The 57,671-nt window shown below is 72.7% G+C and carries 27 protein-coding genes (2 of these 27 only partly in view); 20 read left to right on the top strand and 7 right to left on the bottom strand.

The features are described from left to right. The 9 genes in view from FHR82_RS38875 to FHR82_RS38835 are tightly spaced (at most 32 nt apart) and all read left to right on the top strand, a layout consistent with a single transcriptional unit that may run on beyond the window. Positions 1-11,618: the 3' portion of a non-ribosomal peptide synthetase gene (locus tag FHR82_RS38875; protein WP_184815648.1), read on the top strand. 3,205 nt of this gene lie to the left of the window's left edge; only the last 11,618 of its 14,823 coding nucleotides appear in the window; its start codon lies off the left edge, out of view; it ends in the stop codon at positions 11,616-11,618. Continuing rightward, complete coding sequence (locus tag FHR82_RS38870; protein WP_225944347.1) at positions 11,618-16,210, top strand: non-ribosomal peptide synthetase; 4,593 nt, start codon at positions 11,618-11,620, stop codon at positions 16,208-16,210. The genes FHR82_RS38875 and FHR82_RS38870 overlap by 1 nt, the downstream gene beginning before the upstream one ends. Next, complete coding sequence (locus FHR82_RS38865) at positions 16,207-17,529, top strand: diaminobutyrate--2-oxoglutarate transaminase (RefSeq protein ID WP_184815646.1); 1,323 nt, start codon at positions 16,207-16,209, stop codon at positions 17,527-17,529. Before FHR82_RS38870 ends, FHR82_RS38865 begins: the two co-directional genes overlap by 4 nt. A 29-nt stretch (positions 17,530-17,558) precedes the next feature. Continuing rightward, positions 17,559-18,617: a cupin-like domain-containing protein gene (locus FHR82_RS38860; protein ID WP_184815645.1), complete on the top strand. Its 1,059-nt coding sequence runs from the start codon at positions 17,559-17,561 to the stop codon at positions 18,615-18,617. Positions 18,618-18,619: 2 nt separating this feature from the next. Continuing rightward, a complete protein-coding gene (locus FHR82_RS38855) occupies positions 18,620-19,885 on the top strand; it encodes an MFS transporter (RefSeq protein WP_184815644.1) in 1,266 nt (421 codons plus the stop codon). Between the two features lie 32 nt (positions 19,886-19,917). Further along, entirely contained in the window at positions 19,918-20,109 is a 192-nt protein-coding gene (locus FHR82_RS46915) for an MbtH family protein (protein ID WP_184815752.1), read from the top strand. Beyond that, positions 20,096-20,845: a thioesterase II family protein gene (locus tag FHR82_RS38845; protein ID WP_184815643.1), complete on the top strand. Its 750-nt coding sequence runs from the start codon at positions 20,096-20,098 to the stop codon at positions 20,843-20,845. Before FHR82_RS46915 ends, FHR82_RS38845 begins: the two co-directional genes overlap by 14 nt. Next, positions 20,845-21,669 carry an alpha/beta fold hydrolase gene (locus tag FHR82_RS38840; RefSeq protein WP_221464832.1) on the top strand — a complete coding sequence of 275 codons (825 nt, stop codon included), beginning with the start codon at positions 20,845-20,847 and terminating at the stop codon, positions 21,667-21,669. Before FHR82_RS38845 ends, FHR82_RS38840 begins: the two co-directional genes overlap by 1 nt. An 18-nt stretch (positions 21,670-21,687) precedes the next feature. Further along, a complete protein-coding gene (locus tag FHR82_RS38835; protein ID WP_184815642.1) occupies positions 21,688-23,955 on the top strand; it encodes a M28 family peptidase in 2,268 nt (755 codons plus the stop codon). Between the two features lie 72 nt (positions 23,956-24,027). Here FHR82_RS38835 and FHR82_RS38830 read toward each other — a convergent pair whose 3' ends face one another. The 3 genes from FHR82_RS38830 to FHR82_RS38820 all read right to left on the bottom strand — a co-directional run bounded on the left by FHR82_RS38830 (position 24,028) and on the right by FHR82_RS38820 (position 28,098). Continuing rightward, positions 24,028-25,581 carry an aldehyde dehydrogenase family protein gene (locus tag FHR82_RS38830; protein WP_184815641.1) on the bottom strand — a complete coding sequence of 518 codons (1,554 nt, stop codon included), beginning with the start codon at positions 25,579-25,581 and terminating at the stop codon, positions 24,028-24,030. Positions 25,582-25,649: 68 nt separating this feature from the next. Next, positions 25,650-26,627 (bottom strand): ParB N-terminal domain-containing protein, encoded by a 978-nt coding sequence (locus FHR82_RS38825; protein ID WP_311771480.1) that lies wholly within the window; start codon positions 26,625-26,627, stop codon positions 25,650-25,652. A gap of 37 nt (positions 26,628-26,664) precedes the next feature. Further along, complete coding sequence (locus tag FHR82_RS38820; RefSeq protein WP_221464831.1) at positions 26,665-28,098, bottom strand: cytochrome P450; 1,434 nt, start codon at positions 28,096-28,098, stop codon at positions 26,665-26,667. A 280-nt stretch (positions 28,099-28,378) separates the two neighbouring features. On the opposite strand from FHR82_RS38820, the gene FHR82_RS38815 reads away from it, so the two are divergent. The 9 genes from FHR82_RS38815 to FHR82_RS38775 all read left to right on the top strand — a co-directional run bounded on the left by FHR82_RS38815 (position 28,379) and on the right by FHR82_RS38775 (position 50,707). Continuing rightward, positions 28,379-41,716, top strand: a complete 13,338-nt coding sequence (locus tag FHR82_RS38815) for a non-ribosomal peptide synthetase/type I polyketide synthase (protein ID WP_311771479.1) — start codon at positions 28,379-28,381, stop codon at positions 41,714-41,716. Then, positions 41,716-43,071, top strand: a complete 1,356-nt coding sequence (locus FHR82_RS38810; protein ID WP_184815637.1) for a phthiocerol/phthiodiolone dimycocerosyl transferase family protein — start codon at positions 41,716-41,718, stop codon at positions 43,069-43,071. The genes FHR82_RS38815 and FHR82_RS38810 overlap by 1 nt, the downstream gene beginning before the upstream one ends. A gap of 2 nt (positions 43,072-43,073) precedes the next feature. Then, a complete protein-coding gene (locus tag FHR82_RS38805) occupies positions 43,074-43,991 on the top strand; it encodes an SDR family oxidoreductase (protein WP_184815636.1) in 918 nt (305 codons plus the stop codon). After that, positions 43,988-45,199: an FAD-dependent monooxygenase gene (locus FHR82_RS38800; RefSeq protein ID WP_184815635.1), complete on the top strand. Its 1,212-nt coding sequence runs from the start codon at positions 43,988-43,990 to the stop codon at positions 45,197-45,199. The genes FHR82_RS38805 and FHR82_RS38800 overlap by 4 nt, the downstream gene beginning before the upstream one ends. Continuing rightward, positions 45,196-46,122, top strand: a complete 927-nt coding sequence (locus FHR82_RS38795) for an esterase/lipase family protein (protein ID WP_184815634.1) — start codon at positions 45,196-45,198, stop codon at positions 46,120-46,122. The genes FHR82_RS38800 and FHR82_RS38795 overlap by 4 nt, the downstream gene beginning before the upstream one ends. A 25-nt stretch (positions 46,123-46,147) precedes the next feature. After that, on the top strand, positions 46,148-47,527 hold the full coding sequence (locus FHR82_RS38790; protein ID WP_184815633.1) for a cytochrome P450: 1,380 nt from the start codon (positions 46,148-46,150) through the stop codon (positions 47,525-47,527). Then, positions 47,524-47,739: an MbtH family protein gene (locus tag FHR82_RS38785; RefSeq protein WP_184815632.1), complete on the top strand. Its 216-nt coding sequence runs from the start codon at positions 47,524-47,526 to the stop codon at positions 47,737-47,739. Before FHR82_RS38790 ends, FHR82_RS38785 begins: the two co-directional genes overlap by 4 nt. Positions 47,740-47,926: 187 nt before the next feature. Then, positions 47,927-49,795 (top strand): AfsR/SARP family transcriptional regulator, encoded by a 1,869-nt coding sequence (locus FHR82_RS38780; RefSeq protein WP_184815631.1) that lies wholly within the window; start codon positions 47,927-47,929, stop codon positions 49,793-49,795. A 327-nt stretch (positions 49,796-50,122) separates the two neighbouring features. After that, a complete protein-coding gene (locus FHR82_RS38775; RefSeq protein ID WP_184815630.1) occupies positions 50,123-50,707 on the top strand; it encodes a response regulator transcription factor in 585 nt (194 codons plus the stop codon). Between the two features lie 12 nt (positions 50,708-50,719). Here the strand turns inward: FHR82_RS38775 and FHR82_RS38770 are convergent, their stop codons facing one another. Next, positions 50,720-51,580, bottom strand: coding sequence for an alpha/beta fold hydrolase (locus tag FHR82_RS38770; RefSeq protein WP_184815629.1), 861 nt, complete (start codon positions 51,578-51,580; stop codon positions 50,720-50,722). Between the two features lie 527 nt (positions 51,581-52,107). Here FHR82_RS38770 and FHR82_RS38765 point away from each other — a divergent pair. Then, on the top strand, positions 52,108-53,979 hold the full coding sequence (locus tag FHR82_RS38765) for an FAD/NAD(P)-binding protein (protein WP_184815628.1): 1,872 nt from the start codon (positions 52,108-52,110) through the stop codon (positions 53,977-53,979). A gap of 61 nt (positions 53,980-54,040) precedes the next feature. Next, on the top strand, positions 54,041-55,273 hold the full coding sequence (locus tag FHR82_RS38760) for a putative PEP-binding protein (protein ID WP_184815627.1): 1,233 nt from the start codon (positions 54,041-54,043) through the stop codon (positions 55,271-55,273). Between the two features lie 19 nt (positions 55,274-55,292). Here the strand turns inward: FHR82_RS38760 and FHR82_RS38755 are convergent, their stop codons facing one another. The 3 genes in view from FHR82_RS38755 to pgsB are tightly spaced (at most 31 nt apart) and all read right to left on the bottom strand, a layout consistent with a single transcriptional unit that may run on beyond the window. Further along, positions 55,293-56,330, bottom strand: coding sequence for an NlpC/P60 family protein (locus FHR82_RS38755; protein ID WP_184815626.1), 1,038 nt, complete (start codon positions 56,328-56,330; stop codon positions 55,293-55,295). Positions 56,331-56,361: 31 nt separating this feature from the next. Then, positions 56,362-56,844, bottom strand: a complete 483-nt coding sequence (locus FHR82_RS38750; RefSeq protein ID WP_184815625.1) for a poly-gamma-glutamate biosynthesis protein PgsC/CapC — start codon at positions 56,842-56,844, stop codon at positions 56,362-56,364. Further along, positions 56,841-57,671, bottom strand: partial view of a poly-gamma-glutamate synthase PgsB gene (gene pgsB, locus FHR82_RS38745; protein ID WP_184815624.1) — the 3' portion only. The gene runs 513 nt beyond the window's last position; the window shows 831 of its 1,344 coding nt (coding positions 514-1,344); the start codon falls outside the window, past its right edge — the gene reads right to left on this strand; the stop codon is at positions 56,841-56,843. The genes FHR82_RS38750 and pgsB overlap by 4 nt, the downstream gene beginning before the upstream one ends.

Raw genomic sequence — 57,671 nt, 5'->3', positions numbered from 1 at the left:
AGCTCGCGACCCAGTTCGACATCACCCTGCACGCCATCCCCGTCGAGCACGGGCTGCTCGCGCACCTGCTGGTCCGCGCCGACCGGTTCGAGCAGGGCTTCGCCGGCGAGCTGGCGGCGCAGTACCTCGACCTGCTGGGACAGCTCGGCCGGCTGCGCGACGCGCCGGCCAGTGCCCTCCGCCTCGCGGGCACCACGGAGTCGCTCGCCCGCGCCGACGTCCCCGCCAGGGAACGGCCCGGGGTGACCTCGGTCCACGAGCTGTTCGAGTCGACGGCCGCGCTCACGCCCGACGCGGTCGCGCTCGAGGCGGCCGGCCTCGAAATGACCTACGCGGAGGTGGAACAGGCCGCCAACCGCCTCGCCAACGAGCTGCGGGGACTGGGGCTGCGGCCGGAGGACACCGTCGGGCTGTGCCTGCGCCGGTCGCCCGAGCTCGTCATCGCGATGCTCGCCGTGATGAAGTCCGGCGCCGCGTTCGTGCCGCTGGACCCGGCGCTGCCCCCGGCCCGGCTCGCGGACATGGTCGGCGACGCGCGGTGCGCGCGGATCCTCTGCCACGCCGGGACCGCCGAGCTGGCGGAGAAACTCGGCACCGCGATCCGGGTCGACGAGGACCGGCCGGGCTCCGGCGAGCGCCCGGACCTCCTCATCGGCGACGACAACCTGGCCTACGTGATCTTCACGTCGGGGTCGACCGGGCGGCCGAAGGGCGTGCAGATCCAGCACCGGTCGCTGCTGAGCTACCTGATGTCCTTCCTGGACGCGTTCGACGTCCGGCCGGGTGACCGGGTGCTGCAGTTCGCGCCGCTGACCTTCGACCCGTGCCTCGAGGAGATCTTCTCGGCATGGATCCGGGGCGCGACGCTCGTGCTGCGGGACGAGTCGGTGGTCGCGTCACCGGAGCGGTTCTGGTCGTGGTGCGCGGAACGGCGGCTCACCATGATCGACATCCCGACCGCGTTCTTCCACGTGCTCGTGTCCGCGCTCGACGGCGAGGTCACGGTGCCGCCGACGCTGCGCACGGTGCTGATCGGCGGCGAGGCGGCACACCCCGACAAGCTCGCGCGGTGGTTCTCGGCCGCACGCGAGCACGTCACGCTGTACAACCGCTGGGGCACCACGGAAACGACGGTCTGCTCGACGGTCGCGCTGCTCGGGCCGGAGTCGGGGCAGGTGGCGCGGGCCCGCGACATCTCCATCGGCGCGGACATGATCGACGCCGTGATCCACGTCCTCGACGCCGCGCTGCGGCCGGTGCCGGACGGGGTCGTCGGCGAGGCCTACATCGGCGGTGTCGGGGTGGGCCGGGGCTACGCGTCCGCGCCCCGCAAGACCGCGGAGCGCTTCGTCCCGGACCCGTTCGCCTCCACGCCGGGCGCGCGGCTCTACGCCACCGGCGACCTGGTGCGCCGCTCCGCCGACGGTGAGCTGCGCTACGTCGGCCGCGCGGACCAGCAGGTCAAGGTGCGCGGCTACCGGATCGAGCTCGGCGAGATCGAGGTGGTGCTGCGCCGCCACCCGGACGTCGTCGAGGCGGCCGTCGTCGCGTCGGGCGGTCCCGGTGCGGCGGAGCTGATCGCGGCCGTCACCGGCGACCTCGACGCCGAGACCCTCCGCGACTGGCTCCAGACCCGGCTGCCGAGCTACATGGTGCCCACCCGGCTCCTCGTCCTGGCGCACATCCCGCTCACCGCCAACGGCAAGGTCGACTCGGCCGCGCTGCGCGCCGAGGCACGTGCCGTCGTCCGCCCGGCCGCCGAGATGACCGGCACCGAGCGCGCGCTCGCGGCCGTCTGGTGCGACGTGCTCGGGGTCGACGGCGTCGGGCCGGACGACGACTTCTTCGCGCTGGGCGGGCATTCGCTGCGCGCGGCCGCGCTCAACACCCGCGTCCGCAGGGAGTTCGGGGTCCAGCCGCCGCTGCGGATGTTCTTCGAGTCGGTGACGGTGCGGGCCCAGGCGAGCCGCATCGACGAGTTGCTCGCCGAGGCCACCGATCCCGCGGTGGCGGAGTCCGCCGCCGCGGTGTTCGAGCCGCGCGTGTCGCCGGGGCAGCAGCGGCTGTGGTTCCTCGACAAGCTCGCGCCCGGGTCGAGCGCGTACGTCGTGCCGGGTGTCCTGCGGCTGTACGGCGCACTCGACCGCGACCGGTTACGGCGTGCCCTGGACCTGGTCGTCGAGCGGCACCCCGCCGTCCGGACCGGTTTCCGCGAGAAGAACGGACTCCCCGTCCCCGAGGTCCACAGTGGACTCGCCGCGCCGTTCGACGAGCTGGACCGGACCGCGGTGGCACCCGGACAGCGCGAGTCGGAGCTGACGCGCCTGGCGGGCGAGTACGCCACGCGGGCGTTCGCGGTCGACGAGCCGCCGCTCATGCGCGCGACACTCGTCCGGTTCGCCGAGACCGAGCACGCGTTGCTGCTGGCGTTCCACCACATCGTGTCCGACGGCCGGTCGATGCAGGTCCTCGCCGACGACCTGGCCGCGCTGTACGCGGGCGGCGAGCCACCCGCGCCCGCACACGACTACCTGGCATGGGCGCACGAGGAGCACGCCCGGCTGGAGTCGGCGGCCGGCCGCGAGGGCCTGGAGTTCTGGACGCGGCACCTCGACGGTGCGCCACCGGCCATCGACCTGCCCGTCGACCGGCCGCGGCCCGCGCTCCAGACGTTCCGCGGCGACCGGGTCCCGCTCGTGCTGAGCGCCGAGGACTCCGCGCTGCTGCGCGACCTGGCCCGCGAGCAGCACGCGACGGTGTTCATGGTGCTCGCCGCGTGCACGGCGTCCGCGCTGTCGCGGTTGTCGGGGCAGCGCCGTGTCGTCGTGGGCGTGCCCGACGCCAACCGCCCGGAGGACGGCAGGTACGACGACGTCGTCGGCTTCTTCGTCAACACGGTGCCGATGTGCTTCGACGTGCCTGCCGGTGACACCGCCAGGACGCTGCTGGACCGCACGCGGGCCACGGCCGTCGAGGCGATGGCGTGGAAGTGGGTGCCGTTCTCGGCGGTCGTCGAGGCGGTGGGCCACGACCGCGACCCCAGCAGGAGCCCGGTGTTCCAGGTGCTGCTGGACGTGCACACCGGCGCGCTGCCGTCGCCCGCGATGTCCGGGCTGCGCGCCGAGACGGCGCCGCTGTACACCGGCACCGCCAAGACGGACCTGACCTTCGAGGTCACCGACGACGGCGGCGCGCTGACCGGGTGGCTCGAGTACAACACCGACCTGTTCACCCCGGACACGGCGCGGCGCATCGCGGGCCTCTTCCGGGAGACCGCCGTCGCCATGTCGCGGCGGCCGGACCAGCGGATCACCACGCCGGGTGCGGCGGCGACCATCGCCCGCTGGCCGGTCACGGCGGTGACGAACGACGCGGCGGCGGACAAGACCGAGGTGTTCGCCACCCGCTTCGAGCGGGTCGCGACCGCGACACCCGACGCCGTCGCGATCGAGAGCGACGACCGCGTGGTGACCTACGGGGAGCTGCGCAGGCAGGTCGAGCACGTCGCGCGGGTCCTGGAGCGGCAGTACGACGTGGACGGCGGGGACGTCGTCGCGGTGTCGATCGAGCCGTCGGTCGACGCGGTCGTCGCCATCCTCGCCGTGCAGCGCTGCGGTGCGGCGTACCTGCCGGTCGACCCGGCCTACCCGGACGAGCGGCGTGCCTTCATGCTCGCCGACTCCGGGGCCCGCCTGCTGGTGACCGGCGACCTCGTCGCCGAGGCGCTGCGCAGGCCCCCGCTGCACGACCGGCTGCCCGCGCTGCACCCGGACACCCCCGCGTACCTGATGTACACGTCGGGCTCGACCGGCAGGCCGAAGGGCGTGGTGCTGTCCCACCGGGCGCTCGCGAACCTCGCGGGCGCGCAGGCCGAGTGCTTCGGGATCGGCTCCTCCTCGCGCATGCTCCAGTTCGCGAGCCTGAGCTTCGACGCCTCGGTCTGGGAGATCTTCCCGACGCTCGCCGCGGGCGGCACGCTGTGCGTCGTCGGCCGCGACCACGCGCTGGTCGGCGCGGAGCTCGCGGACACCCTCGCCGAGCGGGAGATCACCGTCTGCCTGCTGCCGCCCTCCGTGCTCGCGACGCTGCCCGCCCGCGACCTGCCGAACCTGCGGACCCTGGTGTCGGGCGGCGAGGCGTGCCGTGCCGAACAGGTCGACCGGTGGCAGCCGGGCAGGCGGTTCGTCAACGCGTACGGGCCGACGGAGTGCACCGTCGCGATCACCGCCGCGGACTGCGAACCGGGCCGGACGCCCTCGCTCGGCGCCGTGCTGCCGGGCGGGACCGCGTACGTGCTCGACGAGGACCTGCACCCGGCGGTGCCCGGCGCGGTCGGCGAGCTGTACGTCGGCGGCACCGGCCTGGCGCTGGGCTACCACCGCAGGCCCGCGCTCACCGCGGAACGCTTCCTGCCGGACCCGTTCTCCGCCGTCCCGGGCGCCCGGATGTACCGGACGGGGGACCTGGTGCGGGTGCGCGCCGACGGCGCCATCGACTACCTCGGCCGCGCCGACAGCCAGCTCAAGGTGCGTGGTTTCCGGATCGAGCCGGGGGAGATCGAGGCCGTGCTGCTGGCCCGCGACGACGTCTCCGCCGCGGTCGTCACCCGGCTCGACGCCGCGCTGGTCGCCCACGTCGAGAGCGCCGACGCGGCGCTGTCCCCCCGGGTGCTGGCCGAGGCCTGCGCCGCGGTGCTGCCCGCGCACATGGTGCCCGCCGCGTTCGTCGTGCGGCCGGAGCTGCCGCGGCTGCCCGGCGGCAAGCTCGACGTGCGCGGGCTCGAACGGCCGCGCCGGGGCGACTTCGCCGACGCGACGGCCACCGCGCTGGAGACCGGCACCGAACGGGTCGTCGGCCGCGTGTGGGCCGAGTTGCTGGCACTCGACGAGATCGGGAACGGCGACGACTTCTTCGCGCTGGGCGGTCATTCCCTGCTCGCGACCTCGGCCACCGCGAGGGTGAGCGAGGAGCTGGGCCGGGACGTGCCGCTGCGCACCCTGTTCGAGGTGCCCGTCCTGCGCGACTACGCCGCCCGCTGCGACGCCGCGGCGGTCCGGGACACGGCGAACGACATCGCCGCGCACACGCGTGCCGCGGCCGGTCCGCCGTCGGTCATGCAGGAACGGCTGTGGATCCTGGAGGAGCTCGACCGCGGCGCGGACGCGCATGCCGCGACCGGGCGCTACCACCTCGCGGGCGCGCTCCGGCTCACCGGCGAGCTGGACGAGGCCGCGCTGAACCGGGCCGTCGCCGCGCTCGTCGACCGGCACACGACACTGCGCACCGTCCTGGCCGACGACGACGGTGTGCTGACGCAGCGGGTGCGCGACCACGTCGAGGTGCCGGTGACCCGCACCGCGCTGACCGGCGCGACCGCCGAGGAGCGCCGCGCGGAGGCGGTCGGGGTGGTGGCCGGCGAGGCGAACACCCCGATGGACCTGACCGAGGGCCCGCTGCTGCGCCTGCGGCTGCTGGAGCTCGACCGCGACGACGCCGTGCTGGTGCTGACGCTCCACCACATCGTCGGCGACGGCTGGTCGATGGAGGTCCTCAAGCGCGACCTCGCCCACTTCTACGCACAGGAGACCGGACAGGCACCGGAGACCGGCCTGCCCGAGCTCGAGGTGACCTACGACCAGTTCGCGCGGTGGCAGCGCCACCGGCTCGACAACGGCGACCTGGACGACTCGATCGCCCACTGGTGCAAGCAGCTGGAGAACCTGCCCACGCTCACCCTGCCGATGACGCGGCACGTGGCCGGGCAGCCGTCCGGACTCGCGGACCGGGTCGGGACGGTCGTGGGGGACCGGCTGCGGTCGGACATCGAACGGCTCGCCTCGGACTCCGGCGCGACCGTGTTCATGGTGCTGGCCGCCGCACTGCAGGTCACCCTCGGCAGGCTCGCGGGCCAGGACGACTTCGCGATCGGCGCGCCCATCGCGGGCCGCGGGCGGCGCGAGGTGTCCGACCTCATCGGGTTCTTCATCAACTCGGTGGTGCTGCGCGCCGACCTGACCGGTGACCCGTCGTTCGCCGCCGTGCTCGACCGGGTCCGCACCGCCACCCTGGACGCCTACGAGCACCAGGACGTGCCGTTCGAGACGCTCGTCGGCAGGCTCGCACCGGAGCGCGACCTCACCACCACCCCGCTGTTCCAGGTCTACCTGAACATGCTCAACATCCCGCCGCACGAGGTCGCGCTGCCGGGGCTGTCGGTGGAGGAGTTCTCGGTGCCCGAGATCGGCACCAAGTTCGACCTCTCCTTCTACGTCCGCACCGAGGAGTCCGGGCTCGGCCTCGACCTCGTGTACGCCGCCGACCGGTTCGACGAGGAGTCGATGGACGAGCTGCTCGCGCAGTGGGTCCGCGTACTGGAGCAGGCGGTCGGCGACAGCGGGCGCGCGATCGGTGCGCTGCGCCTGGACACCCCCCGCGCGCGTGCGGTGCTCCCTGACCCGGCCGAGCCGCTCGACGCGGCCTGGCACGGCTCGGTCGTGGAGCGGTTCGAGTCCTGGGCCGAGCGCGAGCCGCGGCGCATCGCGATCACCGAGCCCGGCCAGGACCTCACCTACGGCGAGCTGTCCTGGGCGACCGCGGCGCTGGCGAGCGTCCTGACCCGGCACGGGGTGGAGAAGGGCGACGTGGTGGCCGTCTACGGCGACCGCTGCGCCTCGCTCGTCTGGGCGGTCCTCGCGGTCATGCGGACCGGTGCCGCGTTCGCGATCCTCGATCCGAGCTATCCGGCCGACCGCATCGCCGACTGCCTCGACGTCGCACGTCCGGTCGCCTTCCTGCAGCTGGAAGGTGCCGGCACGGTCCCGCTCGCCGTGGAGGACGCGTTGCGGCGCCACGATCCGCGCTGCCGTTTCGAGCTGCCGACCAAGCTCGCCGACGTCCGGCACCTCGTGCCGCAGGGCGCGGAACAGGCGAGCGCCGTTCCGGTCGGTCCCACCGACTGCGCGTACGTCGCGTTCACGTCGGGCTCGACCGGCAAGCCCAAGGGGATCCGCGGCGGGCACGGTTCGCTCACCCACTTCGTGCCGTGGATGGTCGAGCGGTTCGGCCTGCGCGACACCGACCGCTACAGCATGATCTCCGGGATCAGCCACGACCCGCTGCACCGCGAGGTCTTCACCCCGCTGGTGACGGGCGCGTGCATCTGCGTGCCCCTGCGGTTCGACGTGGAGACCCCGGGCAGGCTCGCCCAGTGGTTCCGCACCCAGCAGATCTCGGTCAGCCACCTCACGCCTCCGATGGCGCGGTTGTTCGACCAGCTGACCGTGGCACCGGGCACGCTGCCGTGGCTGGAACGCGTGTTCTTCCTCGGGGACACGCTGACGAGCCGGGACGTGCGTGCGGTGACCCGCATGGCGGGTTCCGCGACCTGCGTCAACCTCTACGGCTCGACCGAGTCGCAGCGCGCGGTCGGCTACCACGTCGTGCCCACCGCCGACGGCACCGCGGCCGAGGACCCGGGTGTCACCTACCCGCTCGGCCACGGCATGAAGGACGTCCAGCTGCTCGTCGTCAACGACGCGGGTGAGCTGGCGGGCATCGGGGAGGTCGGCGAGCTCGTCATCCGGTCGCCGCACCTCGCGCTCGGCTACGCGGGCGACGAGGCGCTCAGCGCCGCGCGGTTCGTCCGCAACCCGTTGGGCGGCAACGACTCCGAAGGCGCCGAGGCCGACCGGGCCTACCGCACCGGCGACCTCGGCCGCTACGCACCCGACGGGTCGGTCCTGCCCGTCGGGCGGGCCGACAACCAGGTCAAGATCCGGGGCTACCGGGTGGAGACGGACGAGGTCGCGCACGCGGTGCGGGCCGCGGCCGGGGTGCGGGACGCGATCGTCGTCGCCCGCGAGGACGCGGGCGGTGAGACCGGGCTCGTGGCCTACGTGGTCGCCGAAGCGGGCACGAAGGTCGTCGGCACGGAGGTGAAGGCGTACGTCCGCACCCGCCTGCCCGAGTACATGGTGCCCGCGTTCGTCGTGCCGCTCGAGTCGATCCCGCTGACCCCGAACCGGAAGGTCGACCGGGCCGCGCTGCCCGCGCCGTCGGTCGTGGGCGGCGCGCAGGAGGACGGGCCGCAGACACCGGTGTCCCCCACCGAGGAACTGGTCGCGGGTGTGTGGCAGGACGTCCTCGGTGCGCCGAGGGTGCTGCCCGACGACAACTTCTTCAACCTGGGCGGGCACTCGCTGATGGCCACGCAGGTCGTGTCCCGCATCCGGCGCGTGTTCGGCCGCGAGATCGCGCTGCGGACGCTGTTCGAGAAGCAGACGGTCCGCCAGCTGGCCGAGCACATCGACGGCATGGCGGGCGGCGCGTCGCGGACCGAACCGATCGCCGTGCTGCCGCGCGATGGCGCGCTCCGGTCGTCCTACGGTCAGGAACGGCTGTGGGTGCTCGACCGGCTCGAGGGTGACACGGGTGCCTACAACAGCTCCACGGTCGTCCGGCTGCGCGGCCCGCTCGACCGGCGGGCCCTGTCGGACACGTTGGCGAAGCTCGTCGAACGCCACGAGGTACTGCGCACCCGGCTCGTGATGCGGGACGGTGCGGTGTGCCAGATCGTCGAGGCCGCGGCCGACGTGACGATGCCGCTGGACTTCGTCGACCTGAGCGCGGACCACGGGGACAACGCCGCGACCGCCGAGGAGCGCTGGCAGGCCTGTGTGGCCGCCGCGTCCGCGCACCGGTTCGACCTCGGGGTGTCGCCGCTGGAGAAGGCGACGCTGATCCGCATCGGCGAGGACGACCACGTGTTCGTCCTGACGGTGCACCACGTCGTCGCGGACGGCTGGGGCCTCCAGGTGCTCGTCCGCGACTTCGCCCTGCTGTACCAGGCTGATCGCGACGGCACGGCATCGCCGCTGCCGCCGGTGGAGGTGCAGTACGCCGACTGGTCGAGCTGGCAGCGCGACCGGGTCGAGGGCGGCGACTTCGCCGGCCAGCTCGACTTCTGGTGCGACCGGTTGCGCGATCCCGCGCCGCTGCTGGAGTTCCCCGGTCAGCGCCCGCGGCCCGCCACGATGAGCAACCGGGGCCTGACGGTCCGCCGGGTGCTGTCGAGCGAGCTGGTGGACGAGGTCCGGCGCGTCGGTCGCGAGCACAACGCGACGCTGTTCATGACGCTGCTCGCCGCGTTCAACACCCAGCTGCACCGCTACGGCGGCACGCGGGACATCGCCGTGGCCACCCCGGTGTCGACGCGGTCGGTCGAGGTCGAGGACGTGGTCGGGTTCTTCGTCAACACGATCGTGTTCCGCAACCGGATCGCGGGCGACGACACGTTCACCGAGCTGCTCGAACGGGTCCGGTCGACCACCCTGGAGGCCTACGCGAACCAGGACGTCCCGTTCGACCGGGTCGTCGACGCGCTGCAGCCGAGCAGGGACCTGAGCCGCAGCCCGCTGTTCCAGGTCATGTTCGTGCTGCACAACGCGCCCTACACGGAGATCGAACTCGGCGACCTGAAGCTCGAACGGCTGCACACGGAGGAGGACACCGCCAAGTTCGACCTCAGCTTCGACCTCGCCGAGGAGCGGGACGGCCTGCACGCGACGCTGGAGCTCAACGCCGACCTGTTCGACCAGGAGACGGGGGAGCAGCTCCTCGACCACTTCGAGACCCTGCTGCGCGGCATCGTCGCGGGTCCGGCGACCACCATCGCCGGACTCGAGCTGCGCCCGGACGCCGAGGTGCGTGCGCAGGAAGCCCTGTCGGCCGGGCCGGCGCCGGAGCTGGGGCGCTCGCCCGCCGCGGCGCTCGAGGACTGGGCGCACCGCACGCCGGACGCGACCGCGGTGGTGGACGGGGACACCGTCTGGACCTACCGGGAGCTGCGCGACCTCGCCGCCGGAGTCGCCGGCGGACTCGCCGGTGCGGTCACCGGCGCCGAGCCCGCGGTGCTCGTGTGCGCCCGGCGTTCGGCGGCGCACATCGCGGCCGCGATCGCCTGCGGCGAGGTGGGGGCGACCTACGTCCCGGTCACCCCGGACTTCCCCGACCAGCGGATCGCGTCCGTCCTCGCGTTGCTCGGCGACGCCGTGGTGGTCACCGACGCCGAGCAGGCGGACCGCCTCGGCACGCTCGCCGGGCCGGACCGGCCCCGGCTCGTGCTCGACGACGTGGTGGCCGACCCCGCGCGGGTGCTGGGCGCCCGTCGGGGCCACGACCGCGAACGCGCCTACGTGATCTTCACGTCGGGTACGACGGGCGAGCCGAAGGGCGTCGTGGTCGAACAGGCCGGTCTGTGCAACCACCTCGAACTGATGGGGCACGACCTGGCGCTGTCCGAGCGGGATGTCATCGCGCAGACCGCGGGGCAGTCGTTCGACATCTCGATCTGGCAGATGCTCGTCGGCGTGACCCGCGGCGCGGCCACGGTCGTCAGCGGCGACGACACCAGCCGCGACCCGGACGCGCTCCTCGCGCTCGTCCGTGACCGGCGGGTCTCCGTGCTGCAGCTGGTGCCCGGGATGATCCGGGCGCTGCTGGACCGGGCGGGCGACTGGACCGACGACCGGGCCGTGGCGCACCTGCGGTACCTGATCGCGACCGGTGAGGAGCTGCCGCCGGACCTGTGCGCGCGGTGGTTGCGCCGCTTCCCCGGCATCCCGGTGGTCAACGCCTACGGGCCGGCGGAGTGTTCGGACGACACGCACCTCGCGCTGCTCACCGAGCCGCCGAGGACCGACCGCGCGCTCACCATCGGGCACCCGGTCGCGGGCGTGACCAGTCACGTCGTCGACGCGGACGGTGCGCGCCAGCCGTTCGGCGTGCCGGGCGAGCTCGCGATCGGCGGTCTCGTCGTCGGCCGCGGCTACCTCGGGGACCCGAGGGCGACCGCCGCGCGGTTCGTGCCGGACCCGTTCAGCCAGGTGCCCGGCGCGCGGCTCTACCTGACCGGTGACCGCGCCCGGCTGTCCCGCGACGGGCGGCTGGAGTTCCTCGGCCGTTTCGACGACCAGCTCAAGATCCGCGGGTTCCGCATCGAGGCCGCGGAGGTGGAGACGGCGCTGCGGGAGGTCGACGGGGTCACCGACGCCGTCGTCGTGCGAGGTGCCGACGACGAGAGCCTGGTCGCGTGCCTGGCGGGCACCGAACGCGACGCGGCGACGGTCGCCGACGCGCTCACGGCCCGGCTGCCGAAGTACATGATCCCGACCGGTTACGTGTTCCTGGACCGGTTGCCGCGCACCAGGAACGGCAAGATCGACCGGGCCGCGCTGCAGGGCGACGACGTGGTGGTCGAGCGGGTGCGACGGCGGTTCGAGCCGCTCGCGGGCCCGACCGAGTCGCTCGTCGCGGCGGTGTTCGCCGCGTTGCTCGGCGCGCCGACCGTCGGTGCGCTGGACAACTTCTTCGAGCTGGGCGGCCACTCGCTCCTCGCCACCCGGCTGGTGACGGAGTTGTCCACGCAGGCGGGTGTCGAGCTGCCGCTGCGGACCGTCTTCGAACGCGCGACCGTGCGCGGTGTCGCGGAGGCGCTCGAGGAGATGCAGCTGGCGAGCCTGACCGACGACGAGCGGCGCGAGCTGGAGGCGCTCATCGACGGTGTCACCGACGAGGAGGCGCGTGCCCTGCTCGCGTCCGACCACGAGGGAGACGCGTGATGGTGGACCTCGGGCAAGAACAGCACAGCTCACACCGGACCCTGTCCGGGCTGTCCGGCGCGAAGCGGGAACTGCTGGCCGCGATGCTGCTGGCCCGCGGCCGTGAACGCGGTGCGGCGCGGGTGATCCCGCGCCGCGACCCGGCGGTGCCCTGCCCGTTGTCCCGCGGTCAGGAGCTGCTGTGGGTGTCGGAGTCCCTCGCGGACGGGCAGCCGCTGTACAACGTGCCCTACGGCGTGCGGCTGGTCGGCGAGCTGGACGAGACCGCGCTGCGCACCGCGATCGACGGCATCGTCACCCGCCACGCGGTGCTGCGAACCGTGTACCGCGAACGGTCCGGCGCGACCGGTGGCGGCCTCGAACAGGTCGTGCTGCCGCCGCGCCCGCTCGCGTTCCCGGTCGAGCAGGTGGCGGACGAGGCGGCCGCGTTCGCCGCGGCGCAGCGCGAGGCGGCGGGCTCGATCGACCTGCGCACCGGCCCGGTGCTGCGCGGCAGGCTCCTGCGCATCACGCCGGAGGACCACCTGCTGGTCCTGGTCGTGCACCACATCGCGACCGACGCGTGGTCGGTCGGTGTGCTGCTGGGCGAGCTGGCCGAGCTGTACGACGCGGCCCGCGCCGGACGACCGTCCCGCCTGCCGGAGCTGGAGATCGACTACGCCGACGCCGCCGCGCACGAACGCGCCGGTGAGCCGGCCGACCACGACGGGCTCGTCGCCCAGTGGCGCGAGCACATGGCGGGCGCGCAGCCGCTCGCGCTGTCGCCGGGCGACCGGGGCGCCGCGAAGACGGGACAGCGCGTCCGCGCCACCTGGGACGCGGGGCTGGCCCGGGAGCTGGAGCGGCTCGCGGCCGCGCGGAGCACCACCGTCTTCAACGTCGCGCTCACCGCGTTCGCCGTGCTCCTGCACCGGTACGCCGGTGCGTCCCGGTTCGCGGTCGGCACGGTCATGGCGAACCGGAACCGGCAGACGGAAGGCCTCATCGGCTACTTCGCCAACACGGCGCCGGTCATGGTGGACGTGGCGCAGGAGGACCGGATCACCGACGTCCTCGCCAGGACCACCGACCGGACCCTGTGGGTGCGGGAACACCAGGTGCCGTTCGACGTGCTCGTCGAGGGCCTCGCGCCGAGGCGGTCGACGGCCGAGAGCCCGCTGTTCGACGTGATGTTCGTGTTCAACAACGGGCCCGCGCACGAGCTGCGGCTGCCCGGGCTGTCCCTCACCCCGGCCGAGCTGCACTCGAACACCGCGAAGTTCCCGCTCGACCTGTCCTGCGCGGTGACCGGCGACGCGGTCATGGTGTCGCTGGAGTTCGACGACTCGGTGCTCGACGAGGCCGCCGCGCACCGGTTGCTCGGCCACTACCACCGGCTGCTCACCGGGATGTGCGAGTCGCCGTCCCGCCGGGCCGGCGACCTGGCACTGCTGACGCCGGAGGAGCACGCGCTGGTCGTCGGCCGGTGGAACCGCACGGAGCGGGAGTTCCCGCGCGACCGGACCGCGCACGGCCTGTTCGAGGACTGGGCGGACCGCGCGCCGGACACCGTCGCGGTGGTCTGCGGCGACGGCGCGGTCACCTACGCCGAGCTGGACGCGCGCGCCAACCGGCTCGCCAACGCGCTGCTGGACCGGGGCTGCGGGCGCGGGGCACGCGTCGGTGTCTGCCTGGACCGCGGCATCGACCTCGTCGTCGCCCAGCTCGCGGTGGCCAAGACCGGCGCGGGCTACGTGCCGCTCGATCCCGCGTACCCGGCCGACCGGTTGCGGTGGCTGCTGGCCGACTCCGGCGCGCGGCTCGTGCTCGGCCGCGACGAGCGGATCACCTCGGACGACGTCACGGTCCTCGATCCGGAGGACGCGGCGGGCTACCCGGCCACGCGGCCCGGTGTCCCGGTGCGACCGGACGACCTGATGTACCTGATCTACACGTCCGGGTCGACGGGCCTGCCGAAGGGTGTCCTGCTCGACCACCGCGGGCGCGTCAACAACTTCACCGACTTCAACGACCGCTTCGGTGTCGGCCAGGGGGACCGGGTCCTCGGGGTGTCCGCGCTGGCGTTCGACATGAGCGCCTACGACGTGTTCGGCACCCTGATGGCGGGTGCAACCGTCGTGTTCCCGTCCGCCGAGGACGAGCGGTCGCCGGACCGCTGGCTCGAGATCGTCGAACGCGAGCGGGTGACCGTGTGGCACTCGGTGCCCGCCCTCTTCGGGCTGCTGGTCGAGGAGGCGGAGGTGAGGGCGGCGGCGCGGCCGGGTGCGCGCCTGCCGATCCGGCTGGTCCTGCTCGGTGGTGACTGGATCCCCCTGTCGCTGCCCGGCCGTGCCGCCGCGGTGGTGGACGAGGCGGCTCAGCTCGTCAGCATGGGCGGCGCGACCGAGGTGTCGATGGACTCGACGATCTACCTGATCGACGGCTTCGACCCCGGGTGGCGCAGCATCCCGTACGGCGCGCCGATGGCGAACCAGACCGCCTACGTGGTGGACCAGTCGCTGTCCCCGCTGCCGGTCGGTGTCGCTGGCGAGCTGTACCTCGGCGGCGTCGGCGTCGGGTGGGGCTACCACGACCGGGCGCGGGTGACCGCGGAGCGGTTCGTGCCCGACCCGTTCGGCGCGGTGCCCGGCGCCCGCCTGTACCGGACCGGCGACCGCGCGCGGTGGCTGCCGGACGGGAACCTCGAGCTGCTGGGCCGCATCGACTTCCAGGTCAAGATCAACGGCTACCGCGTGGAGACGGGTGAGGTCGAGGCCGCGTTGCGGGACCTCCTCGGCGGTGGTGCCGTCCTGGTCGCGGCCCACGGCCCGCGTGACGGCGCGAAGACACTCGTGGCCTACCTCGTCGCCCCCGACGCGGACGGTCCTGGCGACGACGAGCTGAAGCGTGCGCTGGCGGTCCGCCTCCCCGAGCACATGGTGCCCGCCGCGTTCGTCCGCATGGACGCGTTCCCGTTGACCCACAACGGGAAGATCGACCGCAAGGCGCTGCCCGCGCCGACGGCGGAACGCCGTGCCGGGCGTGGTCCCGCGACCGCGACCGAACGGCGGCTCGTCGAACTGTGGCGCGCCGCGCTGGCCACCGACGACGTCCCGGTCGACGTCAACTTCTTCACCCTCGGCGGCAACTCCATCGCGGTCATCCGGATGGCGAGCGCGGCGCGCCGCGCGGGGCTGGCGATCACGCCGCGCATGGTGTTCGCGCACCAGACGGTCGAGGCACTCGCGGCGGCACTCGACGAGGCCGGCACGTCCGGCGCCGCGGTGGCCGCCGCGCCTGCCGACGCCGACGCGGTGACACCGACCCAGCACCACATGCTGACGGTGCTCGACGAGGCGTGGGTGCCCGGCCTGTACCGGATGCAGTCGACGACCCAGCTTCCGTTCGAGGTGGACCCCGGGTGCTTCGTCACCGCGTGGCGCCTGCTGTGCGACCGGCACCCCGCGCTGCGCACGACCTTCCGCAGGGCCGGTGACGGCTGGCGCCGCGTCGTCGCCGACGAGGTGACGCCGCTGATCGACGTGCTCGACTGGCGGGACCGGCCCTCGGCCGCCGACGACCTGGTCGACCTCATGGAGACCGTGCGCGCAGAACCCGTCGACGTCGCGGTGGCACCCCTGTGGCGGGTGTGGCTCGTGCGCGGGCCGGACTCGTGGTGGATGGGCCAGGTCCAGAGCTACCTGCTGGCAGACGGCTGGTCGAACCTGGTGCTGCTGGACGAACTGCTGGCCCTGTACCTCGCCGCCGTCACGGGCGGGCAGGCCGAACTGCCGGAGGTCCCGGTGGTCGGCACGCTCGGCGACGACGCGGACCCGGTCGCGGACGCCGCCTTCTGGCGCGGCCAGCTCAGTGGTGCGAGCCCGTCCCGGCTCGCGGCCGCGCCCGGCACACACGGGCCGTCCCGGTTCCGCCGCCGGGCCGCACGGCTCGACCCCGAGACCGGGGAAGGGTTGCGTGCCCGCGCGGCAGAGCACGGGCACACGTTCTCGACGGTCGTGTGCGCCGCCTGGGCGCTGCTGGTGTCCGAGCGGCTGGCACGCGCCGACGTGACGGTCGGGATCGTGTCGGCAGGCCGCGACTTCGCCGTCGACGGCGTCGAACGAGCGGTCGGCATGTTCGTCGCCGCGCTCCCGGTGCGGGTCGCGGTCGACGCGGGCGAGTCGCTGACCGCGCTGTTCGACCGGTTCCAGCTCGCGCGGGTCGAGGGCGCCGAACACGCCGCGGTCGACACGGGCACGGTGCAGCGCATGGGTACCGGTGACGGCCCGCTGTTCGACTCGGTCGTCGTGGTCGCCAACTACCCGGTGTCGGCGGCGTTGCGGGCACAGCAGTCCGCCGACGCCGCCGCCGACGGCGACGCGGGGGCCGGGGAACCGGACGGCACCCGCAACCAGACCGAGTTCTCGCTGCGGCTCGACGTCACCGACGACGAACGGCCCCGGGTCGTCCTGTCCTACTACGCCGACCGCCTGCGTGACGGGGAGGCCGAGCGGTTGCTCGACGACTACCTCGCCGTGCTCGGCTCGATCGCGGAGGCGGGCGCGGGCGACCCCGCCGGGATCCCGCGCAGGAGAATGGGAGATCACCGATGACCGAACTGGTGGCCGTGGCAGCCCCGACCACTGACCCGCTCGGCGCGTTCGAGGAACGCGAGTCCGTCGTGCGGTCCTACTGCCGCGCGTTCCCCGCGGTGTTCGCCGCCGCGCGGGGTTCGACGATTTTCGCCGAGGACGGCGTGGAGTACGTCGACTTCTTCTGCGGGGCGGGCGCGCTCAACTACGGGCACAACCACGAGCACATCCGGCGCCGGGTGATCGACCACCTCGAGCGCGACGGGCTGGTGCACGCGCTGGACTGCTATACACCGGCCAAACGTGACTTCCTCGAACGCTTCGGTCAGGAGGTCCTCGAACCCCGAGGGCTGTCGCACCGCGTGCAGTTCTGTGGCAGCACCGGCACCGACGCCGTCGAGGCGGCTCTCAAGCTCGCGCGCAAGCACACCGGCCGCGCGAAGGTGATCGCGTTCTCCGGGGCCTACCACGGGGTGAGCCGCGGCAGCCTCGCCGCGACCGCCGACCTCGGGCTGCGCAAGGCGGCCGGCGTGCCGCTCGACGAGGTGGCGTTCGTGCCGTTCCCGGTCGGCCCGCAGGGCGGTTTCCCCTCGGTGGCGCTGATCGAGCGGATGCTCACCGACGACCTGTCCGGCGTCGAGCTGCCCGCCGCGGTGATCCTCGAGGTCGTCCAGATGGAAGGCGGCGTCTACCGGTTCCCCGACGCGGACCTGCGTGCCCTGCGCGAACTGTGCGACCGGCACGGGATCGTGCTGATCGTCGACGAGATCCAGGCGGGCTGCGGCCGCACCGGTGACTTCTTCTCCTTCGAGCGAGCGGGGATCGTGCCCGACCTCGTGACCGTGTCGAAGTCGATCAGCGGTCTCGGCCTGCCGATGTCCATCCTGCTCATCCGCGAGGGCATGGACTCGTGGGACTCTGGGGACCACCCCGGCACGTTCCGCGGCAACCAGTTGGCCTTCGTGGCCGCGTGCGCCGCGCTCGACCTGTGGCAGCGCCCGGAGTTCCTCGCCACCGCGCGGGACGGCGCCCGCCTGCTGCGCGACTTCTGGCGGGACAACCCGTTGCCGGGTGTCGAGGTGCGGTGCGAAGGGCACGCGGCCGGGATCGACCTCACCGCCGTCGGCGGCCGCGCCGCCGCGAACGCCGTGGTGTCCCGCTGTTTCGAACGCGGACTGGTCGTGGAGTCCACCGGCCGCGGCAAGGCGGTGGTCAAGCTGCTGCCCGCGCTGAACATGGACCTCGCCGTGCTGAGAGCCGGCTGCGAGCTGATCCGTGACGCGGTCCGGTCCGTGCTCCCCGCCGAGCCGCCACCAGATTCCCGCGTGCGTCTCCGCTGATCGCCCGGGCACCAAGAGAAGGAGGACGAATGACATCCAGCTTCACCCCACAGGACCAGGACGACGCCGTGCCGCCGCCCACGTTCTTCGCCGACGTGGAGCTCAAGCTCGACGCGATCGACCGGTTGCACAACCCCGATCCCGACGAGTTCACCCGCGAGTACGTCTACAAGCGACGTCCGGCGATCATCACGGGGCTCATGGACAACTGGCCGGCGATGGAGCGCTGGGACTTCGACTACTTCCGGAAGTTCTTCGGCGACCTCGACATCCACGCCAACATCCAGAACCTCGACAGCAAGCTGATCCTCGGCCAGGTCGGCAAGTTCCGCGCCATGAAGCTCGAACAGCTGCTCGACGAGATCGAGAACGACGAGGAGCCCGGCCGGGCGAACTACCTGCGCGCGTACCCGGTGCACCGCATGGTCGACCACTACCCGGAGCTCGAGGAGGACTACGACCTGCCCGACCTGGTGCCGAACTGGGCCGACATCCGGTTCCCCGCGAAGTGGCGGACCGGGACGCGCAACCCGGCCAAGCTGTTCGGCCTGTTGCTGGCCAAGACGTTCCTCAACCGGGGCAGCGGCAAGAAGGCCACGCGCAGTGAGATCTCCTCCCGCATGGCCGCGGTGATGTTCGTCGGCAGCAAGGGCACGGTCACGCCGTTCCACAGCGACGGCATGCAGACCGCGGCGTACCTGTGCCAGGTCGTCGGCAGGAAGCGCTGCTACTTCGTGTCACCCGACCAGCACAAGAAGCTGTACCCGCGCGCCTTCCGCCGCCAGTTCGGCATGGCGCAGGTCGACTACCGCAAGCCCGACCTGGACAAGCAGCCGCTGTTCCGGGACGTGGTCGTCGAGGAGACGGTGCTGCACCCCGGCGAGACGCTGTACGTCCCGAGCGGCTACTGGCACGCGATCGAGGCCATGGACGCGTCGATCTCCTACAGCCACCAGATCGTCAACGAGGACAACGCGCTGGGCTGGCTCACCTGCATCCCGGAGCGCTACCTCGCCCAGCTGTACTTCAAGTCCAAGGGAGGACTGCGCAACGTCACGGGCGCGAAAGACTGGGACGACTGGGCCTAGCGGTGGCTGACACCGGAGTGGCCGACGCGCCCCGCACCGGCACGAGCCTGCTGCGCGACCGCGACTTCCTGCTGTTCGCGAGTGGGCAGGGGGCGTCCGCGCTCGGCGACTCGCTGAGCAAGACCGCCATGCCGCTGCTGGTGCTGGTGCTCACCGGCTCGGGCCTGCACATGGGCCTCATCGCCATGTTGTCGGCCCTGCCGATGCTCGTGCTCGGCGTCCCGGCAGGCGCGTGGGCCGACCGCTTCGACCGCAGGCGGATGATGCTGTGGTCGGACGTGGGGCGGGCCGTGCTCATCGCGCTGGTGCCGATCGCGGCGGTGGCAGGCGTGCCGGTGCTGCCGGTGCTGTACGCGATCGCCGTCCCGATCGGCGTCCTGTACGTCGTGTTCGAGGCCGCGTGCCTGTCGTGCGTGCCCGCCCTCGTCGGCCGGGACCGGCTCGGCGAGGCGAACGCGGCCCTGTCGATCGGGAACGCGCTCGGCTACGTCGCGGGCCCGAGCCTCGCCGGTGTGCTGGTGGCGACCGTGGGCGGCGCGACGGCGCTCGGGGTCGACGCGGTGACGTTCGCGGTGTCGGCGGCGACGCTGGTGTTCATCCGGCGGCCGCTGCAGATGGCGACGGAACGTGCCACGGGCACCATGGGCAGGCAGGTCCGCGACGGCCTGCAGTTCATCGCCGGGCACCGCCTGCTGCGGGTGACGCTCATGTACTGGGCGGCGATCACGTTCTTCACCGCACCGGTGGTCATCTGCGCGACGTTCTTCGTCCGCGAGGACCTCGGGTGGTCGCCGCGCGTGCTCGGCGTGATCATCACCGTGTACGCGGTGGGCGCGATCGCGGGCGCACTGCTCGCGCCGCGCCTGCGGCACGCACCCGGCCGCCTGATGGTGGGCGGCACCGTCGTCGGCGGTGTGGCGCTGCTCGTCCTGTCCGTCACGTCCTGGTTGCCGCTCACGCTGTTCGTGGCGTTGCTGGCCGGCGTGGGCGAGTCGTTCGCCACCGTCGTCTACTCGACGTTGCGTGCGCAGCTGACCCCGGACGAACTGCTCGGCCGCGTGACGACCACCGCGCAGGTCGCGACGTTCGCCCTGCGCCCGCTGTCGGTGTTCGTCGCGGGCGTCGCGCTCGAGGCCACCTCCGGCGCGGTGACGCTCGCGGCGATCGGCGCGGGCTGCGTGCTCGTCAGCGTCCTCGTCGCGGCGGGCGGCACCCTCGTTTCCCGCGATACGACCCACATCCCGACAACCACCGAGGAGAGGCAGTGACTGAGGTAGTGACAGAAGCGGTGACAGAAGCGGTGACGGAGAACGACAGCGGGCCGCGGTACGCGGTCGTGGTCAACGACGAGGAGCAGTACTCGATCTGGCCTGCCGACGGCGAGCTGCCGGCGGGCTGGTCCCGTGCGGGTGTGGTGGGCGGCAAGGACGAGTGCCTCGACCACATCGAGAAGGTGTGGACGGACATGCGTCCCCGCAGTGTTCGCGGCTGACCGGGCGGCTGTGTCGTGGCTGCGGCGGCTCGGCACGGGGGAGGGCACCAGCCGTCTCGTGTGCCTGCCGTACGCGGGCGGCAGCGGATCGTCCTATGAGGACTGGACGCGGTGGCTCCCGGCCGGTGTCGAGCTGTGGGTGCCCGACCTGCCCGCGCGCGAGCACCGGATGCTGGAGGAACCGGTCGAGGACATCGAGGTCCTCGTCGGCGCACTGACCGATGCCGTCTGCGCGGACGGCAGGCCGGCCAGTCTCTTCGGGCACAGCTTCGGCGCGCTCGTCGCGTTCGAGCTGGCCCGGCGCCTGCGGGACCGGTCGCGCCCGGTCCACGGCCTGTTCGTGTCGGGGATGGCCGCGCCCCAGACCCTGGTGCCGCGGCCGACACCGACCGACGAGGAGATCCTGTTCGACCTGCGCTCCCAGGGGGTCGCCCCACCCGAGCTGTACGAGCAGCCCGACCTGCTCGAGCTGGTCATGCCCGGCATCCGCGCGGACTACGCGATGGCGCTCGGTTACCGCTACCGCGACGCCCCACCGCTCACCACGCCGGTGTTCGCCCTCGGCGGCACGACCGACGACGGCGTGCCGGAGGCGGGGCTCGCGGCGTGGGCGGCGCAGACCCGGGCGTCGTGTGAGACCCGGCTGTGGCACGGTGACCACATGTATCTGCGCGACCGCGCAGAGGAGCTGTCGGGGTTCGTCGCGGAGCGGCACCTGCGACTGACAGGAGGATGATGATCGACACTCGCGCCATCGCCGTACCCGGTGGATCGCTGCACACGGCCACCGCGGGGGATCCCGCCAACCCCGCGGCCGTCCTCGTCCACGCCGGCATCGCGCACTCGGACATGTGGACCGGTCTGATGCGGGCGATGAGCGACGAGCTGTTCCTCGTCGCCTACGACTGCCGGTGCTTCGGCCGGTCCGTCACCTCGCTGGAGGGCACGTACTCCGACGTGGCGGACCTCGCGAGTGTGCTCGACGCGTACGGGCTGGAGTCGGCGCTGCTGGTCGGCGCCTCCCGGGGCACCCGCATCGCGATCGACTTCACGCTGACCCACCCGGACCGGGTGCGCGGGCTCTTCCTCGCCGCCCCCGACGTCTCCGGCTACGACGCGCCCGCCACCGACGCCGAACGCGCGCTGCTGGCGGCGATGGAGGCGGCGGACGACGCGGGCGACACCGAGGGCATCATCGCGAGCGAGGCACGGCTGCTGATCGACGGTCCGCTGCGCGACCTGGAGGACCGGCGCGCGGCCATGCGCGCGAGTGTCGCGGAGATGGCCCGCGTCAGCTACGCGCAGCAGGACAAGACCCCCGACTTCGAGTCGTTCGAACCGCCCGCGGCCGGGCGGCTGGCGGAGATCACGTGTCCGGTGCGGGTGCTGACCGGCGACCTCGACACCTCCGGCATGAAGGCCATGGCCGCCGCGGTCGAGAGCGACTGCCCCCGCGCCACGCTCGTCGAGGTGGCGGACGCCGCGCACATGCTCGTGCTCGAGCACCCGGACGTCGTGGAGCGGGAGCTCCGCGCCTGGGTGCGACACGTGGTGACCTGACGAAAGGCCCGACGCCCCATGACCTCCCTGCGGATCCCGACGCGCGAAGCAGGCCGGGAACCCGGCACCGACGGCGCACCGCGGCGACGAGACCCGTTCTGGACGACGTGGGCCGTCGTGGTGCTGCTCCTCGTGGTGTCGTTCGGCGGCACGTACCTCGCGACGAGGCCGACGCCGGAGGGCGACACCGGCAGGCGCGCGCTCGCGACGTCCCAGCGGCTGCAGGACATCGGGGTCCGGGTGCCCGGCACCGAGGAGCTGACCCGCGGTCTCGACCTCGTCGAGGGTGAACTGCGCGGGATCCCGGGCCTTCAGGTCGAGCGGCAGCACGCGTCGGGCACCTACCGGTTCCACGACCGGGACGTCGCGTACGCGGTGGACAACGTGGTGGCGCGGATCCCGGGCGAGTCCGGCGACGCGCTGCTCGTGAACGCGCACGTCGACTCGGCGTGGGGGAGCACCGGAGCAGCCGACGACGGTCTGGCGGTCGGCGCGATGATCGAGGCGGCGCGGCAGCTGGCGGGCGCGGATCACCGCAGGACGGTCGTCTTCCTGTTCAACGGCGGCGAGGAGGTCGGGCTCACCGGCGCGGACGCGTTCACGCGGCACCCGTGGGCGCGCGATGTCCGCTGGTTCCTCAACCTCGAGTCGATCGGCGCGGGCGGGCAGCCGTTGATGTTCAACGCGGGTGCGGACAGCGGGGCGCTCGTCGAGCTCGTCGGGAGCACGCCGCGGCCGTACGGGTCGATTGTCGGGCAGACGTTGTTCGGCGCCGGGCTGATCAACTCCGACACCGACAGCAGGGTGTGGCGGGGCGCGGGCTGGTCCGGGCTGGACTACGCGATCATCGAGAACGGGTACGGCTACGACACACCGCTCGACCGCACCGACCGCATCACCCCCGGCACCGCGCAGTCCTATGTGGATCTCGCGACCGGTTATGTCGGTGCCGCGGTGGACGACTCCGGTGTCGCCGGTGCCACGCCGTACTACTTCGACGTCCTGTCCCGGTGGTGGGTGACCGTCGACCCGCTGGTGGCCGTGCTCGCTCTCCTGGTGCTGGCTCTTGCGGTGGGCGTGCTGGTGTGGCGGTCGGCGCGTCCCGGGCAGGTGGTCGCGTCCGCCGGGGCGGGGCTGCTCGGTGTGCTCGCGGCGGTGGTCGCCGGTGTGCTGGCCGGTGCGCTCGCGTGGCTGGTCGGTGGTTCGCACGCCTGGTTCGCGCATCCGTGGCTGGTCTACGTGGTGCCGCTGCCGTTGACGGTGTTCGCCGCGGTGCTGCCCCAGGTCCTGTTGCGGCGCAGGCGTGCCCGCCGTGCTCAATCCACTCTGGACTCGTCGGCTGAGGTCGTGTGGTACGCGAACCTCCTGCTCGTCGCGGCTCTCGGTCTGCTCGCCGCTGTTCTCGGCGTCGGGGCGGCTTATCTGTTGTGGACCGCCACCGCGCTCGGCGTGGTGGCCACTCTTGTGGCGCTCTTGTTGCGTGGTCGGTGGCGGTTGGTGCCTCTCGTGGTGGCCGCTGTGGTGCAGGGGCTCCTGGTCGCCGAGCTGGCGCGGAACCTGCTGACCCTGGCCGTGCCGATGCTCGGGCGGGTGCCTGCCGCGATTCCCATGGACCCGGTGCTCGGTGTGGTCGTCGCGCTCGTCGGTGTGCTGCTGGCGTTCGTGCTGGGGCCGTTCGTGTTCCACGGGGGACACGTGCGCCGGGTGGCGCTCGCGGTCGTCGTGGTCACTGTGGCGGGGCTGGTGACCGGTGCCGTCGCCGGGCCCTATGACGCCTCTCGGCCCAAGTACGTCGAGGCGTTCCAGGTGCAGGAGGACGGCCGCACGCGGATCGAGCTCGAGGGCCGGGACTTCCACACACCGCAGTCGCTGGGGCTGGTGGACGACCTCGCGGGCGCGACCGGGCTGGCCGTCGACGGTGACACGCTCGTGGGGGCTGAGGTCTCGGTGCCGTCCGGGCGGGTCGACGTCACCGGTTCGGCCGGGTCGGTCGAGGTCCGGCTCGGGGCCAACTCGGCGAACCTCGTCCGGATCACGGTGACCGGAGCGGTCACCGCGGTCAACGGGCGGTCGTTCTCCGGTGGTGAGGCCGTGGTCGACGTCGTCGGGCGGCCGGAGGGGTTCGTGGCCGCCGTCGACCGGTCCGGGCCGGTGCGGATCGAGGTCGACCAGGTGTTCGTCGAGACCGGACCGGACATGGCCAAGGTCCTGGACGCGTTGCCGTCGTGGGCGTTCGGGTACGGGCGCACGATCGCGCGGGACACCTACGCCGAGCCGGGGGCCTGAGCCCGCCGGCCGGGCGAAACCGAACACCCACGACCACAACTACGACCGGCACGGTCACCGGTGGCCCCTGGCTCAGCCCGTCAACGACTCCGGCAGCCGGAAGTTCTCGTCCGTGTCGATGGTGGCCACGTCCATCTGTGCTTTCTGCAGTGAGCCGGAGAAGTCCCAGTTCATGGACTGCCAGCGGGTGAACTGGTCGAGTACCCAGACGCCGGACTGCCTGCTGCCGTTGCCGCTCTTCCCGTTGCCGCCGAAGGGGAGGTGTGCCTCCGCGCCCGACGTGGAGTTGTTCACGCTGACCATGCCCGCGCCGATCCCCTGCCGGAAGCGGAAGGCGGTCGCCGGGTCGTTCGTGTAGATCGCGGAGGAGAGGCCGTAGCCGGGGGCGTTGCCCAGCTCGATCGCCTCGTCCAGTGTCCGGTAGGTCGTCACACCCACCAGCGGGCCGAACGTCTCCTCGGTGAAGACCTTGTCGTCGGTGCGGACGCCGTCCAGCAGCACCGGGTGGTAGTACAGGCCCGTCCGCGGGTCGCCGACGAAACCGTCGCGGGGGGCCGCCTCGGTGATCCGGCCCGTCGCAGTCGATCCCAGGACCTTGTGGTGGTCGTCGAGCCAGCTCAGCACGTTCTCGAAACCCTGCGCGAAGCGCTCGTCCAGCAGCGGGCCGTACACCACGTCCTTCGTCGGGTCGCCCACCTTCGCGGTGCGCACTGCCTCGTCGAAGCGGCGGACGAACTCGTCGTGCACGTCGGTGTGGGTGATCACCGTGCCCAGTGAGGTGCAGCGCTGGCCCGCGGTGCCGTAACCGGAGAAGAGCGCGGCCTCCACCGCCAGGTCCAGGTTCGCGTCCGGCGCGATGACCATCGGGTTCTTGCCGCCCAGTTCCAGGCACGGTGCCTGCAGGTGCCGTCCGCACAGTTCGCCGATCCGCCTGCCCACCGCCGTGGAGCCGGTGAAGCCGACCTTGTCCACCAGGCCGTCGGCGAGCGCCGCGTCCAGGCCCGCGTAGGTGGTCTCCCCGTCGGCGTGGACGAGGTTCAGCACGCCCGAGGGCACACCCGCCCGCCACGCCAGCTCGGCCAGTGCGCGGGCGGTCGCGGACGCGTACTCGGCCGGTTTCCACACCACGGCGTTGCCGCACAGCAGCGCGGGGGCCAGGTACCACGACGGGACCGCCACCGGGAAGTTCCCCGCCGTCACGATCGCCGCGACGCCGACCGGTACGCGGTAGGTGAACAGCTGCTTGTCCGGCATCTCCGACGGCACGGTCTGGCCGTACAGGCGCCTGCCCTCGCCAAGGAAGAAGTCGCAGGTGTCGATGATCTCCTGGACCTCGCCGAGCGCCTCCGCCCTCGGCTTGCCGATCTCGCGGGTCACCAACCCGGCGAGTGCCTCCTTGTTCGCCGCCACCAGCCTGCCGAACGCGCCGACGACCTGGCCGCGCACCGGGGCCGGTACCTGGGCCCACGTGCGCTGAGCGCGCCGCGCGGACGCGCACGCCTCCCGCAGCGTCGTCGCGTCGGCCAGTTCGACCCGTGCGACCACGTCGTCGAGCACCGCGGGGTTCCGCGACTCGTAGGTGGTGCCGGAGCCGATCTCCTTGCCGTCGATCACTGAGGTGAGCATGGCGGGACCACCCACGTCGATTTCCCTCCGCTACGTCTGATGTGCCACTCGCATTATGGTCACTCCGGTCAGCCGGCGGAGGATCTGAGCTCCGGCCTGCCGGGTGCCTGTTCGACCTCTTCCGCGAACTCCTGCCACTCCCGCGCCCACCGCCGTGCCAGCTCGGCCACGATCGTCGCGCAGTGTGCCGGTACCGCCTCGGCCGCCTTCTCCCAGCCCGCGCGGTCGATGTCGTGTCCGTCCAGCCACCGCAGGAGGTCGCGGCCGCCGTCGGAGAACCGCAGCGACGGGTCGTCCTTCAGCACCCGCAGCCAGGCGAACCTGTCCCGGACGCTCGCCACCGGCGCGGCGTCCTTGGTCCCGCGTTCCCTGGCCAGCTGTCGTTCCGGGATGGGGTCCTCCCCGGCCTGCATGCGTCTGCGCACGTCACGCACGGTCCCGGGGGAGATCCCGGCGATCTTCGCCACCTCGCGCAGCGAGGCCTCCGGCCGCGCCGCGATCACCCGGCTCGCCAGCCGCCTGCCCTCCGCGCTGCTGATCGGGCGGACCCGGCCGTCCCGGCCAAGCCGGGCGTGGGGCTGCGGGAGCTCCGCGGCCGCGCACCGCCGGATGGCGCGCACGGACTTCCCGGTGAGGCCCGTGGACTCCGCGATGGCCCGGTCCGACCACTCCGGGAACGCCGCGACGATGCGTGCCGCGGCCGCCTCCCGGTCGGCCTGCGTCAGCGGCAGGCCGTGCGTGAGGTTCGACTCGACGGCGAGCACGAACGCGATGTCCTCGCCGCCGCTGAAGAAGCGGACCGCCACCGTCTCGTCGCCGCGCAGCCGGGCGGCACGCAACCGGTGCGTCCCGTCGATCACCCGCATCGTCTGCCGGTGCACGAGGATCGGCGGCAGGGGCTCGCCGGAGTCGGCGATCTTCCTGCTGTGCGCCGCGTTCTCACCTCGCAGCCGGGGCGAGTCGGCGGGCCGCAGCACGCCGACCGGCACCACGGCGGGGGAGAACCGCCCGTCGTCCCGAGGTGGCCCTCCGGCCACTGGCAGCACGTGTGTTTCCCTTCGGTTGTGACGCACCATGCCGTGGTCAGGCCGTTTCGCGGAGCACGATGGGCAACCCGTCGGCGGGCGCGGGCAGCGAGGTGAACCGCCACGGCGCCTCGTAGGCGGCGGGAAAGGTCCATTCGAACCGGCGCAGCAACGCGTCGAGGGTGGCTTTGACCTTCGCCATGCCGAAGTGCATGCCGATGCACTTGTGCACCCCGGCCCCGAACGGCAACCAGGTCAGGCGGTGGGCGCGGTCCTCGCCGCCCGGCCCGCTGAACCGTTCCGGGTCGAACCGGTGCGGCTCCGGCCACTGGTCCGGCAGGAGCTGGTTCACCGCTGTGCACACCGACACCAGGTGGCCCGCGGGGACGAAGTGGCCGAGGATGTCGGTGTCCCTGGTCGTCACCCGCATCGCGATCGGTGACGGCGAGACCAGGCGGATGCTCTCCTTCACGACCAGTTCGAGCGTGTCGAGCCCGCGCAGGCGGTCCACGCCGTAGGGCAGGCCGGCCCGCGCGACGGACTCGGCCCTGGCCCTGCGCTGCCACTCGGGGTGCTTGCCGAGGAAGTAGACCGCGGCGAAGGCGGCGGTCGTCGTGGTGTCGTGGGACGCGATGAGCGTGAAGAGCATGTGGTGGGCGATCTGCTCGGTGGTGAACCCGTCTGTTCCGCCGACCCGGCTCAGCACCGACAGGAAGTCCGCACCCGCACGCGAGCGGGCGGCGGGCACCTCGTCGGCGAGGTGTGCGATGAGCGCGCGCCGCGCGCGGTGTGCCCGGTGCCACTGGGTGCCGGGCACCCGGAGGCGCACCAGTGCGGTCTCCGCGCGGATGCACTGTTCGACCGCGGTCATGATGTCCCGGCCCTCGGTGTCGTACGGCACGCCGAGCAGCGCCATCGCCGTCATCTGCCCGGACAGTGTCCGGAGCGCGGGAACAGCGGGGAACCGGTGCTCCACCGGCCATCGCGCCACGTACGCGTCGGCGTCGGCCGCCATCTGCCGGAGGTAGCCCGCCAGCGCGTCCTCGCCGTAGGCCGCCTGCATCAGCCTGCGGTCCGTGAGGTGCGCGGACGAGTTCATCGCGAGCAGGCCGCCGTCGAACCAGGGCCCGATGATGTCGGGCCACCCGCTCGCGAACGCCCTGTTCTTGTTGGTGAGGACCTCGTGCACCGCGTCGGGCCCGGACGCGGCGACGACCTTGCGGCCGAAGGCCTGCCACCAGGCCACGGGCCCGTGCCTGCGCATCAGCTGCATCTGGAAGGCCGGGCCGTGGCGCACGGTGTTGATGCCCAGACCGACGAACGGGATGCCGCGGTCGCCCATCACCGGCTTCAGCCCGCTGCCCGATGGCGGCTCCGCCAGCACGTCCGCGCGCAGCGGCGCGCGTTCGAGCAGCGCGTCGAACCAGTGCGACGTGTCCACCTCGACGAGGCGGGCGTTCTCCGTGGCGACGTTCCGCCGTCGTGTGTCCATGTGAGCAGGCCCTCCCGGAGCTCGTCGGAGCTCGTCCTGGGGAGTCGACACCTGCCTGCCATCCGAAATGCATCGCCCGTACATCCCCGGCGCACCTGCCGGGCATCGGCGCGGCGGCGCGACGGATGCCGGGCGGAGAGGACCGGCTGCGAGATTACGTCCTCGTCTCCCGCGGCAGTCGGCGCGTCGAGGCAAACGGCGACGAGATCAGACGAGATCCTTGGGGGGCCGTGAGGTGCCAGTCGAGTCCAATGGTGTGCCAGCCGCGGGCAGACCGGATGTGCCTGCCGGGGAGCCGGTCGCGATCGTCGGCATGGGATGCCGCTACCCGCGCACCATCTCCTCGCCGGACGAGCTGTGGGACTTCGTGGTGGGTGGCGGCAGCGCCGCGACGCCGGGTTTCCCCGCCGACCGCGGCTGGGACCTGGCCGCGCTGACCGCCACCGAGCCCGGTGCGCCCGGCGCGACCTACGTGCGCGGCGCGTCGTTCGTCGACGGCGCCGGTGACTTCGACCCGTCGGTGTTCGGCATCAGCCCCCGCGAGGCGCTGGCCATGGATCCCCAGCAGCGGCTCCTGCTCGAGGTCTCCTGGGAGGCGGTCGAGCGGGCCGGGATCGACCCGACGGCGCTCGCGGGCACCCGCGCCGGCGTCTACTTCGGTGTCGTGGCGCAGGAGTACGGCCCCCGGGTGTACCTCGGCGACGCGGACCAGGCAGGTCACCTCACCACGGGAACGGCGCCGAGCGTCGCGTCGGGACGCGTCGCCTACACGCTCGGCCTCGAGGGGCCCGCGGTCACCGTGGACACCGCCTGCTCGTCGTCGCTGGTGGCCATCCACCTCGCGGTCCGGGCGCTGCGGGCGGGAGAGTGCTCGCTCGCGCTGGCGGGCGGCGCCAACGTGGTCTGCGCACCGAGCATCCTCGTCGGGTTCGCGCACCTCGGTGCGCTGGCCCCGGACGGTCTCAGCAAGCCGTTCTCCGCCGCCGCCGACGGGTTCGGCGTCTCGGAAGGGGCCGGGGTACTCGTCCTGGAACGGCTGTCGGACGCGTTGCGGCACGGCCACGACGTGCTGGCGGTGCTGCGCGGTACCGCGATCGGCCAGGACGGCGCCTCCGACGGCCTGTCCGTGCCCAACGAGGCCGGTCAGCGCCGGGTGATCCTCGACGCCCTGGCCGACGCGGGCCTGTCGCCCGCCGACATCGACGTCGTCGAGGCCCACGGCACGGGGACCAGGGTCGGCGACCCGATCGAGGCACGCGCGCTGCTCGCGACCTACGGCGCCGCCCGGTCGGCCGCGACCCCGCTGCTGGTGGGCTCGGTCAAGTCCAACATCGGCCATCCGCAGGCCGCGTCCGGTGTCGCCGGTGTCATCAAGGCGGTCGAGGCCATCCGGCACGCGGAGGTGCCCGGCACCCTGCACCTGGCGGGCGTCACCGACGCCGTCGACTGGTCACCCGGCACCGTCCGGGTCGTCGGGGAGACCACCCGGTGGCCGTCGTCCGGTGCACCGCGGCGGGCGGCGGTCTCGTCGTTCGGGATCAGCGGGACCAACGCCCACGTCATCGTGGAACAGGCACCCGATGCCACCGCCGTGGTCAGGAACACGGCGGCGCCCGGGGTCGTCGTGCCGCTCGTCCTCTCGGCGAAGACGGACGCCGCGCTGCGCGAGCAGGCCGCTCGGCTGCACGCACACCTCACCGAACGGACCGAGCTCTCTCTCCCCGACGTCGCGCACACGCTGGCGGGCCGGGCGCGGTTCGAACACCGCGCGGTGCTGGTGGCCGGCGAGCGCACGGAGGCGCTGAACGGGCTCGCGGCACTGGCCGACGGCAGGCCGGACGCCGCCGCCGGCTGCGCGGGGGAACCGGGTGTGGTGTTCGTGTTCCCGGGGCAGGGTTCGCAGTGGGCGGGCATGGCGGTGGAGCTGCTGGCGGCCAGCCCGGTGTTCGCGGCCGAGATCGCGGCGTGCGACCGCGTCTTCGCCGAGTTCACCGACTGGTCGCTGCTCGACGTGCTGCGCGGCCGGGCGGGGGCGCCGGGGCTGGACCGCGTCGACGTCGTGCAGCCCGCGTTGTTCGCCGTCATGGTCTCGCTCGCGCGGTGCTGGCAGTCCTTCGGCGTCGAACCGGCCGCGGTGATCGGGCACTCCCAGGGCGAGATCGCCGCCGCCTACGTCGCGGGCGCGCTCTCGCTGCGGGACGCGGCGCGGATCGTCACCCTGCGCAGCAAGGCGATCGTGGACCTCGCGGGCACCGGTGGCATGGTCTCGGTGCCGCTCGGCGCCGCCGACGTCGAAGCCCGGCTCGCGAGGTGGGCGGGCCGTCTCGGTGTCGCCGCGGTCAACGGACCCCGGTCGACCGTGGTGTCCGGCGACGCGGAGGCCGTCGACGAGTTCCTCGCGCACTGCGCGGCCGACGATCTCCGGGCCCGCCGGATCCCCGTCGACTACGCGTCGCACTCCGCCCACGTCGAGGCGCTCGAGGCGACACTGGCACGGGAGTTCGACGGCATCGCGCCCATGCCGTGCCGGGTCGACCTCATCTCCACGACCACCGGCGGCCTCGCGGAAGGACCCGACCTGGACGCCGGGTACTGGTACCGCAACCTGCGCCGGACGGTCGGCTTCGAGCACGCGGTGCGCGTGGCGCACGACCGGGGCCACCGGATCTTCGTCGAGGTCAGTCCCCACCCCGTCCTGACCGTCGGGGTCGAGGAGACCCTGCAGGAGGTCGCCGAGGACGGCACGACGGTGGTCACCGGCAGCCTGCGGCGCGACGAGGGCGGTCTCCGCCGCCTGCTCGCGTCGGTCGCCGAGGTCCACGTCGCGGGCGAGCCCGCCGATCTCGTCGGCTACCTCCGCGACCACGAGCCTCGGCACGTCGACCTGCCCGGCTACGCCTTCCAGCGCAAGCGCTACTGGCTGCCGCCCGGCACCGGCGAACAGACCGGCCCGCGCGTTCCCGGTGGCGTCGGGCACCCGTTCCTCGCCGCCGCACACGACCACCCCGAGAACGACGGGCTCCAGTTCACCGGCGTCCTGTCGCAGGCGACCCACCCCTGGCTCGCCGACCACGCCGTGCACGGGGTCGTCCTGCTGCCCGGTGCCGCCGTCACCGAGCTCGCCATGTTCGCCGGGCAGCAGGCCGGCTGCCCCGCGGTCACGGAGCTCGTGCTGCACGAGCCGCTGGTGATCCCGGCGGGGACCGCGGTCCTCGTCCGGGTCGTGGTCGCCGACACCGCCGCCGGCGACACCGCGGAAGGGCGCGCGGTGCGGATCTACTCGCGCACCGAGTCGGCGGACCGGCTCGACGTCCGGCGCGCGTGGACCAGGCACGCCGAGGGGGTGCTGGCACCGGAGCAGACGGTCCAGGACACGGCACCGGATGTCTGGCCGCCTGCCGGGGCCGAGCCGGTCGACGTGTCCGACGGCTACGAGCGGCTCGCGCGGCGCGGGTACGAGTACGGGCCCGCGTTCCGGGGCCTGCGCGCCGTGTGGCGGCACGGCGACGACGTCCACGCCGAGGTCGCGCTGCCGGACGGGGTGGGCGACGAGCACTTCTGCCTCCACCCCGCGCTGCTGGACGCCGCACTGCACGCGTTCCAGTACGCGGCCGCGGGCCGGGAGGCGGCACCGGACACGGTGCTGTTGCCGTTCGCCTGGGAGGGTGTCCGGCTGCACGCCGTCGGTGCCTCGGCCCTGCGCGTGAGCATCGTGGCGACCGCGCCCGACGTGTACCGGCTGACGCTGCGGGACCCGGACGGCAGGCTCGTCTGCACCGTCGACGCCCTGACACTGCGGCCGATCGACCTCGGCCGTCTCCGCGCCGCGGGCACCCGCACCGGGGACTCGCTGTTCGGTCTCGAGTGGACACCGGTCACCCAGCAGGCCGGTCCGGACGGCGGGCCGTCGTGGGCGGAATGGCCCTCGGTGTCCCCGTCCGGCGTGACCGTGCTGCGCTGCGTGCCGCAGGACGAGCCCGCCGGGGCGGATCTGCCGAGGCGGACCCGGCAGGCGCTGCTGGACGTCCTGCAGGTGGCCCAGCGCGTGCTGACCGAGCCGGAGTTCGACGTCGGCACGCTGGTGGTCCTCACCGGACGTGCCGTCTCGACCGGTGCCGGCGAGGACGTCGCGGACCTGGTGCACGCGCCGGTGTGGGGGCTGCTGCGCAGCGCGCAGACCGAGAACCCCGGCCGGATCGTCCTGGCCGACGTCGACGACTGGTCCGCGTGGCGGGAGGTGGTGTCCGCCGCGCTCGCCAGTGGCGAACCGCAGCTGGCGGTCCGGCACGGCGTCGCCAGGGTGCCCCGCGTCGTGCGCGCCGCACCGGCCGTCGCGGGCGTCGAGCGCCTGAACGACCCCGACTGGCGGCTGACGACGCGGGGCGAGGGCACGCTCGACGCGGGCAACATGGCGCTGACGAGTCCGCCCGCCACGCCGGAGCGGCTGGCGGGCGGTCAGGTCCGGGTCGCGGTCCGCGCGGTCGGGCTGAACTTCCGGGACGTGATGATCGGCTACGGCCTGTACCCCGACCCGGAGGTCGACCTCGGCAACGAGGTGGCGGGTGTCGTCGTCGAGGTGGCGGACGACGTCGAGGCCCTCAAGCCGGGCGACCGGGTGATGGGCATGTGCTACGGCGTCGGTCCCCAGGCGGTCCGCGACCACCGGTACTTCAGCACATTCCCGGCCACGTGGTCGTTCGAGCAGGCGGCGGCGATCCCGGCCGCGTTCCTCACGGCCTACTGCTCGCTGCGCACGCTCGCGGCAATCACGGCGGGGCAACGGGTTCTCGTCCACGCCGCGACCGGCGGGGTGGGGATGGCGGCGATCCAGCTCGCCAGGCACTGGGGCGCCGAGGTCTTCGCCACCGCGGGCACACCCAAGTGGACCACCTTGTGGCGCCTGGGCTTCGACGAGGACCACGTGGCGGACTCGCGCACCCTCGAGTTCCGCGAGCGGTTCCTCGACGCGACCGGCGGCGCGGGCGTCGACATCGTCCTCGACTCGCTCGCGGGTGAGTTCGTCGACGCGTCGCTGGACCTGCTGCCGCGTGGCGGTCATTTCGTCGAGCTGGGCAAGACCGACATCCGCGCCGAGGAGGAGGTCGCGGAGCACCACCCTGGCGTGTCCTACCGGCACTTCGACCTCACCAGGGTGGGGCCGGCCGAGGTCGGGGCCGTGCTGGCCGAACTGGCCGCCATGTTCGACCGAGGTGACCTGCGCCCGCTGCCGGTCTCGGTGCGCGACGTGCGCCAGATGCCGGAGGCGCTCACGTTCCTCAGCCAGGCCCGCCACACCGGCAAACTCGCGCTCACCATCCCCAGGACGCTCGATCCGGATGGGACGGTGCTCATCACCGGCGGCACCGGTGTGCTCGGCGCGTCCCTCGCGCGGCACCTGGTGGCCCGGTACGGGGTCAGGCACCTGCTCCTGCTCAGCCGCGGTGGACCGGACACCCCCGCGGCGAAGGAGCTCGCACGCGACCTCACCGAATCGGCAGGTGCCGACGTCCGGATCCTCGCCTGTGACGTCGCCGACCGGGACTCGCTCGGTGCCGCGCTCGCACAGGTCCCCGCGCGGCACCCGCTGACCGCGGTCGTCCACGCCGCGGGCGTGCTCGACGACGCCGTGTTCGGCGCCCTGTCACCGGACCGGCTCGACCGCGTGCTGCGGCCGAAGGTCGACGCCGCGTGGCACCTGCACCGGGCGACCGAGCGGCTCGACCTGGCCATGTTCGTGCTCTTCTCCTCCGCGGCGGGGATCCTGGGCACCGCAGGCCAGGCGAACTACGCCGCGTCCAACACGTTCCTCGACGCGCTGGCGGAGCACCGGCGCCAGCGCGGCCTCCCCGCGACCTCGCTCGCGTGGGGGCTGTGGGCCCAGGACTCCGGGATGACCGGGCACCTCGACGACCGGGACCGTGCGCGCCTCACGGGCACCGGCTTCATCGCGATGTCCATAGAGGACGGTCTGGCGCTGTTCGACGCCGCGGTGGCGAGCGGCAGGCCCCTGCTCGTCCCGGCGCACCTCGAGCTGCCGACCGCGGCCGACGTGGGGGAGTGGCCCCCGGTCCTGCGCGGGTTCGCCCGGCCCGCCCTGCGGGTCGCGAGCACCGGCCGGGACGCGACCCGGACACCGCGCTTCGCCGACGGGTTCGGCGGGATGACGGCGGACGAGCAGCGGGCGGCGGTACTGGAACTGGTCCGCGGCGTCGCCGCCGACGTGCTGAGGCACGAGTCACCGGAGGCGATCGATCCGGGCATGGGCTTCAAGGAGATGGGCTTCGACTCGCTGGGCGGCGTCGAGTTCCGGAACCGGCTGCGGAAGGCCACGCGGCTGCCGGTCCCCGCCAACGCGGTGTTCGAGTACCGGACCCCGCTCGCGCTCACCGAACACCTTCTCACGCTCGTGGCACCGGCGTCCCCGGAGCCGGTGCGGTCCCCGGTGCCGGAGGCGCCGCCGACCGTCGTCGACGGCACCGTCGAGTCCACTGTGGACACAACGCCCGCCCTGCCGCTGAGCCGGTACCAGCGGGACGTCGTCGCGGTCGCGCTGACGTACCCGGACCTGCCGCTGTCCCAGCCCACCGGGTACTTCCGGCTGCGTGGCGCGACCGACGTCGACCGGATGCGGCGGGCGATCCGGCGCACCGCGCTCCGGCACGACGCGATGCGGCTCCGGTTCGAGGTGGACGGTGACGAACTGCGGCAGCGGGTGCGCCCCGGCTACCCGGACGTCGAGGTGGTGTCGTTCCTCGCGGAACCCGACCCGAAGGCGGCGTGCCTGCGGTGGATCGCCGGCACCACGGACACGGTGATCCCCCTGGACGGCAGCCTGGCGCAGGCGGTGGTCCTGGTCGATGACACCGACTCGCTGGTCGTGTACTGCCGGTTCCACCACGCGGCCGCCGACGCGTGGGGCATCAACATCGTGATCCGGGAGATCCGCGAGGCCTACCGGTCCGGCGACCTCGACACCGCCGCCGGCCGTGCGCCCAGCTGCCTGGACGCGGTCCGGGCGGACGAGGAGTACCGGCGTTCACCGGACTGGCAGGCGGACCGGGACGCGCTCGTCGCCGCGGTGACCCCGCTCCGCCCCGCGCTCTTCGCGCGCAACGCGACCGTCCGCGGCCACCACAGGAGGCAGACGTCGTTCGACGTCGACGCCGCGACCGCCGACCGGATCAGGGCGACGGGCCGCTCGATCTTCTCCGTGACCGCGGCCGCGCTCGCCACCTACCTGCGCCGGACGCACCGGGACGGCGACATCGTCCTCGGCATCCCGCTGCTGAACCGGCGCACGCCGACCGAGCTGTCGACCATGTCGCACGTCACGAACGCCCTGCCGCTGCACGTGCCCGTCGACGAGAGCCGGACCCTGCTCGACCTCGCCGACCGGATCCGGGCCGACGTGTGGGACCTCTCGGCCCGTCAGCGGTTCGCGCTGGGCGACCTGCGTGCCGCGCTGCGGGAGCACGGCGTGCGCGACCGGGACCTCTTCGACGTCACGTTCTCCTACATCACCGTGCCCGCGGGAGAGCTCGACGCGGACGTCGACCTGACCGTGCTCTCGTCCGGGTACTCCCTCGACGCGGTCAACATCGTCGTCCGCGAGCACGAGTCCGACGGATCGCTGTCGGTCGACGTGTTCCACGCCGAGGACGTCTTCGACGACGCCTTCTCCTTCGAGTCGGTGACCGGGCACGTGACCCGGTTGCTCGACAACGCGCTCCGGGCACCGGAGACACCGGTGGGTGAACTGGCGGTGCTCGGTCCCGACGAGGTGGCGGCCATCGCCGGGTTCGAGCGCGGACCCGAGGTCGGGTTCGACGAGGCGGCGACGCTCGACGTGCTGGTGGCGGCCCAGGTCGCCAGGAGCCCGGAGCGGGCCGCGGTCGTCGGGACCGACGCGGACGGGAACGCGGTCACGCTGTCGTACGCGGCGTTCGGCCAGGCGGTCGCCCGGCTCGCCGCACGGTTGCGCGCCGGCGGCATCCGCCCCGAGGAGTGCGTGCCGGTGCTCCTGCCGCGCTCGGTGGAGTTCCTGGTCGCGGTGCACGCGGTGCACGCGGCGGGCGGCGCGTACGTGCCGGTCGATCCCGACCATCCCGAGGAGCGCGTGCGAACCGTGCTGACCGACTGCGGTGCGCGGGTCGCCGTCGCGGACACCCGGTCGGCGAACCTGTTGGCAGACCTCGGCATCCGGTCGGTCACACCGTCCGGTGAGGACAGTGGGGCAGCGCCGGTCGCGGCCGCTGTCCGGCCCACCGACCTGGCCTACGTCATCTACACGTCGGGCTCGACCGGCATCCCGAAGGGCGTGATGATCGAGCACCGTTCGGTGGTCAACCGCCTCGCCTGGATGCAGCGCAGGTACCCGCTGGGCGCCGACGACGTCGTCCTGCACAAGACACCGGCCACGTTCGACGTGTCGGTGTGGGAACTGATGTGGTGGGCGCACGTCGGCGCCCGCGTCGCGGTGGCACCGGCCGGGGCCGAACGCGACCCGCGCGAGCTGGCCGCCGCGATCGAACGGCACGGGGTGACCGTCGTCCACTTCGTACCCGCGATGCTCGGTCCGTTCCTCGACCACGTGGAGGAGAACCCGGGGGCGGGCGACCAGGTGCGCACGCTGCGGCGGGTCTTCTGCAGCGGCGAGGCGCTGGTGCCCGCACTGGCGGACCGTTTCCGCTCGGTGTTCGCCGCGGCAGGCCTCCCCGAGGTGCGGCTGGTCAACCTGTACGGACCGACCGAGACGACGGTCGACGTGTCCTACTTCGACATCCCGCCGTCGGGTCCGGTCGAGCGGGTGCCCATCGGCAGGCCGATCGACAACACCGCGCTGATGGTGCTGGACGCGGCGGGCAGGCGGTGCCCGGTCGGCGTACCCGGCGAGCTCAACATCGCCGGTACCGGCGTCGGCCGCGGCTACCTCGGGCAGCCCGCCCTCACCGGTGCGGCGTTCGTCGTCGACGAGTCGGTACCGCGGCGGCGGCGCTACCGCACCGGTGATCTCGTGCGGTGGCTCGCCGACGGGACCGTCGAGTTCCTCGGCAGGCTCGACGACCAGGTGAAGGTCCGCGGCAACCGGGTCACGCTCGGGGAGATCGAGAGCGTGCTGGCACGGTGCCCGCACGTCGCGGCCGCGGTGGTGCTCGACGAGCACACCGACTCCGGGACCCGGCTGGTCGCCTACCTCGTGCCCGCCTCGGCGGACCGGTCGGCGCTGACCGCGTCCGTCGTCGACTTCCTCGCGCAGCGCCTGCCCGCGTACATGATCCCCGCGGAGTTCGTGCAGGTCGACGAGCTCCCGCTGACCCCGAGCGGGAAGGCCGACCGGCAGGCGCTGGCCGCGCTCGGCCGCCACGAGCACGGCACGGACGAGCCGAGCAACCCGGTCGAGAAGGAACTGGCCGAGATCTGGACCGATCTCCTCGGTTCGAGCGCCTTCGGTGTGCGGGACGACTTCTTCACCGTGGGCGGCGACTCGATCCTGGTGCTGCGCATGCGGACCGAGGCCGAGAAGCGCGGGCTCGGTTTCGACGTCGAACGGTTCTACACCAGGCCCACCATCGCCGGCCTCGCCGCGCAGGTCGCCGATCCCGGCGCGCGACCGGCCGGGGACACCGGCGTGCCCGCCCCGTTCGAACTCGTGCCGCTGATCGACCGGGCCGGTATCGGCGAGGAGGTCGAGGACGCGTTCCCGGCGACGCGGCTGCAGCTCGGCATGCTCTACCACAGCATGCAGAGCGCGGACTCCGCGCTGTACAAGGACGTGTTCGCCTACCGGCTGCGCATGCCGTGGCGCGAGGACGAGTTCCGCCGCGCGTATGACCGGCTGGTGCGCAGGCAGCCCGCGCTCCGGTCCAACTTCGACCTCACCGGCCGCTCGACCCCGCTGCAGCTCGTCTACCGCGAGGTCGAGGCCCCGCTGGTGATCGTCGGGGACGGCGACCTCGACGAGTACCTGGCGGACGCGGCCCACGCGCCGTACCCGCTGGTCTCGGACCGGTCCGGGGCCCCGTCGGCGCTGCACGGCATGCGGGTGTTCGTCCGGCCCGGCCACGTCGACCTGGTGGTCAACTTCCACCACGCGATCCTCGACGGGTGGAGCGTCGCCAACCTGGTGAGCGAGCTGCTGCGGGACTACCTTTCGCACGGCGACCTGCCCGCGAGCGGCCTGCCGTGTTCGACGCTGCTGCTCGCCGAGCACGCCCGCGCCGAGCGCGAGTCGCTCGACGACGCCGCCACGCGGCGGTTCTGGGACCAGGCGCTGGCCGGGGCCCGGACGACGACTATCGAACCCGCCCGCAGGCACGTCGCTCCCGGGGACGACGACGTCAGGACGATGAGCCTGCCTCGGTGGCTGGACCGGTCGGTCAAGGAGTTCGCCCTTCGGCACCGCCTGCCGCTGAAGTCGGTCCTGCTGACCGCGCACTGCCTCGCGCTGGGCATGATGTCCGGGTCGGACGACGTCGTGACCGGGGCCGTGACCCACGCCCGGCCGGAACGCGACGGCGCCGACCTGTGCGCCGGGCTGTTCATCAACACCGTTCCGGTGCGCCTCGACGTCCGGCGGCAGACCTGGCGTGAGGCCGTGGCGCGGATCGTCCGGTGGGAACGGGACGCGTTCCGCCACCGGCGGCTGCCGGTCGCCGCGCTCGACTCCGGCCGCGACCTGCCGGTCTTCGGCACCGCGTTCAACTTCGTGAGCTACCACAACCTCGGTGACGTCCTCGGTGACGTTCCCGGCGACATCGAGCTCACGGACGTGACCGTGCGGGAGGAAACCAACTTCGCACTGCTGAACACCGTGCTGGTCGACCCGCGCGACAGCCGGATCTCGCTGCGGATCAGCACGGGCGGGGACACGCTGACCGGCGCGCAGTGCGCGGAGTTCGGGCGGGCCTTCGTCGAGCTGCTCGGTGAGATGGTGCGGGAGCTCGACAGCCCGGTCGACCTCGCGCGGGCACGACGGCACGACGTCACCGAGATGGTGGCCAGGGTCGCGGCGCTGCGCCCGGCGGCCACCGCGGTCGCGGACGACGCGGAGGAGCAGGACTACCGAGGGCTGTCGGACGCCGCGGACACGGTCGCGCAGGAGCTCCTCGCGAGGGGCATGCCGCCCGGGGCGCGCGTGGCCGTCCACATGCGACGGTCGGTGGACCTCATCGCGGTGGTGCTCGGCGTGATGCGCGCCGGCGCCGCCGTCGTCCCGCTCGACCCGGCCTACCCGGCGGCCCGCCTCCGTGAGATGGCGGCGATCGCCTGCCCGTACCTCACGGTGGCCGACCAGGACGGGGCGGCCGTGCTCGCCGAGGTGACCACGGTCGTCGAACCAGCGGCCCTCCTCGGCGGCCCCGGCGCGGACGCACCGGCACTGCCCAGGATCGACCTCGAGGACGTCGCCTACGTGTTGTTCACGTCCGGCTCGACCGGTGAGCCGAAGGGCGTCGCGCTGCCGCACCGCGCGCTCGCCAACCTCATCGAGTGGCAGAACCGCCGCGCCAGCGGGGCGGTGGGCGCGACCACGCTGCAGTTCGCGCCGCTGAGCTTCGACGTCTCCTTCCAGGAGATCTTCTCGACGCTCGCGGGCGGGGGCACGCTCCGCATGATCGCCGACGAGGTCCGGCAGGACATGGGTGCGGTGCTGGGCGTCATCAACCGGGCCGGGGTGCGGCGGGTGTTCCTGCCCTACGTGGCGTTGCAGGCACTCGCGGAGGTCGCCGCCGCGACCGGCGAGTACCCGGCGTCCCTGCGGTGGATCGTGTCCTCCGGCGAGCAGCTGCGGATCACTCCCGAGATCCGGGCGCTGTGCGGTGCGAACCCGGCCACGGCCCTCGAGAACCAGTACGGTCCCACCGAGACCCACGTCGTGCTCGCGCACGAGCTGCCCGCCGCGGTGGCCGACCACCCGGCACTGCCGCCGGTGGGCACGGCGGTGGCGCACACGGGCGTCTCGCTGCTCGACGAACGGCTGCGGCCGGTGCCGCCCGGGGTGAAGGGCGAGATCTACGTCGAGGGTCCCGCCGTCGCGCTGGGGTACGAGAACCGGCCGGCCCTCACCGCTCAGCGGTTCGTCGCCGGGCCCCGGGGCTCGGTCCGCTACCGCACCGGTGACATCGGCATCAGCCTGGCGAACGGTGACATCGTGTGCCTCGGCCGTGCCGACGGCCAGGTCAAGGTCCGGGGCTACCGGGTCGAGAGCGCCGAGGTCGAGCTCGCGCTGCTCGCGGTGGGCGGGAAGCACCACGGCATCGAGCAGGTGGCGGTCGTGCCGAGCAGGCTCGGCGGCGCGGACGCGGTGCTGCGGGCCTTCCTGGTCGGCGGCCCGCACCGGGCCGGGACCGACACGCTGCGCGCCGAGCTGCGCCAGGTCCTGCCACCGCACATGGTGCCGTCGACGTTCCAGTGGGTCGACGCGATTCCGCTGACCCCGAGCGGAAAGCGCGACGACGCGGCACTGCGTGCGCTCGGCGCGCGCAGGTCACCGGCCGTCGGCGACCAGAGCCCGCCGGGCGACGACCTCGAGGTGACGGTCGCCGGTGTGCTGGCGGAGTTCGCCGGGCTCGACGAGCTCGCGGTGGACACGAGTTTCTTCGACGCCGGGGGCACGTCGATCGGCGCCACCCGGGTCGCGATGACCATCGCGCGGCGGTGGGGAGTGGAGCTGCCGCTGCACGCGTTCCTCGCGGGCCCGACCGCCAGGGAGCTCGCCGCCGCCATCCGGTCCCGCGACGACCACCGCGCCTTCGACCCCGTCGTTCCCCTGCGCGAGCACGGGGACGGGCCGCCGCTGTTCCTCGTCCACCCCATCGGCGGCAACGTCTTCTGCTACCGCGAGCTGGTCCGGCACCTCCCCGCCGGACGCGCGGTGTACGGCCTGCAGGCGGCGGGCGCCGAACCGGGCACCGTGCCGATGGCGTCGATGGAGGCCATCGCGGACTCGTACCTCGCGGCGATCCGCCGGGTGCACCCGGCGGGCGCCTTCCACCTCGCCGGCTGGTCGTTCGGCGGTTACGTCGCGTACGAGATCGCAGGCAGGCTCGACGAGGCGGAGCTGTCCACGGTGACGCTGCTCGACACCATGGCGATCGGGGACGGGCCGAGGACCCCGCTCGACGAGAAGCAGCTGATCCTCCTGTTCTTCCGCGAACTGCTCTGGTATTCGGGTGGCGAGGAGCGGCTGGCCGCCGAACCCGACCCGGTCGGCGAGAACGCGGGCGACCTGTTCGACGCGGTCCTCCGCACGACGATCGAGCTCGGCATCCTGCCCGCCGACGGGTCGCCGCAGCTGCTCCGCAGGCTGTACGGGGTCTTCCGGGCCAACTACCAGGCCACGATCGCGTACCGCTTCGAGAAGCTGGACCGGCGGTTGCTGGTACTGCGGGCGACCGAGGAGCTGCCGTCCGCCTTCGCCGGTGCGCACCGCGCGCTCCGCAGCATGTTCGCGAGCCCGGACAACGGCTGGCGGCACTGGGCCGGGTCGCTCGCCGAGACGGTGACCGTGCCGGGCAACCACCTGTCCATGTTGGACACCCCGCAGGTGGGTGTGGTCGCGGCGAGGCTCGGCGACGCCATGCGCCACGCCGATACCGGCAACCGGCCGGAGGTGGACTGATGCACGCGGATGAGGTGCGGCGGGCGATGAGCCCGATGGAGCGCTGGTACTGGGTCTGCGACCAGCTCTCGCCGCTCAACGTCGTCGCCAGGGTGCACGTGCGTGGTGCGTGCACACCGGAGGACCTCGAGCGGGCGGCGGCGCTGCTCGTGGCGGAGCACCCGCTGTTGCGGGTGGCGGTCGACGCCGGGCCTGTCGGCGGCCTGCCGCGGTTCACCGGCGCGGCGACCCCGCGGATCCCGGTCCGTGCCGTCGACGCCGAGGCGTCCGAGGTGGACCGCTGGGTGCGGGAGGTCGGCGACGTCGAGCTGACGACGTCGCTCGACCTGCGCACCGGACCGCCCGCGCGGCTGGTCGACGTCACCAGGAACCGGGGGACCGCCGACGAGTGCCACGACGTGATCCTCACCGTGTCCCACGTCGTCGCCGACGGCACCACCGCCATGGAACTCCTGCGCAGGCTGGTGGAACTGGCCGCCGGGGCGCCGCCCCGGCCGTCGCGGCCCGCGCTGCCGCCACCCGAGGAGCTGCTGCCGAGGTGGGTCAACCGCCTCCCGAGGGCGGTGCACTTCGTGGTGACGACGCTCGCCGACGGCATCGCCGCGGCGGTCGCCCGGCCGCGGCGGCTCACGCCGTCGACGCCGGTCGAACCCCGCCACCGGCGGACCAGGTTCATCCACCACGAGCTCACCGCCGCGCGGCTGGCCGAGCTGACCGCGCGGTGCAGGCGCGAGGGCGTGACCGTCCACAGTGCACTCACCGCGGCGATGGCGATCGCGGTGGCTGGATCGGCACCCGGCCGGGTCACCATCGGGTCTCCGGTGGACTTCCGCGCGGAACTGGCATCTCCCGTCGGCCCCGCCGACATGGGCGCCTACGTCGCCACCGTCCCGTCCCACGTCGAGGTGCGGGACACGGGGCGCCTGTGGGAGGTGGCGCGCGGCGCGTCCCGGGACCTGGGCCGCCGCACGCGGTTCCACCAGCACCTCGCGCTGGTCTCCCTGCTGCGGTTCATGTCGCCGCGGTCGGTCGCCACGAGCGCGCGGGCCGTCGCGATGGTCGACCGGATGGGACCGGGGAACGTCTGCCTGTCGAACATCGGGCGCTACGACTTCCCCGACCGGATCGGGGAGTGGGCGCTGTCCGGGGCCCAGTTCATCGCGGACGTCTCGGTCAGCGGCTGCCTGGTGGCGACGGTGAACACCAGCCACGCCGCACTGCACTGGAACTTCACCTACATCGACGGTGCGATCCCCGGCGAGCGAGCCGAGCGGCTCGCGGACGGTGCGGTGCGGGCCCTGCTGTCCGGGCTGGCGCCCACCGGTACCGCGGTCGGCACAGGAACGAGAGGTTGATCATGGAGAACAATCGGCACGCGGTCCTCGTCACCGGCGCGTCGTCGGGGCTGGGGGAGGCGACGGCGATCGGGCTCGCCAACGCCGGGTACACCGTCTACACCGGAGTCCGCTCGGAGGAGAACGCGGAGCGGCTCGCGGGGACGAACCCGCTGATCCGCCCCGTCATCCTCGACGTCACGGACAGCGGCTCGATCGCGGCGGCCGGCAAGCTGCTGCGCGAGCAGACGGACGGGGCAGGCCTGCACGGCCTGGTGAACAACGCAGGCGTCTGCGTGTCGGCGCCGCTGGAGTGCCTCCCGGTCGAGGACCTGCGGGCCGAGCTCGAGGTGAACCTCATCGGGACGGTCGCGCTGACCCAGGAGCTGCTCCCGCTGCTGCGGATGCGGACGGCCGTGGTGCCCCCGGCGATCCCCGCGGGACGGATCGTCAACATCAGTTCCGGTATCGGCCGGGTCGCCGCGCCGTTCCTCGGCGCCTACGCCGCGTCGCAGTTCGCCAAGGAGGGCGTGTCGGACGCACTGCGCAGGGAGCTCGCGCCGCTCGCGGTGAGCGTCTCGGTCATCGAACCCGGCGCCATCATGACCCCGATCTGGGCCAAGGTCGCGACGGGCGCCCGCCGGGTGCTGAACGCCGCGCCCGACGACGTGGCCGAATCCTACCGGGACCGCTTCGAGGCGTTCGTGGCGATGAACGAGGACCGCGCGCGGACGAGCAGGACGCGGCCGGAGAACGTGGCGGCCGCGGTCATCCACGCCATGACCGCCCGCCGCCCCAGGACCCGTTACCACGTCGGACCGGACGCGTGGGCCGCCGCCATCGCGTCGCGCCTGCTGCCGGACCGGGTGCTGGACGCAGTGGTGCGCAGGCAGTTCGCGGCCGTGGCCCCCGCGGCCGGCCGTGCGGAGCAGACGCCGTGAAGGCGCTGGTCGCCGGTGCCGGGGTGGGCGGCCTCACCACCGCGATCGCGTTGCGGGCACGGGGCATCGACGTCGAGGTGTTCGAGGCGGCGCCGGAGGCGCGGACCTCGGGTGGCGGGCTGGGGATCGCGTGCAACGCGACGAAGGTGCTTGCCGCGCTGGGCATCGACCTCCCTTCGGCGGGGGTGGGACGCGTCTGCGAACGGTTCACCCTCCACACCGCGCGCGGCAGGCTGATGCGGGAGCTGCCGATCTCCTCGATCGCCGCCGAACTCGGGTCGCCGGTCGTCAACGTGCGCCGTGCCGACCTGGTCACCCTGTTGCGGGACGAGGCGGGGGACACGCCGATCCACCACGGCGCGGAGGTCGTCGGGTACGAGCGGGCCGGCGGTGGCGTGTCGGTCGTCTGCGCGGACGGCCGGACGGCGACCGGGGACCTGCTGGTCGGCGCCGACGGCATCCGGTCCGCGGTCCGGGCACGGGTGGTCGGTCCGGAGCCCGTCAACGAGTACGGCTACGTCTGCTGGATCGCGACCACCGCGTTCGAACACCCCGCGCTGCCGCCCGGCGGCGCCGCCCACTACTGGGGCCGGGGACAACGGTTCGGCCTGATCGACATCGGCGGCGGGGACGTCTACTGGTGGGGAACGAAGAACTTCCCCGTCGGGCAAGCACGCCGGTGGGCGGGCACCAAGGACGACGTACGCCGGTACTACGCGGGCTGGGCGAGCGAGGTCGGCGAGGTGATCGCCAGGACGCCAGAGACCGGCATCGTGAGTGTGCCGGCCCAGGACCGGGACTTCACCGACCGCTGGGGCGACGGACCGGTGACGCTGGTCGGCGACGCGGCCCACCCGATGCTCACGAGCCTGAGCCAGGGCGCCGGGTCCGCGATCGAGGACGGGTACGCGCTCGCGCACCACCTCGCGCACGCGAACGGCCACCCGGACGGGGTCGTCGCGGGTCTGCGCCGCTACGAGCACGCGCGCCGCGAACGCACCCGGTGGCTGGTGTCGGCCTCCCGGCGCCTGAGCCGGACCGAACAGCTCGCGCACCCGGTCGCGGTGGGCCTGCGCGACCTCGTCATCAGGTACGCCCCGGCGTCCGCCGTGCGCAAGCAGAACCTCGCCCCGATGAGAGCGGAACTTCCGGCCGAGCCGGAGCCGCCGACGAGATATCCCAGTGCCGACAAGGAGATCACGCGATGACCACCAGCGCGACCAGTACCACGACCGGACAGGTGCGGCGTTCGAGCCGGGCCACTGGACCGGGCAAGCTGCCGGTGCCGTGGGACATGCGCGCGGGCGTGAAGCGGTACCTGACCCCTGGCAAGCCGCCGCCCGGCGCCAACGACCCGACGGTCACGCCGACCGAGGAACACCCCCGGCCGGTGCTGCTGCTGCACGCCTTCATGTCCAACCAGTCGTTCAACTTCCAGGCCGGCGCACCGTTCCTGCGCAACCACGGGTACTGCGTGTTCACCATGAACTGGGGCAAGCCGAAGTGGGCAGGCCGGTTCAACGTCCCGTTCCACGGCAGCGCCGACCTGCGCCACAGCGCCGAGCAGCTCGCGGCGGAGGTCGAGCGGCTCAAGCGGCGGTTCGGCGTCGACAAGATCGACCTCGTCGGGCACTCCGGCGGCGGGGGACTGCTCATGCAGTACTACCTGAACGTCCTCGAGGGATATCCGAACATCGACAAGGCGATCTCCATCGCGCCGTCCAACCACGGCGTCTCGTTCAGCACCCTCACCTACGTGTACCGCAACGTCGCCCCGCGCATGTACCACCTGATGGCCCGCAAGCTCTTCCCGCTCTGCGACCAGGGCGCAGCGGACTCCGCGACGATCGACCTGATCTACGGCAAGGGCGACACCCGCCCCGGCCCGACCTACACCGTGATCATGACCGAGCACGACCAGATCGTGACGCCGTTCAAGAAGGCGTTCCTCGACGGTCCCAACGTGACGAACATCCTCCTGCAGGACGGCTGCCCGGAGGACCTCTCCGAGCACGCCAGCATCATCTACAACGAGCGCGCGTGGCTGCACGTCCTCAACGCCCTCGACCCGGAGCACGCCGAGCCCGTGCCCAGTTTCCGCGTCGACCCGTACTTCCCGGGCTGGAAGTGACCGGCTCCACGACGGAGGGACAGCGATGACCGACCAACTGCCGACGTACCGGCGCAGGCCCGCCCGCGACCGGTTCTACGGCTGGCGCCCGGAGATCAACCATCCCGAGCCGGGGCCAGGTGAACAGTTCCCGCCGGGTCCTCGCGCACCGATCGCGGTCCAGTCCCTGCGCACGTGGGCGGCCAGGAACACCTACTGGCCCAAGATGCAGCAGCAGTACGGCGACACGTTCACGCTGCGGGTCGCGCCCATCGGCCGGATCGTGATCGTGTGCAGGCCGGAGGACGTGCGAACGGCGGCACTCGGCTCGCCGGAGATGTTCCCGATCGGCGAGAACAACCTGCTGTTCGAGCCACTCGTCGGCCGTGGGTCCGTGCTCGCGCTCGACGGCGCGGCGCACCGGGTCGAGCGCAAGCGGATGGTGCCGCCCTTCCACGGCAAGCGCATCGCGGCCGTCGTGTCGACCATGGAGCGGCTGGCCGAGGACGAGGTGGCGAGCTGGCCGGTGGGCAGCACGTTCACGCTCGTGGAGTGCATGCGCCGGCTCACCCTCAAGGTGATCATCCGGGTGGTCATGGGCGTCGAGGAGCCTGGCCGGGTGGCCGACCTCTCCGCGGCTCTCGGCCGGGTCCTCGACGTCCGGACGCTCGACCTGCTGATGTGGATCTGGCCGCGGCTGACCGGGTTCGGGCCGTGGCGCAAGGCGATCGCGGGCATGCAGCTCGCCGACGACCTGCTGTTCGAGGAGATCGCCAGGGCTCGTCGAGACCCGGGCCGGGCCGAGCGCCCCGACGTGCTGGCGATGCTCCTCGACGGCAGCCCCGACGACGAGCTCGTCCGGGTCGAGCTGCTCACGCTGCTCCTCGGCGGCCACGAGACGACCGCGGTGGCGGCGTCGTGGATGTTCGAGCGCCTGCTCAGGCACCCGGCGGCGCTCGCCAGGACGAGGGAAGGCCTCGACGACCCCCGGGACGAGTACCGGACGGCGGTGATCAAGGAGACCCTGCGCCTGCGGCAGCTCAGCTACAACCTCGGGCGCCGCCTGTCCGCACCGACCGAGCTGGGCGGGTACACCCTCCCTGCAGGCACGTTCGTGTGGCCATCGATAGCGGCGGCCCACACCGATCGGGCGACCTGGGGTGCGGACGCCGCCGCGTTCCGGCCGGAGCGCTGGCTGGAGCCCGACCCACCCTCACGCGCGTTCCTCCCGTTCGGCGGTGGCGCGCACCGCTGCCTCGGCGCCCTGTTCGCGGAGACGGAGATGGACGTCATCCTGCGCACGGTGCTCAGGAACGTCGACCTTCGACCGGACCGGATGCAGGACGAGAAGCCGGTGATGCGCCACGTGGTCCAGGTGCCGGAACGCGGTGCGCGGGGCCGGGTCGTGCGGCGGCTCGGCTCATGAGTGCCCCGGACCACGCGAACCCGTTCGACGATCCCGACGGCGTGTTCCTCGTGGTGCGCAACGACGAGGCACGGCACTCGCTGTGGCCCGGCGACCTCCCGGTCCCCTCCGGCTGGGAGGTCGTGCACGGCACCGACACCCGCGACGGCTGCCTCGCCTACGTCGAGAGGAACTGGACCGGCCTCCGTCCGCAGGGCGCGCGAACCCCGTAGCAGGCGATCCCCCGAATGTCGTAAACCGCAAGGGTTGCCGTGTCGCGAGTATTGGCGACATGCGCGGTCCATCCCCGCTCCAGATGATGGGTGTACAGGGATCGACGGGGGTGGTCATGTACGTGGCGATGGCGGGTCGAGAGCAGGATTCCACCGCTGCGGCGGTAGGGGGACGCCGTTGACCGAGGTGCCTGCGTTAGCGGAGTTCCGGCTTCTCGGTGCGTTCGAGGTGTGGGTAGGCGGTCATCGGCTGCAGCTCGGCGGCTGCAGGCAGAAGAAGGTGCTGGCCACGCTGTTGCTCAACGTCAACGCCGTGGTCACCACCGAACGGCTCGTGGACCTGCTGTGGGAGGACCCGCCGGGGACCGCCCGCAGGCAGGTCCACAACGCGATCGCGCGCTTGCGGGTGTCGCTCGGCAGCGCCAGGGCGCTCGTGGTCTCCGATGGACCGGGCTACCGGGTGCAGGTGGCGCCGGAGCAGGTGGACGTCCACCGCTTCACCCGCGCGCTCACGGCCGCCCGCAGGGCCGCCGCCAACGGTGACTGGGGTTCGGTCAGCCGCACGGTGCCCGACGCGCTGCGCCTGTGGCGTGGTCCTGCCCTGGCGGGACTGTCCGGCAGGCTGCTGGAGGCGGCGGCGCACCGCCTCGACGAGCAGCGCCTCGCCGCGCAGGAGCTGGCGGTGGAGTCCAGGCTCGAGGAGGGCGAGGCGGCCAGCCTGATCCCGGAGCTCACCGAGCTGATCGCCGAGCACCCGTTGCGGGAGGGGCTCCGCGCCCAGCTGATACTCGCCCTGGCCAGGTCGGGCAGGCAGTCCGAGGCACTGGAGGTGTACGAGCGGACCCGCCTGTTGCTGGCGGAGGAGCTCGGGCTCGAACCGGGGCCGGGCATGCGCGAGCTGCAGCAGCGCATCCTGCGTGGTGATGCTTCGCTGCGGGGGGACGGCCCGGCCGTGCCGCCCGCTCGGGTGCTGTTCGAGGTGCCGGCGCCCGTCGAGAAGGACACCGCCACCGAGGACGTCCCCGCCGGCACCGTCTCGGTGGCCACGCCACCACGGCCGTGCCTGCTGCCCTACGACATCGCCGACTTCACCGGCCGGGACGAGGACATCGCCCGGCTCCTGGCCGCCGCCGGCGCGCCGACCGAGTCCGCGACCGTGGTCACCGCCATCGACGGGATGGCCGGGGTCGGGAAGACGGCGCTCGCGGTACGGGTCGCCTACCTGCTGGCGGACAGGTACCCCGACGGCCAGCTGTTCATCGACCTCCAGGGGCACACGCTCGGCAGGCGCCCGCTGGATCCGGCCGCCGCGCTCGACTTCCTGCTGCGCAGCCTCGGCGTGCCTGCCGACCAGGTACCCGCCACCCTGCCCGATCGCATCGCCAGGTGGCGGTCGCAGGTGGCGGGCAGGCGGTTGCTGCTGGTGCTCGACAACGCGGAGGACACCGCGCAGGTCAGGGCCCTCATGCCGACCGGACCGGACATCGGCGTCCTCGTCACCGGCAGACGCAGGCTGTGCGCGCTGGAGGGCGTGTCGTCGCATTCGCTCCAGCCGATGTCGCCCGGCGACGCCACCGCGTTGTTCCGCCGGGTGGCGGGCTGGGAGCGGACCGCGCCGGAGCCGCGCGGGGTGGTGGACGTGGCCGAGCTGTGCGGGCACCTGCCACTGGCCGTCCGGATCGCCGCGTCCCGCTTCCGCAACCGGCCCGCGTGGACCGTGCGGCACCTGGTGGACCGGCTGGGCGGCGCGGGCAGGCAGCTCGCCGAGCTGTCCCTCGGTGATCTCAGCGTGGCGAACGTGTTCGCGGCCTCCTACGACCGGCTCACCGTCGAACAGCAGCGTTCGTTCCGGCTGCTGGGCACCCACCCGGACCCCGAGTACAACGTCACCAGGGCGGCCACCTTGCTCGGCATGAACCCCGAGAGCGCGGAGCGAGTGCTGGAAGAGCTGCTCGACGTGCACCTGCTGATCCAGGACAAGGTCGGTCGCTACCGCCTGCACCCCCTTCTGCGCGAGTACGCCCGCTCGATGGGCGGGGACGAGGCGGCGGCCTGACAGGTGGACCGCGATGTCCCTTTCATACCGATGAGTCCATTTTCGACCGTCTTCTACGGGCCGAGAACGAAAGCAGAATGTAAGTGCCGCCGCTTACGGTCGTCAGATGCGCATCCGGATCACGAGCGGGCTCAGGGGAGTGCACAGGATGTGCGCTCCCCGGCGTACTGCTGGGTCGAGAACGGATGTAATGGGGAACTGGAACCCAGTGCCGGGGATCGAATCGGTGACTGGTGAGCTCGAGGGCGGTTCAGAGCGAGGAGTGACGTGATCAGTGTTGACATTCTCGACAGCAGTCCGGTGTTTTTGAGGGGGCTGACACAGACGTTGTCCGATGGGGGTATCAGGGTCGTCGGTGCGCGCACGTCGCCTGCCGGGCACGGCGCGTGGGCCGGACAGGTGGACGTGTACATGGTGGACACGATGTCCGTGCCGGTGGGGCTGGCCGCCCACCTCAGTGGACTGCCCGGCGCGACCCTGGTCGTCGTCGGTGTCCCGCCCAGCGACGACGTGGCCGCCACCTACCTGCGGGCCGGTGCCGGAGGTGTGGTCAGCAAGCAGGACCCGGCCGACGCACTCGTGACCGCCGTCCGGGAGGTCGCGGCGGGCCGCCTCGTCGGCGTACGGCGTGGTGAAGCCGGTGAGGCGAGACCACAACAGGACGAGCCGGGCCTGCTGTCCAGTCGGGAGGAACAGGTGCTGCAGCAGATCGCCAGCGGTCTCACCCACGGCCAGATCGCCATGCGCCTCGGCATCAGCCGGTACACGGTGGACACCTACATCAGGCGCATCCGGGCGAAGCTCGGGGTGGGGAACAAGGCGGAACTGACGCGTGCGGCCATCCTCCGCACCTACGACGGCGGCTTCCGCACGCTCTCCGACGCACAGGCGAGACACCAGCTCGAGACGTGACGGGCCCGGCGCTCAGTCCGGCCGCGTGAGGAACGTGAGCACGGCGCTCTCCCACGCCGCCTTCTGCTCGACCATGACCCAGTGCCCGCACTTGGGGAAGATGTGCACCTCGGCGTTGGGGATGGTCCGCATGGGCAGCAGGGCCATGTCCACGGGACTCACGCGGTCGTCACGGCCCCAGGTGACGAGCGTGGGTGCCGTGATCTTGTGCAGCAGAGCCCAGTACGGAGGGCGGTCGGACGCGGCCGCCGCGGCCGTGGCGGCGGTCATCGCCGCCCGGCCGTACATCCGGCGGGTGGTCTCCAGCGTCCTGGGTTCCGTGGCGTGCGACCACCGCTCCTCGATCATCTCCTCGGTGACCAGGGCACGGTCGTACACCATCGAGTGCAGCCAGCGGACCAGGCGCTCGCGGGTCGGCTCGTCGGCGAACTCCGCCAGCAGGTTGACGCCCTCGCCGGGTGCCGGGCTGACGATGTTGGTCCCCAGCCCGCCGATGGTGACGATGCGGCGGAACATCCCGGAGTCCCGGATCGCGAGGTTCGCCGCGACGATCCCGCCCATCGAGTTCCCGATGACGTCCACCCCGTCGAGCCCGAGCCCGTCCAGGAACCGGCGAACCGCCTTCGGCGCGGCGACCAGCGGGTGGTCGTCGGTCGGGTCGCTGACGCCGAACCCGGGCAGTTCGAGTACGAGACACCGAAACCGCCGCGCGAACGCCGCGAGGTTGCCGTGGTAGTTGCGCCAGCCGGTGACGCCCGGCCCTGAGCCGTGCAGCAGCAGGAGCGGTGGTCCGTCACCTGCTTCGTGATAGCGCAGGACGCCACTGTCGGTGCGCAGTTCGCGCAAGGTGTCCTGATGGGTCGGTTCTGCCACGACGCACACGCCCCCAAGGAGCTGGAACAGGTTCTAGTTTCATGCTAGCGCTGTGTCAACCGACGTCTGCCGGGTCCTCCGGTGGGTCCGACCAAGCCGACGGTGATCGCCGTGCCGGGTGGGCTGGTGTGCCGCGAAAGCGCCTTTCACAGCACAACGGGACGTCGTCAGTGTGCGCAGGCGCCGGGGGCGCAAGCCCACACCACACCCCAGGCAGACCGACCCTCGCCAAGCCACCGAAGATGCCAAACCGCACGGCCATCCCAGAGACCTGCCCCTCCGGCGAGGAGCCGCCGGAGGCAAAACCCGTCCGGCAAGGACAAACCACGACCCCACCCCGGCCAACGCAAGTGGACACAGCACCAGCAGCAGGGCTGGCGGACCGGTACTCGCGCGCGCCGGCGCGGCGAGCCCTGCCCGCGGCTCGCGAAGAGCAACCAGGAAGTGGTCGCGGGCGCCGGACGTGGACCAAGATCGTCCGCCAACGGACCGGCGCCCGGGTCACGGAGTCGCCATGAAATGCCGGAATGGTGTGTTTTCGCGGTAATATTTCCGGTGTCGGCCGCTGGAAAGGACGAGAAAACAAGGTGGAGCGGCGCAGAGTTCTCATCGTCGGAGCAGGGCTCGCGGGTACCGCCACCGCTGTTCGCCTTCTCCAGTTCGCCCGCGAGCCGGTGGAGATCGTTGTGCTCGAGCGGCGCGCCGAATACCGGCAGGCCGGCGTCGCGTACCACCGGGAGAGCAACCACTGGCAGCACGTCTTCAACATTCAGGCCGGGCGGATGTCGGCGTTCCGGGAAGACGTCGACGACTTCGTGACGTGGGCCAACCACGAGGCCGACCGGAACGGCTGGCCGCCGGAGTGGCGCGATTTCACCTTCACCGAATCCGGGCCCGCGCCGCGGCGCATCTATCCCGACTACCTCTCCGACCGGCTGGCCCAGGCGGCGCGGGAAGCCATGGACGGCGTGACCCTGGTCGAGGTGGACGGCGAGGCGGTCGACCTCGATGTGCGTGGTGAGCACGCCGATGTCGTCATCCGGACGGCCGACACGGGGACGAGGACGGTCCGGGCCGACCACGTCGTGCTCGCGACCGGACTCGAACGGAAATACCCGTCGTTCGCGGCCGCGGTCATGGATCACCCCGCATTCGTGCGGCACCCGTATTCGGCGGCGGGAATCGAAAGAATCCTCGGTCTCCGGCTCGACGCGGTCGTGGCGATCGTCGGCACGTTGCTCAGCGCGTACGATTCCGCGGCGCTGTTGTTGCGGCACGGCCACACCGGAAAGATCCACATGATCTCCGGTTCCGGGCTGACGCTGCGGACCTATCCCGTCGACCACCGGCACCGCGTCGTCGAATTGCCGCCACCGCGCCTCGGCGCAGGCACCTACGACGGCACGGCGGATTTCGTCCGGCGGGTCAGGGCCGAATGGGAACGGGCCTGCCGGTGGGTGCGGCGCGAGCACCCGGAAATACCGGCGTCGGTGGTGTCGGAACACGTCGCCAAGGCGTGGGAGCCGTACGTCCCCGAAATCCTGTCCGGCATTCCGTCCGCCGACCTGCGGGCGCTGCTCGACCGGTACGGCAGCCTGCTGGCCATCAAGCGGGTCGGCGTCATGGCGTACACGACCGAGCTGGTCGAGGCCGCCATGACCGGCGGCGGGCCGGTCACGGTCACCGCGGGAAAGGTCGACGGGATCCACGGCACCGAGGCGGGCACGCTGGTCCTGTCGATCTCGGGGGCCGTGCCGCACGACATCGAAGCGGATCTCGTGATCTCGAACTTCGGCCGGGAGTCGAACTACGAACGCGTCGCCTCCCCGCTCTGGGCGAACCTGCTGCGCAAGGGCGTCGCCTGTGCGCACCGGCGCACCGGACGGGGTGTCGAGGTCGACGGCTGCGGCAACCTGGTCGACTCGGCGGGACTGCCGTCCGGCCCGGTCTCGGTCGTGGGCAGTCCGCGTGAGGGCGACGAGATCGTCAAGAACGGCCGCACGGGTGCGTTCACGTTCAACCTCGCCGCGATCAAGAACCACTCGGTGGAGGTGGCGACCTCGGTGCTGTGCCGGCTCGAGTCGTGTTACGACAGCGCCGCCGCCACGTTGACCGACGCCCCGGAGCTCACCGAGGCGGTCTCGTACTCGACGATGATCGAGGTCCGCAGGATGACCGCGCGGCGCCGCGACCACCGCCAGGCGCTCACCTCGCGCCTCGAGGACAGCCTGCGGACGATCCAGGCCATCACGACCCGGCACGGCACGACCACGACGGACCGGGCGGTGCGGCTCGCGATCACGGAGGTCGCCGCCGCGAAGCTGAAGGACATGTCCGTCACGCCCCGGGACCTCCGGATCCTGCTCGGTCTGGAGAACCGCATGGAGTCCGTCGACTGAGCCGGTCCCCTCGCATGCGGGGAGATGCGTGGCGTGCCGGGCGGCTGCGAGCCTGAAGATCGTGAGCGTTCGCGAACTCCTCGGGGTCCTGCTGGTCGACGGGCGGACGACGAGCGTTCGCGGGGTCTGCAACCACACCAGGCGGCCCGTCGCGGGATCGATCCTGGTCGTCGAGGCGCTCGGCCCGGACCTCTACGACACCATCGTCGCGTCGGCCGCCGTAATCTGCGGCGACGGGGGCCGCACCGGTCACATGGAGTCGCTGTGCCGGTCGCGGGGAATCCCCGTGCTGCGGGTCGACCGGCGCGAGCTCGCCGGGCTCACCGGCCAGGTCACGGTCCGCACGGACCGTGAGTCGGTCGTCCTCGGTGACGTGGACCTGCCGGCGCGGTCCCGCCGGTCCTCCGCCGTCACCCCGGCCGACCTCGGGTCGATCTGCGTGGTCATCGCCGACGCGACCGACGTCGAGACGACGAACGCGCTGGCTCCCCGGGTCGAGCAGGTGACGAGCTTCTTCGTGCGCGAGGAGTTCGTGTGCCTGTCCGCGGGCCTGAGCCCGCTCGACGCGCTGCGGTCGGGGTCGCTCGAGGCCGACCGGTACGGGGCCGCCATCGGGGCGGAGCTGTGCGGCATCGTCAAGGAGCTGCTGCCCGGTCAGCGCCTCGTCATGCGGCTGCTCGACCTCCGGTCCGACGACGCGGAGCGGATCACGACCAGGGTGACGGTGCGCCGGGAGAACAACCCCGACCTCGGCCTGCACGGCGCGCGGGCGTTGTTGAAGGAACGCGGCTACCCGCGTGCGTTCGCCGCGCTCCGCGACCACGTCGCGGACCGCCTCGGACCCGACGCGGAGAAGATCGGCTTCGCGGTGCCGTTCATCAACGACCACTACGAGTACCTGCGGCTGCGCCTGCACCTCGACCTCGCCGACGACCTGCCGCTCGCGGTGTTCGTCGAGACCCCCGCCGCCGTGCATTCCGTGCCGGAGTTCTGCGCGGCCGGCGCGAGCGAGCTGTTCGTCGGCACCAAGGACCTCGTGCAGTTCTACCTCGCCGCGGACCGCGGCAACCACCTGGTCGCAGGCGCCTACCAGACGCGGCACCCGGCCGTCCTGGCCGGACTGGGGCAGGCGGTCGGCTCCGCGCGCCAGGCGGGCACGCCGGTGCACGTGTACTCGCTGCTCGCCGACATGGACCACTACGTGCGGGCGCTGCCCGCGGACGGTTTCATGATGTGCACCGCCGAACTGCGGAGCCTGGCACAACAGGACGTGCGCGGGGCCGAGGCCGCGTAGAGCGCGGCGGCTTCGAGGGTCAGATGCGCCGCGCGGCGCGCCAGCCCCGCGAGTACATGCCGCCGTCGTCGAGCAGTGACGTGCCGCCGAGGTCGCCGAACGTCGGGCCGTTCGCCCGTTCCCGGCTCGACATGAACCGGTAGTGGCCGTCCGAGTCGATGCCGACGAAGATGCCGACGTGGTCGAGCTCGTCCTCGCCGCCCTCCACCTCGAAGAACACCAGATCACCGGGCTGCAGCGCGTCGTAGGTGGTGACCCGGGCGCCCTTGTCGGGGATCAGTGCGACGCCCGGCCCGTTCTCGGCGATGGCGTACGCGCGCCGCGGCAGGCCGGGGCCCGGGTCGTTCGTGCCGAGCATCGGATAGCCGAGCCGGTAGCCGTAGACCATCCGCACGAAGCCGGAACAGTCCAGGGCACCCCAGTGGTCCGGCTTGGGCTCCTTGCTGATGTCCGGGAACGCGTAGGAGATGCCGAGGTAGTCGAGGAAGTCGGACTGTTCGAGGCGTGCGTAGCCCGCTGGTTCCACCGGACCGAAGATCGCGTCGCCGTGCAGCACCAGACCGTCGTCGTCCCGCACGTCCTCGGCGCCGTCGGCGTACTGCATCGCGACCCCCAGCACGTCGGGGCTCGTGTCCTTCCGCGCCGCCTCGAACCACTGGCCGAACCACGCGGCCTTCTCGGCACCGGCCGTCCACACCACCGGGGCCAGCCGGACCCACGTGGTCGTGGTGATCGTCGCGTCGGTGAACCGCGGCTCGGCGAGCGTCCGGGACGGCCCGGTCAGCGCGACGGTCCTGGCGCCGTCGGTGAACGTGGCGAGCACCGCGCCCGCCTGGTCCCGCACCACCGTCCGCCCGGGGTTCGCCAGCCGGTCGAAGCGCGGGCCCGCCCCGGGCGCGGCCGCGTCACCGCCCGCCTGGATCGCGAGCGCGGTCGCCGACGACGACGCCGGCCCGGCGTCGCCGTCCGTCTGCTGACGGGCGAACTGCACGACGCCGAATCCGCTCAGCCCGATCACCGCGAGCACCACACATGTCCGCAGAACCCTGTGCGCCATGCCCTGAGCACGTCCGCGCGCACGAGTCGGTTCACACGGCGGGCACGAGCCCGACGAGCACCCCGCTGGCCAGCACCCCGTAGCTGGCGAAACTGACCGTGCCGGTGGCGAGCAACGTCGACACCGGCGGCTGCCGCACGAGCTGGTAGGCGATCAGCCCCGGCACGACGAAGCCGAGCGTCTGGTGCGCGAACAGCAACGGGAAGTCCCGCTGGATCAACAGGAACAGCGTGCTCTGGAACAGCACGCCGGTGAGCACCACCGCGGCGAACAGCCGCTTTCCGTACAGGATCACCGCGCGTTGCAGCAGCTTGGTCGCACCGAAGGTGAGCGCGGTCATGAACACCACGATCGCCGCCCGCCGGTAGTCCTCGACGAGGGTCAGCGCCACCCAGCCCGGGGTGATCATCCCGCCGGGGGACAGGTTGGTGGTCAGGTAGCACATCAGCGAGAACAGCAGGCCGATGGCCAGACCGAGGGTCGCCACCTCGGGCAGCAGGCCGTAGGTGCTCACGGCCGCTGCCAGAGCCGGTCCCGGATCCGGGGCAGGGGCTGTGTCTCGGCCGCGCCCTCCGACCTCGGGTACGGAGTGGGCCTGGGGCGCGGCTCCCGCGCTTCCTCCGGAGCGACTGTGCCCTCCGGAGCGGCCGGGAGGGGCACGGAGGCGGTGGCGGCCGCGGGGGCGGCGGGCAGCGTCTCGAGTTCCGCCAGCAGCAGCTCGCCCTGGCCGTGGATGTTGCCGATCGCGATGAGGGAGGCCTGTTCGTCGATGCCGTCCACGATCTCGTCGACGAGCTCGGTCGCGTCCCGCGTGCCGCCGAGGTCGACGATCGTGTCGTGCCACTTCTGCGGGATGGTCACCCGCGCGCTGCGGGTCGGGGTGCCGATCAGCACGGTCCGCTCCGGTTTGATGTCGGTGACGAGCGCGCCCATCTGTCCGTTGCGCTCCATGCGGTCCGGGCGGCAGTTGATGACGAGGTGCAGTGGCCGCCGGATGGCTCCCGAGGTGAGCAGGCGCTGGATGTTCATCAGCGTGGACTGGGGGTCGTTCGCCGCGAACACGTTGGCGACGCGGATCAGCTTGCCGTCCACCAGGTACCGCTTGACCTCGAGCACGCCGGGGTCGGGCGGCGCGGACCACATGCCGGTCAGCGCCGACTGCCGGTTGACGCCGAGCAGTTCGGCGACGGTGAGTGCGATCGCGACGTTCTCCTTGAACGTGATCCAGCTGAACCCGGCCATCTCCTCGTCGGTGATCGAGTCGGGCCGCACGACCAGCAGCCTGCAGTCGCGGCGCGCGGCCTCGCGCCTGAGCAGTGGCAACCGTTCCCGCTCCGCGGT

Origin of the sequence: Actinophytocola algeriensis, from assembly GCF_014203735.1 — a bacterium.
Taxonomy (GTDB): Bacteria; Actinomycetota; Actinomycetes; order Mycobacteriales; family Pseudonocardiaceae; genus Actinophytocola; species Actinophytocola algeriensis.
The sequence above is the reverse complement of the archived record's forward strand: the minus strand, read 5'-3'. Positions and strand labels throughout refer to the sequence as shown.

Bases quoted from the DNA above. Each gene is read 5' to 3' on its own strand.
- FHR82_RS38840 (WP_221464832.1), top strand. From the start codon at position 20,845: ATGATCGACACTCGCGCCATCGCCGTACCCGGTGGATCGCTGCACACG.
- FHR82_RS38765 (WP_184815628.1), top strand. From the start codon at position 52,108: ATGGTGTGTTTTCGCGGTAATATTTCCGGTGTCGGCCGCTGGAAAGGA.
- FHR82_RS38870 (WP_225944347.1), top strand. From the start codon at position 11,618: ATGGTGGACCTCGGGCAAGAACAGCACAGCTCACACCGGACCCTGTCC.
- FHR82_RS38830 (WP_184815641.1), bottom strand. From the start codon at position 25,581: ATGCTCACCTCAGTGATCGACGGCAAGGAGATCGGCTCCGGCACCACC.
- FHR82_RS38860 (WP_184815645.1), top strand. From the start codon at position 17,559: ATGACATCCAGCTTCACCCCACAGGACCAGGACGACGCCGTGCCGCCG.
- FHR82_RS38810 (WP_184815637.1), top strand. From the start codon at position 41,716: ATGCACGCGGATGAGGTGCGGCGGGCGATGAGCCCGATGGAGCGCTGG.
- FHR82_RS38795 (WP_184815634.1), top strand. From the start codon at position 45,196: ATGACCACCAGCGCGACCAGTACCACGACCGGACAGGTGCGGCGTTCG.
- FHR82_RS38865 (WP_184815646.1), top strand. From the start codon at position 16,207: ATGACCGAACTGGTGGCCGTGGCAGCCCCGACCACTGACCCGCTCGGC.
- FHR82_RS38835 (WP_184815642.1), top strand. From the start codon at position 21,688: ATGACCTCCCTGCGGATCCCGACGCGCGAAGCAGGCCGGGAACCCGGC.
- FHR82_RS38755 (WP_184815626.1), bottom strand. From the start codon at position 56,330: ATGGCGCACAGGGTTCTGCGGACATGTGTGGTGCTCGCGGTGATCGGG.
- FHR82_RS38805 (WP_184815636.1), top strand. From the start codon at position 43,074: ATGGAGAACAATCGGCACGCGGTCCTCGTCACCGGCGCGTCGTCGGGG.
- FHR82_RS38820 (WP_221464831.1), bottom strand. From the start codon at position 28,098: ATGGACACACGACGGCGGAACGTCGCCACGGAGAACGCCCGCCTCGTC.
- FHR82_RS38790 (WP_184815633.1), top strand. From the start codon at position 46,148: ATGACCGACCAACTGCCGACGTACCGGCGCAGGCCCGCCCGCGACCGG.
- FHR82_RS38785 (WP_184815632.1), top strand. From the start codon at position 47,524: ATGAGTGCCCCGGACCACGCGAACCCGTTCGACGATCCCGACGGCGTG.